49 protein-coding genes and 2 tRNA genes are annotated in these 54,049 nt (G+C 39.1%); 23 read left to right on the forward strand and 28 right to left on the reverse strand.

Annotated elements, in window-relative coordinates; all coding sequences use genetic code 11:
- Positions 1-23: 23 nt before the first annotated feature.
- The 4 genes from C1642_RS02230 to C1642_RS02245 form a co-directional block, all read right to left on the reverse strand.
- A tRNA-Asp gene (locus C1642_RS02230) sits at positions 24-100 on the reverse strand.
- A gap of 24 nt (positions 101-124) precedes the next feature.
- Positions 125-200, reverse strand: a tRNA-Val gene (locus C1642_RS02235).
- Between the two features lie 206 nt (positions 201-406).
- Positions 407-910 (reverse strand): cell wall-recycling L,D-carboxypeptidase ElsL, encoded by a 504-nt coding sequence (elsL, locus tag C1642_RS02240; protein WP_021511304.1) that lies wholly within the window; start codon positions 908-910, stop codon positions 407-409.
- Between the two features lie 89 nt (positions 911-999).
- A complete protein-coding gene (locus C1642_RS02245; RefSeq protein ID WP_001259501.1) occupies positions 1,000-1,368 on the reverse strand; it encodes a YbaN family protein in 369 nt (122 codons plus the stop codon).
- Positions 1,369-1,472: 104 nt separating this feature from the next.
- On the opposite strand from C1642_RS02245, the gene C1642_RS02250 reads away from it, so the two are divergent.
- The 3 genes from C1642_RS02250 to dapE all read left to right on the forward strand — a co-directional run bounded on the left by C1642_RS02250 (position 1,473) and on the right by dapE (position 3,885).
- Complete coding sequence (locus C1642_RS02250) at positions 1,473-2,381, forward strand: DUF1853 family protein (RefSeq protein ID WP_032018856.1); 909 nt, start codon at positions 1,473-1,475, stop codon at positions 2,379-2,381.
- 98 nt (positions 2,382-2,479) lie between these two features.
- Positions 2,480-2,623 carry an entericidin A/B family lipoprotein gene (locus C1642_RS02255; RefSeq protein ID WP_001984826.1) on the forward strand — a complete coding sequence of 48 codons (144 nt, stop codon included), beginning with the start codon at positions 2,480-2,482 and terminating at the stop codon, positions 2,621-2,623.
- Positions 2,624-2,748: 125 nt separating this feature from the next.
- The gene (dapE, locus tag C1642_RS02260) at positions 2,749-3,885 is read left to right on the forward strand and encodes a succinyl-diaminopimelate desuccinylase (protein WP_001016581.1); all 1,137 of its coding nucleotides are present in this window, start codon (positions 2,749-2,751) and stop codon (positions 3,883-3,885) included.
- Positions 3,886-3,920: 35 nt separating this feature from the next.
- Here dapE and C1642_RS02265 read toward each other — a convergent pair whose 3' ends face one another.
- From C1642_RS02265 to pilG, 6 genes are all read right to left on the reverse strand, one after another.
- The gene (locus tag C1642_RS02265; protein WP_000678920.1) at positions 3,921-4,385 is read right to left on the reverse strand and encodes a hypothetical protein; all 465 of its coding nucleotides are present in this window, start codon (positions 4,383-4,385) and stop codon (positions 3,921-3,923) included.
- Positions 4,382-8,896: an Hpt domain-containing protein gene (locus C1642_RS02270; RefSeq protein ID WP_103235854.1), complete on the reverse strand. Its 4,515-nt coding sequence runs from the start codon at positions 8,894-8,896 to the stop codon at positions 4,382-4,384. The genes C1642_RS02265 and C1642_RS02270 overlap by 4 nt, the downstream gene beginning before the upstream one ends.
- A 146-nt stretch (positions 8,897-9,042) precedes the next feature.
- Positions 9,043-11,121 carry a methyl-accepting chemotaxis protein gene (locus C1642_RS02275; protein ID WP_000505931.1) on the reverse strand — a complete coding sequence of 693 codons (2,079 nt, stop codon included), beginning with the start codon at positions 11,119-11,121 and terminating at the stop codon, positions 9,043-9,045.
- Positions 11,122-11,167: 46 nt separating this feature from the next.
- Positions 11,168-11,704: a chemotaxis protein CheW gene (locus C1642_RS02280; RefSeq protein ID WP_000729762.1), complete on the reverse strand. Its 537-nt coding sequence runs from the start codon at positions 11,702-11,704 to the stop codon at positions 11,168-11,170.
- 60 nt (positions 11,705-11,764) lie between these two features.
- Positions 11,765-12,127, reverse strand: coding sequence for a response regulator (locus C1642_RS02285; RefSeq protein WP_000101096.1), 363 nt, complete (start codon positions 12,125-12,127; stop codon positions 11,765-11,767).
- Between the two features lie 23 nt (positions 12,128-12,150).
- Positions 12,151-12,534 (reverse strand): twitching motility response regulator PilG, encoded by a 384-nt coding sequence (gene pilG, locus C1642_RS02290; protein WP_000389061.1) that lies wholly within the window; start codon positions 12,532-12,534, stop codon positions 12,151-12,153.
- Between the two features lie 282 nt (positions 12,535-12,816).
- Between pilG and C1642_RS02295 the strand changes: the two genes are divergently transcribed.
- The 4 genes from C1642_RS02295 to C1642_RS02310 are packed head-to-tail and all read left to right on the forward strand — an operon-like array spanning position 12,817 to position 19,521.
- A complete protein-coding gene (locus C1642_RS02295; RefSeq protein ID WP_002027721.1) occupies positions 12,817-13,455 on the forward strand; it encodes a hypothetical protein in 639 nt (212 codons plus the stop codon).
- A gap of 59 nt (positions 13,456-13,514) precedes the next feature.
- Complete coding sequence (locus tag C1642_RS02300) at positions 13,515-14,633, forward strand: efflux RND transporter periplasmic adaptor subunit (protein ID WP_103235855.1); 1,119 nt, start codon at positions 13,515-13,517, stop codon at positions 14,631-14,633.
- A gap of 15 nt (positions 14,634-14,648) precedes the next feature.
- A complete protein-coding gene (locus C1642_RS02305; protein WP_103235856.1) occupies positions 14,649-17,747 on the forward strand; it encodes an efflux RND transporter permease subunit in 3,099 nt (1,032 codons plus the stop codon).
- Positions 17,748-17,805: 58 nt separating this feature from the next.
- Positions 17,806-19,521 carry a proline--tRNA ligase gene (locus tag C1642_RS02310; RefSeq protein ID WP_001202763.1) on the forward strand — a complete coding sequence of 572 codons (1,716 nt, stop codon included), beginning with the start codon at positions 17,806-17,808 and terminating at the stop codon, positions 19,519-19,521.
- 53 nt (positions 19,522-19,574) lie between these two features.
- On the opposite strand, the gene C1642_RS02315 is transcribed toward C1642_RS02310, so the two are convergent.
- From C1642_RS02315 to C1642_RS02330, 4 genes are all read right to left on the reverse strand, one after another.
- Positions 19,575-19,916 carry a YegP family protein gene (locus C1642_RS02315; RefSeq protein WP_000929502.1) on the reverse strand — a complete coding sequence of 114 codons (342 nt, stop codon included), beginning with the start codon at positions 19,914-19,916 and terminating at the stop codon, positions 19,575-19,577.
- Between the two features lie 211 nt (positions 19,917-20,127).
- Complete coding sequence (locus C1642_RS02320; RefSeq protein WP_103235857.1) at positions 20,128-20,472, reverse strand: zinc ribbon domain-containing protein YjdM; 345 nt, start codon at positions 20,470-20,472, stop codon at positions 20,128-20,130.
- A gap of 90 nt (positions 20,473-20,562) precedes the next feature.
- Complete coding sequence (locus tag C1642_RS02325; RefSeq protein WP_000354389.1) at positions 20,563-20,919, reverse strand: DUF488 domain-containing protein; 357 nt, start codon at positions 20,917-20,919, stop codon at positions 20,563-20,565.
- Between the two features lie 143 nt (positions 20,920-21,062).
- Positions 21,063-21,512: an SRPBCC family protein gene (locus tag C1642_RS02330; protein WP_000190594.1), complete on the reverse strand. Its 450-nt coding sequence runs from the start codon at positions 21,510-21,512 to the stop codon at positions 21,063-21,065.
- A gap of 216 nt (positions 21,513-21,728) precedes the next feature.
- Between C1642_RS02330 and C1642_RS02335 the strand changes: the two genes are divergently transcribed.
- The 3 genes from C1642_RS02335 (at position 21,729) to C1642_RS02345 (ending at position 24,314) form a co-directional block, all read left to right on the forward strand.
- Positions 21,729-22,451 (forward strand): YgfZ/GcvT domain-containing protein, encoded by a 723-nt coding sequence (locus tag C1642_RS02335; RefSeq protein WP_103235858.1) that lies wholly within the window; start codon positions 21,729-21,731, stop codon positions 22,449-22,451.
- A gap of 145 nt (positions 22,452-22,596) precedes the next feature.
- Entirely contained in the window at positions 22,597-23,307 is a 711-nt protein-coding gene (locus tag C1642_RS02340; protein ID WP_000850476.1) for a DsbC family protein, read from the forward strand.
- Between the two features lie 182 nt (positions 23,308-23,489).
- Positions 23,490-24,314 (forward strand): tetratricopeptide repeat protein, encoded by an 825-nt coding sequence (locus tag C1642_RS02345; RefSeq protein WP_000734697.1) that lies wholly within the window; start codon positions 23,490-23,492, stop codon positions 24,312-24,314.
- Between the two features lie 34 nt (positions 24,315-24,348).
- On the opposite strand, the gene C1642_RS02350 is transcribed toward C1642_RS02345, so the two are convergent.
- The 4 genes from C1642_RS02350 to C1642_RS02365 form a co-directional block, all read right to left on the reverse strand.
- Positions 24,349-25,272, reverse strand: coding sequence for an AEC family transporter (locus C1642_RS02350; protein WP_000231860.1), 924 nt, complete (start codon positions 25,270-25,272; stop codon positions 24,349-24,351).
- 65 nt (positions 25,273-25,337) lie between these two features.
- Positions 25,338-26,447, reverse strand: a complete 1,110-nt coding sequence (locus tag C1642_RS02355; RefSeq protein WP_039207790.1) for an NADH:flavin oxidoreductase/NADH oxidase — start codon at positions 26,445-26,447, stop codon at positions 25,338-25,340.
- Positions 26,448-26,456: 9 nt separating this feature from the next.
- Positions 26,457-28,649 carry a TonB-dependent receptor family protein gene (locus tag C1642_RS02360; RefSeq protein ID WP_103235859.1) on the reverse strand — a complete coding sequence of 731 codons (2,193 nt, stop codon included), beginning with the start codon at positions 28,647-28,649 and terminating at the stop codon, positions 26,457-26,459.
- A 132-nt stretch (positions 28,650-28,781) separates the two neighbouring features.
- Complete coding sequence (locus C1642_RS02365) at positions 28,782-29,348, reverse strand: DNA-3-methyladenine glycosylase (RefSeq protein ID WP_001280163.1); 567 nt, start codon at positions 29,346-29,348, stop codon at positions 28,782-28,784.
- Between the two features lie 75 nt (positions 29,349-29,423).
- Between C1642_RS02365 and mutM the strand changes: the two genes are divergently transcribed.
- Positions 29,424-30,248 (forward strand): bifunctional DNA-formamidopyrimidine glycosylase/DNA-(apurinic or apyrimidinic site) lyase, encoded by an 825-nt coding sequence (gene mutM, locus C1642_RS02370; protein ID WP_001114564.1) that lies wholly within the window; start codon positions 29,424-29,426, stop codon positions 30,246-30,248.
- A gap of 19 nt (positions 30,249-30,267) precedes the next feature.
- Entirely contained in the window at positions 30,268-30,558 is a 291-nt protein-coding gene (locus C1642_RS02375) for a peptidylprolyl isomerase (protein ID WP_001192454.1), read from the forward strand.
- Positions 30,559-30,568: 10 nt separating this feature from the next.
- Here C1642_RS02375 and C1642_RS02380 read toward each other — a convergent pair whose 3' ends face one another.
- The 3 genes from C1642_RS02380 to typA all read right to left on the reverse strand — a co-directional run bounded on the left by C1642_RS02380 (position 30,569) and on the right by typA (position 33,587).
- Positions 30,569-30,922, reverse strand: a complete 354-nt coding sequence (locus C1642_RS02380) for a gamma-glutamylcyclotransferase family protein (RefSeq protein ID WP_001072494.1) — start codon at positions 30,920-30,922, stop codon at positions 30,569-30,571.
- Between the two features lie 142 nt (positions 30,923-31,064).
- Positions 31,065-31,496: a large conductance mechanosensitive channel protein MscL gene (gene mscL, locus C1642_RS02385; RefSeq protein ID WP_000022555.1), complete on the reverse strand. Its 432-nt coding sequence runs from the start codon at positions 31,494-31,496 to the stop codon at positions 31,065-31,067.
- 255 nt (positions 31,497-31,751) lie between these two features.
- Positions 31,752-33,587: a translational GTPase TypA gene (typA, locus tag C1642_RS02390; RefSeq protein ID WP_001280092.1), complete on the reverse strand. Its 1,836-nt coding sequence runs from the start codon at positions 33,585-33,587 to the stop codon at positions 31,752-31,754.
- 178 nt (positions 33,588-33,765) lie between these two features.
- On the opposite strand from typA, the gene C1642_RS02395 reads away from it, so the two are divergent.
- From C1642_RS02395 to C1642_RS18930, 5 genes are all read left to right on the forward strand, one after another.
- Positions 33,766-35,124, forward strand: a complete 1,359-nt coding sequence (locus C1642_RS02395) for a uracil-xanthine permease family protein (protein ID WP_000070856.1) — start codon at positions 33,766-33,768, stop codon at positions 35,122-35,124.
- A 62-nt stretch (positions 35,125-35,186) separates the two neighbouring features.
- Positions 35,187-36,200: a methyltransferase gene (locus tag C1642_RS02400; RefSeq protein WP_103235860.1), complete on the forward strand. Its 1,014-nt coding sequence runs from the start codon at positions 35,187-35,189 to the stop codon at positions 36,198-36,200.
- Positions 36,201-36,221: 21 nt separating this feature from the next.
- On the forward strand, positions 36,222-37,682 hold the full coding sequence (locus tag C1642_RS02405; RefSeq protein WP_000004971.1) for an amino acid permease: 1,461 nt from the start codon (positions 36,222-36,224) through the stop codon (positions 37,680-37,682).
- Positions 37,683-37,958: 276 nt separating this feature from the next.
- Positions 37,959-39,164: an RtcB family protein gene (locus tag C1642_RS02410; RefSeq protein ID WP_103235861.1), complete on the forward strand. Its 1,206-nt coding sequence runs from the start codon at positions 37,959-37,961 to the stop codon at positions 39,162-39,164.
- Positions 39,165-39,167: 3 nt separating this feature from the next.
- The gene (locus C1642_RS18930) at positions 39,168-39,326 is read left to right on the forward strand and encodes a hypothetical protein (RefSeq protein ID WP_000692859.1); all 159 of its coding nucleotides are present in this window, start codon (positions 39,168-39,170) and stop codon (positions 39,324-39,326) included.
- A gap of 124 nt (positions 39,327-39,450) precedes the next feature.
- Here C1642_RS18930 and omp38 read toward each other — a convergent pair whose 3' ends face one another.
- Entirely contained in the window at positions 39,451-40,479 is a 1,029-nt protein-coding gene (gene omp38, locus C1642_RS02415; protein WP_000777889.1) for an outer membrane protein Omp38, read from the reverse strand.
- Positions 40,480-40,859: 380 nt separating this feature from the next.
- Between omp38 and C1642_RS02420 the strand changes: the two genes are divergently transcribed.
- The 3 genes from C1642_RS02420 (at position 40,860) to C1642_RS02430 (ending at position 43,229) form a co-directional block, all read left to right on the forward strand.
- Positions 40,860-41,375, forward strand: a complete 516-nt coding sequence (locus tag C1642_RS02420) for a GspH/FimT family pseudopilin (protein ID WP_000477151.1) — start codon at positions 40,860-40,862, stop codon at positions 41,373-41,375.
- A 108-nt stretch (positions 41,376-41,483) separates the two neighbouring features.
- The gene (locus C1642_RS02425) at positions 41,484-42,659 is read left to right on the forward strand and encodes a thiolase family protein (RefSeq protein WP_000129971.1); all 1,176 of its coding nucleotides are present in this window, start codon (positions 41,484-41,486) and stop codon (positions 42,657-42,659) included.
- A gap of 126 nt (positions 42,660-42,785) precedes the next feature.
- Positions 42,786-43,229: a VOC family protein gene (locus C1642_RS02430; protein WP_001176583.1), complete on the forward strand. Its 444-nt coding sequence runs from the start codon at positions 42,786-42,788 to the stop codon at positions 43,227-43,229.
- Positions 43,230-43,271: 42 nt separating this feature from the next.
- Here C1642_RS02430 and C1642_RS02435 read toward each other — a convergent pair whose 3' ends face one another.
- The 6 genes from C1642_RS02435 to C1642_RS02460 all read right to left on the reverse strand — a co-directional run bounded on the left by C1642_RS02435 (position 43,272) and on the right by C1642_RS02460 (position 51,080).
- Positions 43,272-43,625, reverse strand: coding sequence for a DMT family transporter (locus tag C1642_RS02435; protein ID WP_000457779.1), 354 nt, complete (start codon positions 43,623-43,625; stop codon positions 43,272-43,274).
- 81 nt (positions 43,626-43,706) lie between these two features.
- On the reverse strand, positions 43,707-44,192 hold the full coding sequence (locus C1642_RS02440) for a DUF934 domain-containing protein (protein ID WP_000935248.1): 486 nt from the start codon (positions 44,190-44,192) through the stop codon (positions 43,707-43,709).
- Entirely contained in the window at positions 44,185-45,828 is a 1,644-nt protein-coding gene (locus C1642_RS02445; RefSeq protein ID WP_000281766.1) for a nitrite/sulfite reductase, read from the reverse strand. Before C1642_RS02445 ends, C1642_RS02440 begins: the two co-directional genes overlap by 8 nt.
- Before the next feature lie 166 nt (positions 45,829-45,994).
- Entirely contained in the window at positions 45,995-48,400 is a 2,406-nt protein-coding gene (locus C1642_RS02450; protein WP_001075596.1) for a glucose/quinate/shikimate family membrane-bound PQQ-dependent dehydrogenase, read from the reverse strand.
- Positions 48,401-48,573: 173 nt separating this feature from the next.
- Positions 48,574-49,806 (reverse strand): carbohydrate porin, encoded by a 1,233-nt coding sequence (locus C1642_RS02455; protein ID WP_002001352.1) that lies wholly within the window; start codon positions 49,804-49,806, stop codon positions 48,574-48,576.
- A gap of 155 nt (positions 49,807-49,961) precedes the next feature.
- The gene (locus C1642_RS02460; protein ID WP_000205325.1) at positions 49,962-51,080 is read right to left on the reverse strand and encodes a CaiB/BaiF CoA transferase family protein; all 1,119 of its coding nucleotides are present in this window, start codon (positions 51,078-51,080) and stop codon (positions 49,962-49,964) included.
- A 210-nt stretch (positions 51,081-51,290) separates the two neighbouring features.
- Between C1642_RS02460 and C1642_RS02465 the strand changes: the two genes are divergently transcribed.
- The 3 genes from C1642_RS02465 to C1642_RS02475 form a co-directional block, all read left to right on the forward strand.
- On the forward strand, positions 51,291-52,301 hold the full coding sequence (locus C1642_RS02465) for an AraC family transcriptional regulator (RefSeq protein WP_000085721.1): 1,011 nt from the start codon (positions 51,291-51,293) through the stop codon (positions 52,299-52,301).
- Between the two features lie 171 nt (positions 52,302-52,472).
- Entirely contained in the window at positions 52,473-53,678 is a 1,206-nt protein-coding gene (locus C1642_RS02470) for an acetyl-CoA C-acetyltransferase (RefSeq protein ID WP_001287646.1), read from the forward strand.
- A 20-nt stretch (positions 53,679-53,698) separates the two neighbouring features.
- Positions 53,699-54,049 (forward strand): enoyl-CoA hydratase/isomerase family protein (locus C1642_RS02475; RefSeq protein WP_146035309.1); only part of this gene is annotated, 351 nt, incomplete at its 3' end.

Genomic DNA, 54,049 nt, shown 5'->3' on the forward strand with positions numbered 1-54,049 from the left:
GGTAAACGATGTTAAGTCTTAAGTGGCGCAGCGGACGGGGCTCGAACCCGCGACCCCCGGCGTGACAGGCCGGTATTCTAACCAACTGAACTACCGCTGCACTTGAGATCTTAACGTAAAGGCTTGGTGGGCGCTGACGGGATCGAACCGCCGACATTCTGCTTGTAAGGCAGACGCTCTACCAACTGAGCTAAGCGCCCTTAACGTCTTCATCGTTTGTGAGGTGCATTATAGAGAATCTTTAACAGGTGTCAAACGCTTTTCGACAACTTTTCAAAAAAATGCGAATGAATGATTAAAAATAAGTCATTATTAAGTAAAAAACAATTTTTTGTATTTTATTTAAGCACTTATTTTAATATTTTGATCATTCGGCTAATTAAACAATAATCTTTAAAATCCTATTTTAGGTTAAAGATTGTTCAGACAAATAAACTAATGCGTCTTCAGAGACTAAATCAAACAATTCAATGATTTCTTCATTACGCATTCGAATACACCCATGTGACATTGGAACCCCCATGGGTTCTTTATCAGGTGTACCATGAATATAGATATAACGTTGCATCGTGTCATGGCCTTCGCCTTTGTTAAAGCCCTCTTCTAGACCATCTAACCAAAGAATGCGTGACAATATCCAATCTCGTTCAGGAAATTGTGCGGCTAATTCACTGCTATAAACTTCACCTGTGGGCTGCCGTGCAATAAAAACTGCATTTTTGGGAGATTGCATACCAAATTTCTTAGCAACCCGATGCCATCCACGTGGGGTTTTACCCGTATTTTCTTGTTCCCCAATTCCATTTTTGCCAGTAGAGATCACGTAAAACTTATTATGTTTAGGTAAGCTTAAAGTTTGATTTGCTAAATCGATAAGAATATCTGCATCTTCAAGTTTAAATTGGGACATCGAATTTCTTCTCTTATATCAACTCAACTATTTTGAGCTTTAATGAAAAATTATGGGAAAGCTTGTCTTGCGCCAAAGTTAAAATATTATCAATCTTTTAACTTTGGCTCAGGACGTAGCCATAACCAAATTGCAACAACAAGCATGGTAGTATCGGTAAAGACCTTGACCCAAAACGGCGCCGAAGTAAACAGCATCAGAATACCACTTGCGGTCATCATAATGGTTGCAATCCACTTTGCCTTACGCGGTACTGTCCCATTTGCTCGCCAGTCCCGCAGGGTTGGTCCATACTTGGGGTGGTTTAACAACCACGCATCCATCTGAGGCCATCCCTTTGAGGCCGCCCAAGCAGCCAGAATAAGAAACACTGTTGTCGGCATGCCTGGTAAAATTGCTCCAATAATACCAAGCGTGATAAAAATCACGACCAGAGTTCGCCAAAACAATGTTCGCATATATAAACCTTAAGCTATTGTTACTCGTAGTATAAAGTGTTTTTCTGGTATTGTTTTGTTGATTGACCATGAAATTTGGATGAATTATTTCGAGTACTCAACGTATGAATATTGCCTCAATTAAAACATCCTATTTTGAGCCATGGTTACAGTTCAGTCACCCAATGGTAAGACAATTGGCCTTTACAATTGCCAGCCCGAACCTACTTAGCCAACTTCCCTGCAGCCTTACTATTCGACATAGTTTTCAATTACATACAGATAAAAATTGGGAACAACATTTTCAAAATTACTTACCCCGCCTAAAGCAGCTTGATGCAGCACCAGAACCCTTACTTCAATTTATGTCTCGGCTTAAGAGCACACGCTTAGGTTTACGTTTTGAAAATTTACTTTGGTTTTGGCTACAAGAAGATCAATATCATCCTTATCAGTTATTAGGCCATAGTATTCAAAAAATTGATGGAGCAAAAACTTTAGGTGAACTCGATTTTTTAGTTTTAAATCAAAATACTCAAGAAATTGAACATTGGGAAGTTGCTCTAAAATATTACCTAGGTGAAGGTCAATTAAATTTAGAACAATGGATTGGTTTAAATAGACAAGATACTTTAAGTAAAAAGCTTTACCACTTTACTGACAAACAATTTCAATTTTCAGAAGCTTTGGGTTTTAAAGTTCAACAACGTTTCGCTGTCTTAAAAGGACAACTTTATCTTCCTCTAAATTTACCTCAAGAACAGCCTATTCCTGAATGGGTAAATTTAAAACGTCGCTTAGGTACTTGGGGTACAGAAATCCCTAAATCTGACTTTTACCGCTTAGAAAGACATGAATGGCTTTGTCCTCATCAAAAAGCGAGTTCAAACACTGCTTATTGGTGGACTGATGGCCTATATTGTCAAAATATTAATGAAACCCGATTTTATATGTTCAGGCACCCTGCTTTACTAAGCTTAAAACCTTCTCTCATCAAAAATAACGGTGTTTTACAAGAGACCACGCCCTTATAGAAACAATTTATAACGTTTTTACTATTAAACAATCATGTTTCTTTTTCCGTTTGTTTTTTAATCTAAATTTACTTCATTATTAAATTTATACGGAGAAAATGATGAAAAAAGTTTTAGTCGCATCTGTAATGGTGGCATTTGTTTTAACAGGTTGTAATACGTTCAAGGGTTTTGGTCAAGATGTCTCTAAAGCTGGTGATGCTGTAACTAACACCGCACAAAAAACTGAAAATAAAATGTAAGTTATGCTTAACATTTAAAAACCTTATCGTTTCGATAAGGTTTTTTTATTTTTAAATACCCATCCCTTAGAGATTCGCCTATTATATCGGACTATATTTCACCTCATCAGTACGCAATTTCCGGTATGAACCACTCAGACACTCTCTCGCTTAGCTTAGAACTTCTACAACAGCCTTCTGTTACTCCTATTGATCATACTTGCCAAACTATTATGGCTGAGCGCTTAGCTAAGGTTGGCTTCCATATTGAACCTATGCGCTTTGGAGATGTCGATAATTTATGGGCTCGACGTGGAACCGAAGGCCCTGTATTTTGTTTTGCTGGTCATACCGACGTAGTACCAACAGGACGTTTAGACGCTTGGAATTCAGATCCATTTGCACCAGAAATTCGCGACGGCAAATTATATGGTCGCGGTTCAGCAGATATGAAAACTGCATTAGCTGCAATGGTAGTTGCATCTGAACGTTTTGTAGCAAAACACCCAAACCATAAAGGTTCAATTGCTTTTTTAATTACTTCAGATGAAGAAGGTCCTGCTGTTAACGGTACAGTTAAAGTCATCGAAACACTGGAAAAGCGTAATGAAAAAATTACTTGGTGTTTGGTTGGTGAACCATCAAGTACTCATAAATTAGGTGATATTGTTAAGAATGGCCGTCGTGGTTCTCTTAATGCTGTATTGAAGGTTCAAGGCAAACAAGGTCATGTAGCTTACCCACACTTGGCACGTAATCCAATTCATGAAGCATCGCCAGCGTTAGCTGAGTTGTGCCAAACTGTTTGGGACAATGGCAATGAGTATTTCCCTGCAACTTCATTCCAGATTTCAAATATCCATGCAGGTACTGGCGCAACCAATGTAATCCCTGGTGCTTTAGAAGTTACTTTTAATTTCCGCTATTCAACCGAGGTTACAGCAGAACAGCTTAAACAACGTGTTCATGAAATTTTAGACAAGCATGGCTTGCAATATGAAATTGTCTGGAATTTGTCTGGCTTACCATTCTTAACTCCAGTAGGTGAATTAGTTAACGCAGCTCAAACTGCTATTTTAAATGTGACTGGTACTGAGACTGAGCTTTCAACAAGTGGTGGTACATCTGATGGGCGCTTCATTGCTCCAACAGGTGCACAAGTTTTAGAACTCGGTGTTCTAAACGCAACTATCCATCAAATTAATGAACATGTTGATGTACATGATCTTGATCCATTAACTGATATTTATGAGCAAATTTTAGAAAATTTATTAGCTCAATAAAATAAAAAAGGAACTCAAAAGAGTTCCTTTTTCTTTTATAAACCAAGTAATTTTTCAATATATTCTAAGTTAGGTATATAGTAGCGTTGATCTTGCATACGCACATATTTAAATACTGCTGGGTGTTGTTCAGCCTCATGCTCATCCATTTCATCGACAATTTCAGAAATACGCAGACGAGTAGAAACTGGCATTGTTTTACAGATTAATGCAAAACGTTGGCTAATATCTTCCCCTTCAATCACTAATGCTACTGCATGTTGATCAATTGTGTTATGTACTGAGTAGACGGGTAGCTTCACATCATGCCATTCAATATGTTTTATGCCATTTTTTACATCCATGGCAGACAACACGATGTTTTGTGGCAATAGCATAGGTACCTGATCGTTACATTCAATGATATAAGCGTCAATAAAACCAGTTGAAACCGTAATAAGATGCTGTAGCTCTTGTTGGTCCATATTAGCGATCAATGATGTATTTACACTACCTTTCATGATTTGACCTCACTTTCAGACGCTACAAGTAAAGCATCGATATTCTCTAGTAACTCTTCTTCTTGGAAAGGTTTACCCATATATTGACTTACACCTAACGAGAATGCTCGTTCACGATGTTTTTCGCCTGTTCTAGATGTAATCATAATAATTGGCATGTATTGATGCATATCATGATGTCGTACAAGATTGAGAACCTCAAAACCATCCATACGTGGCATTTCAATATCAAGTAGCATCAAATCTGGCTTAATATTTTCTAGCTGTTCTATGGCGTCAACACCATCTTTAGCCGTAACCACATCATAGCCTTGGCGTTCAAGTAATCGGGAAGTGACCTTACGCACAGTTACTGAGTCATCTACAATCATGATGAGACGGCGTTCATCAGACTCTCGTTGTCTATATATTGCTTCACTAAGTTGTTTATGACGCTGAGTTGACTGAATTTGTCGCGCAATATTTTGTCCGTCTAAAATTAAGCAGACCTGTCCATCACCTAAAATTGTGGCGCCTGCAATTGCTCCAATGCTAGAGAACTGTTGACCAATTGGTTTCACTACAATTTGTGCTCGAGAGCCAATTAACTGGTCAACAAGTAGTGCCACAGTTTGGCCATTATTGGCTTTAATCATTAACACAGGTAATGAATACATCACGCCATTTAGACGTGGTATGGGTTGGTTGCCAACAAATTCTGAAAGATAACGTAATGGATAACGTTTATTTTCATACTCAAATAGTTCTTGAGGACTTTCAAAATACTGCTCTAAAGAGGCTGGTGATACTCGAATAATTCGATCGATTTGAGCGAGTGGAATCGCAAATTGTTGATCTGCCACTTTAACCATTAAGGCATCACTTACCGCTACTGTAGTCGGTACGCGAATCGTAAATGTTGTTCCCTGCCCATAGATGGATTCAACGCTGACATGTCCACCCAAAGACTTAATATCACTCTGCACGACATCAAGACCTACACCACGTCCGGAAATCTGAGTGACTTGCTCTGCTGTACTTAAACCCGGATGGAAAATGAGTTGCAGTATTTCTTGCTGTTCTAAGTCTTGTTCTGGCTTGATCAATCCGGCAAGGTTTTGACGTACTTTTTCAACATCAATGCCTTGACCATCATCACTAAAGACAACCACAACATCCGTACCTTGACGCTGAATATTAAGTTCAATACGCCCTGTTTCCGGTTTATTTGCTTGTTGCCGCTGCATTCGGTCTTCTAAACCATGGTCAATTGCGTTTCTGAGCATATGCTCAAGCGGAGTCACTAACCGTTCTAAAATATTGCGGTCCAACTCACCTTCCGTATTATTTACGAAAAGCTCAGCAGGTCTATTCAATGCTGTAGACGTCTGACGAACAATTCGTTGTAAACGCGGCAATAAACGCGAAAATGGGACCAAACGTGTCCGCATTAAACCTTCTTGAATTTCCGCTTGAATTCTTGATTGTTGTAAAAGCAAACTTTCGGTATCTCTGATCTTGTCAGATAACGTATTTTTAAAGTCGACCAAGTCCGATGCAGATTCAGCAAGCGATTTCGACAATTGATTTAAAGATGAATACTGGTCCATCTCTAACGGATCAAAGTCGGTATAACGAGAATGTTCAATTCCATGTTTAGCAATAATCTGTGTTTCTAACTCACCTTCCATTCGTCGTAACTGATCGGCAAGTCGTTGAATCGCCAACTCCATTTCAACTAGTGTATGGCTAAACTGGCTTAGGTCCATTTCAATTCGTGAACGGTTAATGGAGTTTTCACCAGACAAATCAATCATTTTCTCGATTAAGTCGGCTGAAACACGGATCATTTCATTATTCTGATCCAGACGCTCTGTTTGCTCCCATGCTCCCATCATTGGTGGAGGCTCTGTACCATCACCTTGTATAAAGGTCATCACCGGTTCTGAGCTAAACAAGTCCGCTCTAGTTAACTTAGTCGGAATCTGGATTGTAGTTTCAAAGAATTGAATATTTTCTAAACTTTGCTGTAATCCATCGAAATGCTGATAGTTATGGTTGAAAATTGCATCTTTTAACCATGCAATTGCACTTTCTAATAAATGATCATAAATATTTGAATTGAAGTGATGCAACGCAAATTGTTCAAAAGCATTTTCTAGTTGGTAGGCAATTGCTTGTACGGCTTCTAAACCCACCATTCGTGCACCACCTTTCAAACTGTGCACGGCTCTTTGTAGCTGAAGCAAAATACTACGGTTTGTACGTTGTTCAAACCATTGTTTTAATAGCGACTCAGCCATTTCTAACAATTCAGTAGCTTCTTCTAGGAACGTCTGTTCAACAACAGCCTCAATGTCCTGTTCATCAGCTGCAATTTCACTCTCTTGCGATGTAACCGTGGTAATCATCTCAACTGGAGTAGCTAACTCGGTAACCGCTGTATCGAATACCTGATCGTGATGAGTTTCTAGCTTTGCAAGAGCAGGTTCAAGTTCTACTGGTATCTCATCTATTATTATTTCAGATATCACCTCTTGCTCAGAGAATATCTCACTTTCAGTATCAAATGCCTCAACGACTGGTAAAGGTTGGAAGTTAGAGTTTTGACCCGCTCGTTTTAATGCGTTAATTGTGTAAGGGGCTGCATAATCTAGTTGTTGTTCACGCATGACTTGTAAACGATCAGCCAAGTCATCTTGAACCAAACGAATAAAATCAATTAAATCTGAAGTTGCCACTAATTGCTTTTGAATTAAACGCTCATAGATGCTTTCTAATTCATGGGCAATCAAACCAAGATACGTTGCCTGAACCATATTTGCGCCCCCTTTCAAGGTATGCAAATAACGCATTAGGTTGTTCAGAGCTGCAAAGTTTTCTTGCTCACCTACCCAAATATTAAGATCGGTATCAATTCCCTCAAGTAATTCTTCAGCTTCCTCAAGAAAGATATCTAAAAGATCAGCATCAAAATTTCGATTCACTTGTGTAGATGAAATATATTGTCGATCTTGCTGCACACTTTGACCTAATACCGCCCAGTCTACAGAGTCTGAGAAATTCTCTACAGTAGCTACTACTTCTGGCTCTTGTTCAATATTGGATATTGGTTCAAAAGATGTCGAATCCTGCTGAGGCAGGTCATTTGATAGGTCTGGAGTGTACTGCGTATAAAGTTTTAATTCTTCTAAAATACTTTGATGTTGCTTAACAACACCGACTCGCTGACCAGCAGCTAAAGCATCAAATAATTGAATGAGCTGTTGATGCGCTTTTTGATAAATTTCAAATATATAGTCTGATTGTAATAACGCAGGTTTATCAAGCAGTACTTCATAACTTTCTTTAAGTTGGCTGGTATATTCATGTAAACCCAGCATTGCTTGAGAATGTGTATGTTGCAGTAATAAATCAGCCTGTTCACTTAGGCGTTCAAGGTAATCAGGAAACTCATTACGAATTCCCTTCTCAAAATCTAATTCTGCATCCAGTAATTCAGAAACATCTAATTGTAATAATTGCGATACTAAGCCATGAGAAGGCATTAACGGATCTGTTCGGTCGCCATGTTGCTCAACATATGCATCCCAAGATTGATTAAATTGCTGCAATCTCGCTTCGAGCTGTTCACTTGAACTATATCTAGATAGTAGTTCCAAGCTATCTCGAACAAACTCACGATATTCCTGTAATAATAAAATTTCTTCAGAGTGAGAAGATAACTCTTCTTGCAGCAGTATTTTAAATAAATGCTCAACTTTGGTACTGGCCTCGAAAATTGTTTCGACCTGCGCCATTGCAGAGCTACCACGCAAAGTATGTAAAGCGCGGATTAAAGCATTATAACTGTCGTACTGATGTAACTCTTGATCTAAGAATTGATGGATCGTGGCTAAATGTTCTTCTGCCTCTTCCATAAATAAGGTCAAGGTTTCATCTAGATTTATTTCAATTTCAGTATGTGTAGTTTGAATGATTGGCTCGGCTAACGAATCTTGTTCGATATAACCTAGCTCAAGACCAGTCACTGTTTCGGCCGTAAGCGTATTTGAAAGTTGTAAAAGCTCTTCTAAAGCTGGTTCTAAACTTTGCTGTTGTTGTAGTTGTTGGCCTAATAAAATAAGAGGTCTGAAATCTAAGGTATGTGCTCTTTTTTGCTTAAAATTATCTACTAATTTAAGGAAATAGAACTTAAATACTAACTGCACATAGCTCTGGATAGTTGGCGTTAATTGTAAGCTTTGGTTGATTACCCGGTTGAGTGTATCTTCAACTGTCCACGCAAGCTCAGCTGAAGATTTAGCACCAATCATTCTTCCGGAACCTTTTAAGGTATGGAAATGACGACGAATTTCAGTGAGCGTAGCAATATTCTCAGACTGCATCCATTTATTTATCAAAGGTTGCAAATCAACAAAAATCTCTTCAATTTCTTCAATGAAGATCTCAAGAAACTCAGCATCTTGTTCAGAATAGCTATCTTCAGGTAGCGTCATTGCTTCAGTTAAAGTTTTTAATATTTCTTTCATAGCAAAGGCTTCTTTTGCTTACCCCCTGAGTGGGGAAAACTACAGAGACAACACCAGAAAAATAACTATCTCCCCAATATTTGTCTGGCGCTGCTCATACTTTTAAAAGAATAGCGATATGAGAATAGCTATTCTTATCCCCCAATTTAGTCTGGTAATTTAAAGTCCGTTACTGACTCACGTAATGACTCTGCCATATTCGCCAACTCTGATACGGAGCGAGCAGTGTCAAACGTTGCCGTTGTTGTTTGCGAAGTAATTTCTTGTACAACCGTCATGGTGGTTGCAATGTGACTCGCAGATGCTGACTGAAGTTTTGCTGCGTCGGAAATGCTCGCAATCAATTTTGCCAAGTCACCCGATACTTTTTGGATTTCATCCAGTGCAATACCCGCATCTTTTGCCAAATTCGCACCACGTACAACTTCCGTCGTTGTTTGTTCCATTGAAATAACGGCTTCGTTGGTATCGGTCTGAATTGTTTTAACCAGTGTTTCGATCTGTTTGGTTGCAGATGCTGAGCGCTCAGCAAGACGTTGTACTTCATCGGCAACCACGGCGAAACCACGACCAGCCTCACCTGCCATAGATGCTTGAATTGCTGCATTTAATGCAAGGATGTTCGTTTGGTCTGCAATATCGTTAATGAGCGATACGATGTTACCAATTTCTTGAGAAGACTCACCTAAGCGCTTAATACGTTTAGAAGTTTCCTGAATCTGCTCACGAATAGTATCCATACCTTCAATTGAACGATTTACCACTTGTGCACCATTTGATGCAATTTGTACTGAACGCTGTGCTACTTCCGCAGATTCAGAAGCGTTGGCAGATACTTGGTCAATTGACTGTGCCATTTCATTCATAGCAGTAGAAGCACCTGCAATTTCTTGCGCCTGATGTTCTGATGCCTCTGCTAACTGGTTAGTAATACTTTGCGTATCTTGTGTGTAGCGTGCAACTTCCTGAGAGGTTTCATGAATTCGTGAAACCAAATCTCGAAGTTGGTCAATTGCGAAGTTAATCGAGTCGGCAATGGCACCCGTAAAGTCTTCAGATACAGTTGCATATGAACGTAAGTCACCATCCGCCAAGTCGGCAATTTCATCAAGTAAACGTAAAATCGCATTCTGGTTACGGTCATATTCTTCCTGTAATCGAGCAACACGTTGCTTATCCATTACACTACGTAGTGTAATTAACTTGAATACAGAGAAAATTAGTCCGCCTAATGAAAGAATAAGAACAGCACCTAAAAATAAGGTGAGCCAGTTCTTTCTTGCAACATCAGATAAATGTCCTAGACTTTCCAACATTACATCCGATTTAGAGAAAATCTGAGAAGAAGCCTGACGAACATTGACAATCTGGCTACCATTTTTTAATACCGTTGCAGCAGCAGATTTTAAGACTTTGTCATATTCAGACTTAATACTTTCTAAAGATTCACGTAAAGCCGGATCAGCAATACGATCAACACCTAACTCGGCATTACCATTCAGTTCAGCATTTAAATAGGTACCAAAAGTCTCAATATCGACACTAAAGTCACTAGTTGATACATTTCCGTCCGTACCACTTAACACCGAGTTAATCGAACGTAAAATACGCTCTGCAATAAATACCTGGTTTTTAGCAATAATTACCTGACTACTTGGCAAACCTTGGCGAGCCATTTGGTCGACCATCAAGTTATATTCTGCCTGAATCTCTGGAACCGTTTCACTAATCGAGATGTTGGTATCATATAACTGGTTAAGTACTCGTTGATGTGATGAAATCAAATCAATATTTTTTGAAACCTCACCCCATATTTTCTCAACTTTTTGATATTCATCGGTCGACTTACCGTGAATATTTTCAATTTCAAGTAAGTTCTCATCAAAGTCTTTTTTAGATTGCTGTAGCTTTGTGATCGCCTCTTGAGAACCCGACTCTGTTGCTTCAGTTGCTTGTTTAGAAATGGTTTGAGATAACAGACGTAACTCACCAAGACTTCGAATTAACTGGTTATGACGAGGCACATTATAAAATAGATAAGCTAATGAAATTAACGCACATACTAAACATAACAGCGCTGCATAAAGGATAGGCTTGGACTTTTCACTTTCCCCAAATAAACTGGCAAACTGCTCAATTTTTGACTGGATTTTTGCAATAAAATTGACACTCGATTTTCCGGTAGCACCGCGATTGCCACTTTTCTTTTTAAGTTTAAAGCCCATACAGCTTCTCCCCAGAAAAATACGCTGTTCATTCACAGCATAAAAATTAGTTTATAAATTTTGTCGATGCGTTCATGTAGTGTGGGTTTTGCAATAACCGACTAAATAAAAAGACATGCCAATGTTGATTGTGTTGGTGAAAATACCCTTGGCAATATTCTTTTAGGTTTTCCTCTAAGTCTGAACTCTGAGAAAAAAAACTTTTTTTATTAAAGTGCTGAATCCCCAAAACCTGATCCACAACCAACCCCACATACTGGTCATGATGGCTAATACACAGCACTTTTTGGGTAGACGAAAATGAACTCCGCTGCCCTGAAATAAAATGAGCCAAATCAGATACCGAAAGTAATCTTCCACGAATATTTGCCAATCCCTTGACCCAACTTTGAGTATTTGGAACTGGTGTATATTTCGGTGGATAGATAACTTCTGACACTTCCCCAAGTGGTGCGACGAAGTATTGCCCTCTCATTTCAAAAGCAATTCCTGACCATCGCTGTGCTTCATTTTGAACTGAAGCGTAATTCTTATTACCCCGTTTAGACAAACGAAGTAACTCGATAAATCCATTCGCAGCCATACTCGATCCTATAAAACAGGCGTATTTATCCCGTTATTTATGTTTTTATGGATGGATGAGTTAATTTAGAAATTGTTTAATTACATCAATTAATTGCTTTTCTTCGATTGGCTTGATTAAGTAATCGATTGCGCCTTGACGTTTACCCCATACTCGGTCAGTTGCCTGATCTTTAGTACTCACAATCACCACCGGAATATGCTTCGTGTCTTCATCACGGGTAATCTGGCGCGTTGCCTGAAAACCATTTACACCTGGCATGACCACATCCATTAATACCAAGTCAGGCTGCTCAGCTTTTGCCAAAGTCACACCATCTGCACCGTTAGATGCTTCAAGTACGTCATAGCCATGCTTAGTTAGGATTTCTTTAAAACGAAAAGTTTCTGTTGGTGAGTCATCAACAATGAGAATACGTGCCATTTCTTTTGCCCTCAAATTACTTATTATGAACTTACATGATTACGAATCGCATTTAGCAATTCATCTTTGCTAAAAGGTTTCGTCAAGTATTCATCTGAACCTACCACACGCCCTTTTGCCTGATCAAATAAACCATCTTTACTAGAGAGCATGATAACGGGAATGTTCTGATAATTTTGAGAGTTCTTAATCAGAGCACAAGTTTGATAACCGTCTAAACGAGGCATCATGATATCTACAAAAACAATATCCGGATTCGCTTCAGCAATTTTAGATAAAGCTTCAAATCCATCGACAGCAGTAATCACTTCGCAACCTTCGCGTTGCAATAGAGTTTCTGCGGTACGGCGTATAGTTTTTGAGTCATCAATAACCATTACTTTCAGATTTTGGAATGCATCTTCCATTTAATCTTCCATCCCCATAACATAAAATATAAATGCAATTTAACTTAAATTTGTTTTTACAGATTTATACGCATTTTTAACATATCTATACTTCTATTTTCAATGAAAGCTTTTTGTCTACTTTCTCATTTATAAACAATAACTTTTAACCTCATCACACTTTCAAAAAAATTATCATTTTTTTTATAATGTCGATATTTTTATTCAGTTAAATAATAACTAATATATTTAAGATTAATTATTTAAAAATAAGTGACTTACCTTTCTTTTTTGGGGAATTTTATGAATAAGCGGATGAAATATGCCTTTTATAGGAACTGCTTGTCTGTATCTATAGGCATTGCCTCTTGCGGAGCACTGTTTTTCTCTTCCCCAACGTTGGCTGCAAATGCTGCTCCTAAAGCTGTCTGGTATCGTTATTATGATCAGCATGGTATTGCGAATATTAGTACATCCGTAACGCCGGCTCATATTCGCTATGGATATGAAGCACTCGACCAGAATATGCAGGTCATTAAAAGAAATCATCCTTATAATTCTGAAGCCGATTTAAATCAGTCCTCACAGCGTGCATTATCAGCTCGATATAGAGAAGAAGATAACAAATTAAAAAGAGCATATAGCAATAGTAAAACTGCGACGATTAAAAGAGACCAAGCATTATTGGCAATTAAAAAACAAATAAATTATCAGCAGGACCAACTGAGCCAATTACAACAAGACAAAATTTTATTTAAGCGGCAAGAAATGGAATATTTTCGTAAGGGTGAACAAGTTCCCGAAAGACATAAAACCTTGATTGAAAACAATCTTATGAATATTAATAAGGTTAAACAAACACTTGAAATACTTTCGAAAACCTATAATCGCACCAATAAAGATTATGAAAATATTATCGAACGTTTAAAAAAGCTTGAATAAGGTTACAGCTTTATCAAGAATAGGGGCAAAATAAAATTTGAATTACAGGATGATGCTGTATGCGCACAACGCATCTTACCCCTTCTACTTTTTTTAAATTAAGCTTGATCAGTCTGAGTTTAATCTTAGCTGCATGTAACCAGCAAGAAGTACCAAAAACAACAGCATCTGAACCTAAAAAAATTGAACTCATTCCTCAAGATTTAATTCCTGTAAAAGAAGGCTCACTCGCCGCTCAAACCGCTTTTACAGGAACTATTCGTGCAGTACAACAAAGTTCTATTCAAGCCCAAGTTAGTGCAACAGCGACTGCCGTTACAGCCAATGTAGGTCAAAAGGTACAAAAAGGCCAAGTTTTAGTTAGATTAAATAATCAAGACAATGCTGCACGCTTAGCTCAGGCACAGGCTAATCTTGCTTCTGCTCAGGCACAAGCAGAACTTGCACGTAATTTGATGAATCGAAAACAAAGATTGCTCAATCAAGGCTTTATTGCCCGTGTAGAGTTTGAACAAAGTCAGGTGGATTATAAAGGTCAACTTGAAAGTGTTAGAGCTCAACAAGCCAATGTGGATATTGCTAAAAAAGCTGATCGAGACGGTATTATTACCAGCCCCATTTCAGGTGTGATTACGAAACGACAAGTTGAACCGGGACAAACCGTTTCGGTTGGACAAACATTATTTGAAATCGTTAATCCGGATCAATTAGAAATACAAGCGAAACTACCTATTGAGCAACAAGCTGCCTTAAAAGTAGGTAGCTCTATCCAGTATCAGATTCAGGGTAACTCGAAACAATTACATGCCATACTGACTCGTATCTCACCTGTAGCAGATCAAGATAGCCGACAAATTGAATTCTTTGCGAGCCCTAAAGAAGCGATTGATTCATTAAGTATTGGTGCGTTCATTAACGGTATTATTTTGCATAATGATAGCAATCAGGGCCAAACCATTCCTTTAGATAGCATTCAAAATCTGCAACATGATCCTTTTGTATGGGTGATACGCAATCAAACGATTCAGAAAGTCAAAATTCGAGTGGTTGAGCAACGATACAACGAAAATATTGCTTTAGTTCAGGGTTTACAAAGTACAGATCAGGTAAGTCGTGTCCAGTTTGAAGATTCTGATATCAATAAAAAAGTGACGCTTACAACCGAAAAAAATAAATAAGGTAGCAAATAGCTTATGTGGTTTACCCGAATTAGTGTGAAGTACCCCGTTTTTACCATCATGATGATGCTCAGTCTAATGGTACTCGGGTTGGCATCTTGGAAACGTATGACCGTTGAAGAGTTTCCAAATATTGATTTCCCATTCGTAGTCGTCACTACGCAATATGCGGGTGCTTCACCTGAAGCAGTTGAATCGGACATTACCAAAAAACTCGAAGATCAAATCAATACCATTTCAGGTATTAAACAAATTACTTCACGCTCAAGTGAAGGGCTTTCGATGGTGATTGCAGAGTTTAATCTTGATACGTCTTCGGCAATTGCAGCACAAGATGTTCGCGACAAAATTGCTCCAGTTATTGCCCAATTCCGCGATGAAATAGATACGCCGATTGTACAACGCTACGATCCATCATCTAGCCCAATTATGTCAGTCGTGTTTGAATCTAACAGCATGAGCTTGGCTCAATTAAGCTCCTATGTAGACAAAAAAATTGTACCTCAGCTTAAAACTGTTTCTGGTGTGGGTAATGTCAATTTACTAGGTGATGCTAAACGTCAAATTCGGATTAAGGTTCATCCTGAACAATTACAAAGTTATGGTATTGGTATTGATCAGGTAATTAACACCCTAAAAAATGAAAATATAGAAGTACCTGCAGGAACCTTACAACAAAAGAATTCTGAACTAGTTGTTCAGATTCAATCAAAAGTCATCCATCCTCTTGGATTTGGTGATTTAGTTATTGCTAATAAAAATGGTTCCCCTATTTTTCTAAAACAAGTAGCAACCGTTGAAGATACTCAAGCAGAACTGCAATCAAGTGCTTTTTATAATGGAAGAACAGCGGTTTCTGTCGATATTTTAAAAAGTTCCGATGCCAATGTAATCCAAGTTGTTGATAAGACTTATCAAACCTTAGAGAAGCTAAAAGCTCAAATGCCTGCGGGTTTGAATTATAAAGTCGTCGCTGACAGCTCTAAAGGTATTCGTGCTTCAATTAAAGACGTTGTTCGCACCATTATTGAAGGAGCGGTCTTAGCGGTTTTAATTGTTTTACTCTTTTTGGGTTCCTTCCGATCTACTGTTATTACAGGTTTAACCTTACCGATTACCCTACTTGGCACATTAACATTCATCTGGGCATTTGGGTTTAGCATTAACATGATGACACTGTTGGCCCTGTCACTGAGTATTGGTCTATTAATTGATGATGCAATTGTGGTTCGGGAAAACATTGTCAGACATACAGAGCTCGGCAAAGACCATGTCACCGCGGCTTTAGACGGTACTAAAGAAATTGGGTTAGCAGTACTTGCAACCACACTCACCATTGTGGCGGTATTTTTACCAGTTGCATTTATGGGAGGCTTAATTGGGCGTTTCTTCTACCAATTTGGGGTAACGGTCAGTACGGCTGTTCTTATTTCCATGTTCATCAGCTTTACACTCGACCCAATGCTTTCCGCACACTGGAAAGATCCTGTAAAGAAAAAAGAAAGTCGACTGCAACGTTTCTTTAACTATATTTCTAATCTATTAGATGGCCTAACGCATATCTATGAAAAGCTTTTAAAGCTTGCCTTACGCTTTCGTTTCATCACAGTCATTATTGCAATTGTTTCATTGGTTGTGGCATTAGGCTTATCAAAAATGATCGGAAGCGAATTTGTACCTACACCAGATAAAGGTGAAATTCGTATTCAGTTCGAAACCCCTGTTGATTCTTCTTTAGAATATACCCAAGCAAAATTACATCAAGTTGATCAGATTATTAGGCAATTCCCTGATGTCGTTTCTACTTATGGAGTGGTTAACAGTGAAGTCGACTCCGGTAAAAACCATGCAGGTTTAGGAGTCACCCTAAAACCAAAACAAGAACGTAGCGCAGACCTGACAACACTCAACAATGAATTCCGTGATCGTTTACAAAGTGTAGCTGGCATCCGAGTGACTTCAGTCGCTGCTGCTCAAGACTCAGTGTCTGGTGGTCAAAAGCCAATCATGATTTCTATTAAAGGATCTGATCTAAATGAACTACAAAAAATCTCGGATCGTTTCATGGCTGAAATGGAAAAAATTGATGGTGTGGTCGATTTAGAAAGCTCTTTAAAAGAACCTAAACCGACTTTAGGTGTACATATTAACCGTGTACTGGCCAGTGATTTAGGTTTATCTGTTTCTCAAATTGCGAATGCGATTCGACCACTCATTGCAGGTGACAATGTCACAACATGGGAAGATCGTGACGGCGAAACTTATGATGTGAATATCCGTTTAAATGAAAATAAACGTGTGCTTCCCCAAGATGTACAGAACCTATATCTCAACTCGAATAAAACCAATGCAAATGGGCAAAATATTTTAGTTCCATTAAGCGCCGTAGCCACAACCCAAGAAAAACTTGGAGCTTCGCAAATTAACCGACGTGACCTTGAACGTGAAGTTTTAATTGAAGCAAACACTTCAGGACGTCCAAGTGGGGATATCGGTCAAGATATCGATAAAATGCAAAAAGCATTCAAATTGCCAGCTGGTTATACCTTTGATACTCAAGGGGCAAATGCCGATATGGCTGAATCTGCCGGTTATGCGTTAACGGCAATTACCCTTTCGATTGTATTTATTTATATTGTGTTGGGTTCTCAGTTTAATAGTTTTATTCACCCTGCTGCGATTATGGCATCTTTACCATTGTCCCTGATTGGTGTCTTCCTGGCCTTATTCTTATTTAGGAGTACCCTAAATCTATTTTCAATTATTGGCATTATTATGCTGATGGGGCTGGTAACCAAAAACGCGATTTTGCTTATCGACTTTATTAAAAAAGCGATGGAAGATGGGATAAGTCGTTATGATGCTATTTTACAAGCAGGCAAAACCCGTTTACGCCCAATCTTGATGACAACAAGTGCGATGGTGATGGGTATGGTTCCATTAGCTCTAGGTCTAGGTGAAGGTGGTGAACAAAGTGCACCAATGGCTCATGCTGTAATTGGGGGTGTCATTACCTCTACCTTATTGACTCTTGTGGTTGTCCCCGTCATTTTCACTTATCTGGATGACTTGAAAAACTTTATGCTGCGTCAAACCCGACGATTCATGTCATAATGCAGCGACTATCGTATAATCCGCGTTTTTATAACGCTTAACTTTTAGGACTTTTTCCATGCGCGCAAGCCGCTTTTTATTTGCAACGTTGAGAGAAACCCCAAACGATGCTGAAGTGATTTCACATCAGCTCATGTTACGTGCGGGGATGATTCGTAAATTGGCATCTGGTTTATATACATGGCTGCCGATGGGAACACGTGTGCTTAAAAAAGTTGATGCCATTGTTCGTGAAGAAATGAACCGTTCAGGTGCTATGGAAGTGTTCATGCCCGTAACTCAACCCGCAAGCTTGTGGGAAGAATCGGGTCGTTATGAACAATATGGTCCTGAATTATTACGTTTCAAAGATCGTCACGACAATCCGTTTGTGCTTGGTCCTACACATGAAGAAGTGATTACCGATTTAGCACGTAACGAGCTAAAAAGTTATAAACAGCTTCCTGTAAATTTCTATCAAATTCAAACCAAATTCCGTGATGAGATCCGCCCTCGTTTTGGTGTAATGCGTTCACGCGAGTTCATCATGAAAGATGCTTATTCTTTCCATGCAACTCAAGAATCATTACAAGAAACTTATGATGTGATGTATGACACCTATAGCCGTATTTTCACTCGTTTAGGTTTAGATTTCCGCCCAGTACAAGCAGATACAGGTTCAATTGGTGGTTCAGCTTCACATGAATTCCACGTATTAGCTGCAAGCGGTGAAGATGACATTGCATTTTCAACTGAGTCTGATTATGCAGCAAACGTTGAAATGGCTGAAGCTGTTTTAGTGGGTGAGCGTGCAGCGCCTACACAAGAATTTAAATTGGTTGAAACACCAAATCAAAAAACAATTGCTGATGTTTGCCAGTTCTTAAATGCTGATCCTAAACAATCTGTAAAAGCATTATTGGTTCAAGGCGTTGCTGATGAGAAAGGCAATGTACCTGTCGTTGCTCTATTCTTACGTGGTGACCACGAACTGAATGAAATTAAAGCCGAGAAACATCCTCTAGTGGCCGCTCCTCTTGCGTTTGCCACAGAAGAACAACTTCAAGCATTTGGCTTAACTGCAGGCTTCACTGGTCCACAAGGTTTAGTTGAAAAAGGCATCACTGTAATTGTTGACCGTGCTGCATCTGTTCTTTCTGACTTCGTTGCTGGTGCAAATGAGGCAGACAAACATGCTGTAGGCGTAAACTGGGAACGTGATGCACAGATTACTGAAGTTTTCGATTTACGTAATGTGGTTGAAGGTGACCCATCTCCAGATGGTAAAGGTACACTACAAATTAAACGCGGTATTGAAGTAGGCCATATTTTCCAACTTGGTACTAAATACTCTGAAGCTTTAGGATGTAAAGTTCTCGGTGAAGATGGCAAACCATTTACAGTAACAATGGGCTGTTATGGTATTGGTGTGACACGCGTAGTTGCAGCTGCAATTGAACAAAATTACGATGACAAAGGGATTATTTGGCCACAAGCGATTGCTCCTTTTGAAATCGCAATTGTTCCAATGAATGCACACAAATCACCACGTACTCTTGAAGCAGCAGAAGCGCTTTATGCAGAACTTCAAGCCCAAGGCTTTGACGTATTACTTGATGACCGTAACGAACGTCCGGGTGTTAAATTCTCTGACCTTGAACTAATGGGTATTCCACACCGTATTGTGATTGGTGAAAAAGGTCTTGATGCAGGCACTTTTGAATATAAAGGTCGCCGTGATGCTGAAGCGAGCAATTTAACTAAAGAAGAACTCTTAGCTAAATTAGCGCGTTAATAAATACATAAATAAAAAAGCAGCTTTTAGAAGCTGCTTTTTTTAATTTAATTTTATGCCTGAACTGTTAAGTCTTTAATGGTTGTGGAAGATCCATTGTTTTTAACCGATTCAATGCCTTTATCTCGTGAAGCTTCACTGGCATAAAACTGGCTCGAACCAATAATTTGATGATTTGCAGCTTTTAAATTGAAGTAAGGTTTCCCATTTTTTGCAGTTAAACGATCATATCGCGCATCGTCACTACTATTTTTTTGAACTGACTCAATACCATTGACTGCTGATGCTTTTGCTTTATATAGCTCACTATTTAAAATAATTTCGCCATTACCAGCCTTAAGTACAAAGCGATATTGTCCATCATTCGCTTGTGTAATTTCGTACCATCCTGCCATATGAACCTCGTTTTTTTGTTGGTGTGGGTATGACTTTCGTTATTATTCTGGACGAAAGTTAATTCTTCTTAATGACAATATAAATGAGCTATTAAGCTTTAGATAGTCTACTTTTTATACATTATCGTAATAAAATTATAAGGATGTTGAAATGTAAAAAGGTAGAGATCACGCCTGCAATCTCTACCAAAATGTAATTAAAATTAACAAATTAAGCTTTTTTTACAAATTCAGATTTTAACTTCATCTGACCAATACCATCAATTTTACAGTCAATATTGTGACCATCACTTGCGTCTGGAACTAAACGAATAGTTTTTACTTTTGTTCCGACTTTAACAACTGAAGAAGAACCTTTAATTTTTAAATCTTTAATTACAGTAACGCTATCGCCATCCGCCAAAACGTTTCCATTAGCGTCTTTAATAACTTCTTGCTCTTCAGTTACTAAAGCTTCCCCTTCTTTCCACTCGTGTGAGCATTCTGGACAAATTAATAAATCGCCGTCTTGATATGTATATTCTGATTGGCATTTTGGACAGTTTGGCAAAGACATAAAAAAATCTCAAAAAGTATATTATGCGAGATATGACTCATTTTTTAAAGTTTTAAATAAAAGACTTTTACCAAAAAAAAATTTATATATTTAACTTTTGCTCTTTTCTAATAAATATTCTTTTAAAATAATCGCATGGTTATGTTCCACATCTTTAGCCGAATATAAAAGTGTGACTTTATGATGTGAAACGATTTCTAATAACTCTTTTACTGCGGGGTTGGTTTCTAGTTCTTTTAAATAACGTTGTTTGAACTCATTCCAATGTTCTGCGGACTCTGCATGAAACCACTTACGAAGTTCAGTTGAAGGAGCTATTTCTTTTAACCATAAATCTAAATGAGCATTTTCTTTGCTAATCCCTCGACTCCATAGTCGATCAACTAAAATTCGCTTACCATCACCACCGCTTACATCGTCATAAATTCTTTTAATTTGTATATCCATATCTTTATCTCACAAGAAGGCTTAACTGATTGAGCTTCATATGATCATTCAATATTTTGTTCATTTTTGATAGTGTTTAAAAAATAAAAAATGAGTAGTTTTTCTACTCACTTTTTATTTAAATCTCAATTAAAAAAAGACAATTATTGATCTGGAATGTCGGCTTCTACTAACAACTTCAATAAAGATAAAGACTCTTGCCAGCCTAAATAGCATGCTTCCACAGGAATAACTTCAGGTATTCCTTCTTGGGTAATGTGTATTTCTGTGCCGACCAATACTGTTTTTAATGTAATGGTGACCTGCATCGTGCCTGGTAAATTTGCGTCGTCAAATTGGTCGTTATAACGAATTAATTCATTGGGAACCAGTTCAACATAAGTTCCCCCAAATGAATGCGTTGACCCGGTTGAGAAATTGGTAAAGCTCATTTTGTATGAGCCCCCTACTTTTGCATCAAAACTATGAACCTTCGCGGTAAAACCGTGAGGTGCCATCCATTTAACTAAAGCATCTGGGTCAAGAAAAGCACGATAAACTCGTTCAGCTGGTGCCTTAAACACTCGATGTAATTTTACTGTACCTGTTGCCATTGTCTTCTCCTTATTTTAAGTCCATTTAAGTTATAAAAATTATGTTGAATAGCTTAAACCGTAGAATTTCTTTTAACGTATATTTTTGGTGTTTTTTTGACCTAAACCAATTGTTTTATACAAAATTAAATTACGAAAACTATGGCTGATTTTTTAGTAAAAATGGAGCAAAATAGTCAGCAATCATAAAGAAACATATTGAATTTGAGATTAATCATGAGTCTGCTCGCTTTCTCCTCATATGCATTAAACGGTGTAGATGCACAAAAGTTTTTACAAGGCCAAGTGACTGTAGATACTGAACGTTTAGCTGAAAATGAAACACGCTATACAGCCATTTGTGATCTTAAAGGCCGCATCCATTTTGGCTTGTGGCTAAAAAAGAATAATGCAGAAAGTTTCGAAATTATTGTCACTCAAGATCAAGCAGAAGAATTCGCGAAGCACATTAAAAAATATGGTGCTTTTTCAAAAATGACCTTAAGTGAACAAGGTACTGTGTTCCCAAAAGTTGTGAATGGCCATACTGAGTTCAGCTCTACAGAAACTGATATTTCCGAATGGCAAAAACAAGCCATCATGACAGGTCAAGCATGGATTGCTCAAGCGACTGAACATGAGTTTCAGCCACAAGAATTACGTTTACATCAACGCGAAGGCGTCAATTACGATAAAGGCTGTTACTTAGGTCAAGAAATTGTGGCGCGCCTTTGGTTTAAAGCAAAACCAAAACACTGGTTACATTTAGTTCAAGGTACGGGTGATGCACCTGCTCCAGCAACTCAACTGCACAATGATGTAGAAGTGGTTAATAGTACCCAAACTACTGACGGTTATATTGCCTTAGTTGTCGCGAAACCTGCCGCCCTTGAAGAGTTAGGGCTTCAAGTTTTAGATTTACCAGAAGCTTTAAGTGGTGATGTTGCTAGACCACAATAATTATATTTAATAAATTAAAAGCCCGTGGATAAATCTACGGGCTTTTCTATAGATACAAAATTCTAATGAATTCATTAAATTAGGGCATCAATTTTTTAAGTTTTCTATGCCATCATAATCCATGTTGTAATCTAAGAGAAAAAATATGAAAACTAAACTTGCTACACTCATGTTGAGTTTGGCTTTTTTCGGTTCTGCTCATGCTGATGTTAAAACACTTGAACAAAATCTGAAGACAAATTATCCAGACCTCCCTGTAAAAGGTGTCTATCAGTCACCTGTCGCTGGAATTTATGAAGTCTATACAAGTGGCCGTATTGTTTATACCAATCAAGATGCAAAATACTTTTTTGTAGGCAATTTAGTTGATATCAAACAACAAAAAAATATGACAGAAGAGCGAATTGCCGAATTGGGTAAAATTGATGTTAAAAGTCTCCCATTAAATCAGGCAATTAAATACGTCAAAGGTAAAGGAGAGCGTACTCTTTATATTTTCAGTGACCCTGATTGCCCTTACTGTCAGCGTCTAGAACAAAATATGGTTGGAGTGGATAACGTAACGGTATATGTATTCTTATATCCACTGACCAGCTTACATCCAAATGCTGAAAAGGTTTCTAATCAAATCTGGTGCTCTAAAAACCCTTCAGAAGCTTGGACAAATTATATGCTTAACCGTAAATTGCCAGCGGCTGGCAAAAGCTGTACAAGTCCAATTCAGAAAAATATTGCTTTAGGCCAGAAATTAAATATAGATGGTACACCAACTCTGTTCTTACAAGATGGTCAAAGAATCTCTGGCGTACCAAGTGATGCAAAACAGATTGAAGCATTATTACAGTCAGTAAAATAATCCAATACGCCATTCTCTTAAGTAGAGTGGCGTATTATTTTTCTCCACAGTTTGCTTTATAGACATCGTTTTATATACAAATCGGCTGTTTACTTTCGGCCATCAATATTTATGATGAGAAATTGAATTGAGCTAATACATCGATGGAATGATGTAGCTACAAAGTAAAAGGTTAAAAAGAAATGAAGAAATTACTTATCGCCAGTCTAATTGCCATTTCAAGTTCATCAATATTTGCAGCAGACACTACGACATCTGCAGCTAAAAACGATGTATTTAAACAGGCTGAGCAGCTATACGCAGCAAAAAATTATCCTGCTGCCTTTCAAGAAGTCCAACGTCTTGCACAAACAGGAAATGCTCAAGCCATCTATAACTTAGGCTATATGACACAAATGGGCCAAGGTACTGCCAAAGATAATGCCAAAGCTCTGAAATATTATGAAGATGCCTCAAATAAAGGTTATGCTCAAGCAAGTTACACGCTTGCACAAATTTATGAGACTGGTGAATTAGGTGTTGCCAAAGATAGCAACAAATTCAGTCAATATATTCAAAAAGCAGCAGCTCAAGGTTCTGATGATGCAACTGTCAAAATAGCAACCATTTTATTTGCACAGAAAAAACCTCAATCTCACCAAATTGCTTTACAAAAGCTAGCGCCTTTGATTAGAAAAGGAAACTACCCTGCTATTCAGGTCAAAGCGCTTTATGATATTAGCCAAGGGGTTGAAAATAAAAATCCTTTAATGAAACGCCAAGGCATTGAAGCTTTACAAACAATTGCCCAAAAGGGGTATGCGCCTGCATCTATGGCTTTAGCAACCATGATGGCGAATGGCAATATCATTCCTCAAAACCTGCCTCAAGCAAAACAGATCTTTACTGAGCTTGCTAAGCAAAATGTTCCTAATGCTAGAGAATCTTTAGCTTCGGTCGAAAAAATTATTGCTGAGAAGAATAAACAAGCTGCCGCCGCTCCTACGCAGCCAGCTCCTAAAAAATAGTAAAGAGACAATAGCCCCGCATGGGGCTTTTCTTTTACCACCACAAAGCAATAAGCCCACTCACCCCCATAAAGCCAATAATGGTACTAATCATTAAGGGGGTTAATGCTCTTTCATTTAAACCGTAGGCTTGCCCAAAAATACCAAAAGCGATCGGCATTGGCAGCGCAGCAAGTAAAGTGCCAGCATATAACATCTCTTGGCTCACGTTTGGCAGTAAAAGGAACAGCCCAAAAATCACAACAGGCATAAGGATGACATTAAATCCAGCCAACAATATACTTTGGAAATTCACGGCGGTAATACCAATACCAACCAAGCTGCCACCAATAGCAAATAATGCTAGAGGCGAAGCTGTTCTTCCTAAAAGTTCTAAGGCTTGTCCAAGTTTTGAAGGCAGATGAATATCTAGCAAAATGCAGCTCATCCCAACTAAAATTGCAATAATTACAGGGTTTTTAAGTAAATTAATGAATGTTTTTTTCAGTAAAGGCAAAAGCCGTTGCTGTTGATGCAAACCCGCTTCTGCCAAAATAAGCATTAAAGCAACTATTAATAAATTTTCGATAATTAAGGTTAAAGATATATAGATTGCAGCATGACTCCCCATTAGCATGGTTAGAATCGCTGTACCCATAAAACCTGTATTTGACATAGAAGCGCCCATCGATATGACTGCACTATGTGTTAGGCTATTTTTAAAATACTTGCGGTAAAGGATAAAAGCCAAAAAAAACAAGATTAAAGAGCCGCCACCATAAGCAATAAAATAAGCTGGGTGCCAAATATCTTGTAAGTTTTTATTGGCTAAAGATTGGATTAAAAAAGCAGGTAAAGAAATTTTAATAACAAATGCACTCAGAGCCTTAATTTGTTCAGGTGTTACCAGTTTAATGAGGACACTACAGTACCCCATCAATAATAAAATCAAAATTGGTAAAATTACCTGAAAAACCACAGACTACTTCCTCACTCATTTCAAAAGAAAAACGGGCAAATCTTAATTTGCCCGAATATTAAAAACTAAAAAGAATCAAAAAGCTGTTTTAAGCCATGTGGTTGGCAACGCAAATATTGAGGAGCAATTTTGACTTTTGCACCCAATGTAGCAGCAGCATGCCATGGCCAACGTGGGTCATATAACATTGCACGCGCAAGACCAATGGCATCAGCTTGCTGGTTTTCTAAAATTTGTTCAGCATGCTGTGGGTCAGTAATAAGCCCTACCGCAATCACAGGAATAGATACATGTTTTTTAACCTGTTCCGCGAAAGGAACTTGGTAACCTGCTCCAATAGTAATATTTTGATGCTCATGTAAACCACCACTAGAGACATGAATATAGGCCGCACCTAACTGTTCTAAGGCTTTTGATAAACCAACCGTAGACTCAATATCCCACTGCTCATTGCCATCCATCCAGTCAGTTGCAGATAAACGTACCCCTACCGGATAACCTTCGGGAACAGCAAGTTTAATCGCCTGAAGTACCTCTAACGTCATACGCATACGGTTTTCTAAAGAGCCGCCATATTCATCAGTACGTTGATTGGCAATTGGCGATAAGAATTGGTGTAGCAAGTAACCATGAGCAGCATGTACCTCAATTAACTCAAAGCCCGCTTCAACTGCACGTTTGGCCGCAGCTGCAAAGTCTTGTTGAATTTGTTTAATCTCGGCAATGGTTAAAGCATGTGGCGCTGCATCGTGAACCGAAAAAGTACTTGTACTTGGAGCAACTGTTTGCCAACCATGTGGCTGATCTTTTGCAATTTGGCCTTTACCCAACCAAGGCTTTTCAGTAGATGCCTTACGTCCAGCATGAGCTAACTGAATTCCAAATGGCATAGGAGAAAGTGTTTTAACTTTTCCCAATAAAGTTTTGATCTGGTCACGTTGCTGATCGTTCCAAAGGCCAAGATCTGCATAACTAATTCGACCTTCCGCCTGTACAGCTGTAGCTTCCACAATACATAGCCCAGCTCCAGACAACGCGTAATTTGCCCATTGCTGTTCATGCCAATAGGTTATTTCACCATCATCTGTTGCCGAATATTGGCACATTGGGGCAATTACAATTCTATTGACCAGTTGTAGTGAATCGAAATTAACCGTTTCAAATAATTTTGCCATTTTTAATTCCTAGAATTGTTTAATTACACGTAAACCTGCACTCCAGTTACGTCCATCAGCAGGTTCGAAATAGCGGCTATTACCGTCATTTACAATCACTGAACCTGCATATTTTTTATCAAAGAGGTTATCTACACGAGCAAAGCTATTGACTTTCCAATCGCCCATTACCCATGCATAACCAACATTTGCTGAGGTTACACTGTAGCTCGGTGCTGCGTCACTGTTGGTATCATTCACGTATACTTTGTCCATATACTGTACATCTACACCACCATATAGACCGTGCGATGGCTGCCATGCCAAAGAGGCATAAGCTTGGTTTTTGGCAATACCCGGTATGGCATTTCCTGTTGGAATTGCTGAAGCGAGAACTTTGTCGTCTTGATCAAGTTTTTCAGGAACGTTCGCATCAAAAGTCGCATCTAAATATGTATAACTTGCAGTCGCAGTTAAATCTCGCCACAACTTTTTATTCCATGCAAACTCTACACCTTCACGTAAGGTTTTATCTGCATTACGAAAGGTTGAACGCCCCCCTAAGTTTCCCGCTGAAACAATATCATTCTTAGTCTTTGTTTGGAAAACTGCCAAAGTAAAATCACCTAGTAGGTTTTGTGACTTTAAGCCTGTTTCATAGGTATCGCTTGTAGATGGTTTTAAACCAAAGTTAAAACCTGACTTTGAAATATCAGTCTGATAAGCCATTTCAGTAAAAGTTGGTGTTTCAAAACCTTTGGCATAACTTACATAGGCCATAAGTTCTGGTAAAATTTGCCAACTTAAAGCAGCAGAAGGTAAAACTTTATCGTAATCCGTCTTACCACTATCATCACCATTACTTAAATAGTTATCTTTAGATTTGTAGTGGACATTGCTATAGCGAACACCCGTGTCTAAACGCCACGTAGGTAAGAATTGCCATGAAGCTTGTAAATATGGATCGATATTCCATAAAGTATTGTCTTCATCACGGCGTAAATTACCTTTGACACCATAAGAAGGTTGACCATTTACTAAATTAAAGTTTTCAAAACCTTTACGATCTTCATCCATTGCATCAAGTGCAACACCGACACTTAGTGTGGTATTTGGAAGCAACTCTTTACCTGTCCAACGGAAATCAGCACCATAATAATTACGTTCAAAATCAATCACGCCACCAGCATGATTAGGATTTAACTGTGCACTTTTAGGGATACATATTTGTGTATCTTTCTTAAATGCGCATCTAGGAATAGATTGATATTGAATGACTTGACGATTGCCTAAATATGCCATGGCATAGAGTTCATTTTTGTCATTAATCGGCTTAGACCAAGTCACGCCCGTTTGGGTTTGTTCAATATCTTTACGCACATTGAAGTTTTTATCACGAATATCTGGATCAATTTGTTTTGGATTTTGCTGCCACAAATCTCTAGTTAAACCTTGTGGATCATCTGCATGGATTTTGACATAGTTGGTTACCCAGTTGATTTTACTACCATCATCAAGATTCCAGCTGAGCTTTGCATTATTTAGTACTTTTTCTGCACCGCTATGTTCGCGGTAACCGTCGGTATCAAAGTATGATGAGCTAATAATATAACTTGGTTCATTCGCCCCTTTCGCCCCACCTTGCAGCACAAGTCCTGCTCGGCTTTTATCATGGCTACCCCCCGAATAGCTCAGCTCAATTGAGTCCTTCCCTTGCCCTTCTTTAGTAGAAGTTAAAATAGTCCCGCCTGATGAATTTCCATAAAGTGAAGAAAAAGGTCCTGTTAGAACTTCAACATGATCCAGACTGCTTAAGTCGATATTAGATGTTTGGCCCTGCCCATCTGGCATTGTTGCAGGGATACCATCCACATAAAGACGAATACCACGGACACCAAACGTAGAACGTGCACCAAAACCACGCATAGATAGCTGTAGATCTTGCGCATAATTTTCACGGTTACGAATCTGTAAACTCGGTATGCCCTTCACAACTTCAGTTAAATTTACTTGTGAAGAACTATCCACTTGAGGTGCCTCGATTCGGAAAACCGAAGCTGGTGTTTGTAAATAACCGGTGTCAGTACGTGTCGCTTCCACATGTAAAGTTGGCAATTTGGCAACGTCTGAATTTAAGTCTTCTGCCCAAACAAGTGGGCTAGAAATACAGCCCATACTCATCAAAATACAGTAATGAAGTCGGTTTAAGCGTAATAAGGACATGCTTATTTCCTTTATTTATATTGTAGTTATGATAACAAAAAGCAGTGTCTTGTCTGGATATAGAATTCGGTCTACATTGTTGTAAATCTGGAACGCTCTTTTTGCCATATAAATTTGTTTGCCAGATGAGAATTATCGACTTAATGATGGATGATCTTTCCAGCAATACCGTTCAGGCCAGTCTTTTGCTTCCTCGGCATAATCAATTCCAATACGTGGCGTTAAAACCACTTCTGGCTGTGTAGTGGCTGCTTCAATCCATAGTCCAGATTCTTCACCTAAAGTCTGGCCCTTTAAGGTCCGATCAATGCCTAAATAACGCGTCAGTTTGCCGGGTCCAGCCAAAAGCTTATATTCTTTTTTAGTTGAAGCACTATTTAAAAATGCTGATCGAATCATCACTCCTTCAGGTACACCTTCTGTTTGAGTAATAATGTTGAGCATTTCATACATGCCATAAATTAAATAGACATAAATGGTACCACCATGGCGATACATCACCTCTGTTCGTGCGGTACGTTTATCATTGTAGCTATGGCAGGCTTTATCGCGAACGCCCAAATAAGCTTCTGTTTCACTAATTGTACAGCGGATAACTTGTCCATCAGGCTGTCGCTTACATAATACGCAGCCGATTAAATCATATGCTACTTCCGAAGTTTCTCGTTGAAACCAGCTTAATGGTAAAATATCTGACATAGTATTCTCTGAAATATTACATACCACACGTTATACTTGATTAATCCAGTATATCTGTTAATTCTGCGAGTTGGCATGCCTGAGTTACCCGAAGTCGAAACCACCAAAACCAGTTTATTTCCCTTATTGAATCAAAAAGTTCTAAGTGTTGAAGTACGCAATCCTAGCTTACGCTGGCCTATACCAGATAATGTTCAGAAACTTGTTGGGCAACGTCTCATTGGGTTAAATCGACGTTCAAAATATATTTTGGCAGAGTTTGAACAAGATCAAATGCTCTGGCATTTAGGAATGTCAGGTAGTTTTCGCCTGTGTCAACCAAATGATGAACTGAGAAAACACGATCATCTCATTATTCAATTTGAAGATCAGCAGTTACGTTACCATGACCCACGTCGTTTTGGCTGTATTCTTTGGCTTAACCCTGAAACTCAAGGCAAACTCATCGATACTTTAGGGCCAGAGCCTTTAAGTACTGACTTTCATGCAGAATATTTAGCTTCTAAACTTAAAAATAAAGCTGTCGGCATAAAAATTGCACTCATGGATAATCATGTAGTGGTTGGTGTTGGCAATATCTATGCAACTGAAAGTTTGTTTAATGTTGGCATTCATCCAGCACAGCCCGCTGGTGATTTAACCATGCAACAGATTGAGAAACTGGTTGTTGAGATTAAGCGAATTTTAAAGTCAGCAATTGATTTAGGCGGCTCGACTTTACGAGACTACAGCAATGCCATGGGTGAAAATGGTTATTTTCAACAGACTTTACTCGCTTATGGTCGTGCCGGAGAAATGTGTGTTAACTGTGAAACCACATTAGAAAACTTAAAACTTGGACAGCGTGCCAGCGTATTTTGCCCACAGTGCCAACCGCTTAAAAAGCTGAGAAAGCCTTAATTTTTTGGAGGAAGACAACATGCAAACAGCAATTGTCCGACATATTTTAGTCAAAGATAAAGACTTAGCCGAACAGCTGAAAAAGAAGCTACAAAGTGGTGCTGACTTTGCCAAACTTGCCAAACAATACTCTACCTGTAATTCGGCAAAACGTGGTGGTGAACTTGGTGAAGTCAAAAAAGGACAATTGGTGCCTGTCATTGACAAAGTAGTTTTTACGGCTGCTGAACGTGTATTACAAGGTCCAATCAAAAGCCAGTTTGGCTATCATCTCTTAGAAGTTAAATTCAGAATGACTGGCTTACGTTGATTTCAGCATTTTACTTGTAATTGTGAGAAGCTTTAGCCTGCATATTGATTTGATATGTCCAGGCTTTAACATACTCACCCGATTCTAATTTTATATCTGCTGTCACGCGTTGGTATTGAAAGCCTTCAAAATCATCTAACATTTGCCAGTTTTCTGCTAACTTTTCTGTGCTAAACAAATAGCCTTCTACCCAATCTGCTTCGGGATCTAACTCTAAAGCTTTTAAACCTTTGTCTGGTCCCCAATCTAAAATATGAATCACTCCTCGTACACTCGCTTTTGTCCAGTTACCACCAATCTGCTCTAAAATATGAGCATTTGCTTTATTAGGGCATAAAGTTCCATATACAAAAAGCTGATTCATTAATTTATGTTCCTTGTTCTATCTGCTTAGCTAAACTTAACTGTGATTTAGCAAGTTTATCAATATCTCTAGTCCAGTATAAAATGCTATGTAATAAAAAACGGTACTCTAGGTACCGTTTTTTATACTCAAATTCTTTTTATTAAGCTTGTTTTTTCAACTCATCACGAATTTCACGTAATAATTGGATATCTTCTGGAGTTGCAGCTGGAGCTTCTGGCTCATTCTTATCACGGCGAAGTTTGTTTAATAATTTCACCATTAAGAACACAACCCAAGCCAAAATCAGGAAGTTAATTAAAATGGTCAGGAAGTTACCATAAGTTAATACATTGATCCCTGCTTTTTGTAAGGCATCTAGAGATTGTAAGTTATTAGGGTTTGCACCTAACACGATAAATTTCTGAGAGAAATCAACACCACCACCAGTAATTACAGTGATAAGCGGCATGATGATATCTTTTACTAACGAGTCTACGATTTTGCCAAAAGCACCACCAATAATTACACCAATGGCTAAATCCATCATATTGCCTTTAATGGCAAATTCTTTAAATTCTTGAATAATACTCATCTAAACATCTCCAGATGTAGGGGGGAGGAACACATCATATTTTTCTTTTTTCACTGGCCTCTTATCCGTCTAGATAGTACTCGCCATGATATTGATAATTTAATATTTTTTTCAAAAAAAGAAAGCTATTTCACACTTTAACAACATATTTGCTTACAAGAAAAATATGACTTTAAGTTTACTTTCAGCTTTACCAGTAAGCAATAAAAAACCGCTAAACGAATTTAGCGGTTTTTCTTTTTCATTTAAGAAAAATTATTTATCACGGTTACGTTTACGTTCGTTTTCAGTCAAGTAACGCTTACGGATACGAATTGATTTTGGAGTAACTTCTACTAACTCGTCATCTTCAATAAATTCAAGAGCTTGTTCAAGCGTGAATTCAATTGCAGGTGTTAAAGTTAAGGCATCATCAGTACCAGACGCACGAACGTTAGTTAACTGTTTCGCTTTAGTTGGGTTTACAACCATATCGTCTGAACGAGAGTTAATACCTACGATCATACCTTCGTAAACTTCTAACTGTGGCTTAGCGAATAAACGACCGCGGTCTTGTAAGCTGAATAATGCATAGCCCAAGCATGTACCTTGAACCATAGAAATCAACACACCGTTTTGACGCTTCGCAACAGTACCTTGTTTAAGAGGACCATAGTGAGAGAAGCTTGAAGTCATAATACCAGTACCAGAGGTCATGGTTAAGAATTCAGAACGGAAACCAATTAAACCACGTGAAGGAACAGTTGCTTCAATACGGATACGGCCTTTACCGTCAACTTCCATATTGGTCATTTCGCCTTTACGGTGACCCATTTGTTCCATTACAGCGCCTTGGTGCTGCTCTTCAACGTCAAACGTTACGTTTTCGTAAGGTTCTTGTTTTTCACCATCAATTTCTTTAATGATTACTTGCGGACGTGATACACCTAATTCGAAGCCTTCACGACGCATGTTTTCAATTAAAACTGAAAGGTGAAGTTCACCACGGCCAGATACTTTGAAACGGTCTGGACTGTCAGTATCTTCAACACGTAAAGCTACGTTGTGAATTAATTCGCGGTCAAGACGCTCACGAATATTACGTGAAGTTACGAATTTACCTTCTTTACCAGCAAACGGAGAGTTGTTTACTTGGAAAGTCATAGACACTGTAGGTTCATCTACAGATAAAGGTGGTAATGCTTCAACGTTTTTCGGATCACAAATCGTGTCAGAAATGTTAAGTGCATCAATACCAGTAATACATACGATATCGCCCGCAGATGCAGAATCAACATCAATACGCTCTAAACCATGGTAACCCATGATTTTTAAGATACGACCATTACGTGTATTGCCTTCTTTGTCAATTACAGTAACAGGAGTATTTAGTTTTACAGAACCACGTTGAATACGACCAACACCGATAACACCTACGAAGCTGTTATAGTCAAGTGATGAAATCTGCATTTGGAATGGACCATCAACATCAACAGCTGGTGGCTCAACGATGTCTACAATCGTTTCGAACAACGGAGTCATGTCTTCTGCAAGCTCTTCAGGAGCAGGACCCGCTACACCACGTAAACCTGATGCATAAACGATTGGGAAATCAAGTTGCTCATCAGTTGCGCCAAGGTTATCAAACAAATCAAATACTTGATCGATTACCCAGTCTGGACGCGCACTTGGCTTGTCAACTTTGTTGATAATCACGATTGGTTTTAAACCACGGGCAAAGGCTTTTTGAGTCACAAAGCGAGTTTGTGGCATTGGACCTTCTTGTGAGTCAACAAGAAGTAGTACGCAGTCAACCATCGACATTACACGTTCTACTTCACCACCGAAGTCGGCGTGTCCCGGGGTATCCACGATGTTGATACGATAAGTTGTATCTGTACGTTTGTCTAACCAAGTAATAGCGGTGTTTTTCGCTAAGATGGTAATACCACGTTCACTTTCAAGCGCATTCGAGTCCATGACACGCTCAATCTCGCCTGCTCGGTCACCGAGAGCACCTGATTGCTGAAGTAGTTTATCGACAAGTGTGGTTTTCCCGTGGTCGACGTGCGCAATAATTGCGATATTACGGAGATTTTTGATATCTGACATGAAAATTCGAAACGCCTAAAATTTGAGGGCAAATTATACAGAAAAACACTACTCTTGAGTAGTGACAGTTTATTGACATTGACAAAAAAATTTTCCAATAGTCTGTATTTCGTTTTGTAAAGATAGGTATCTCGATTAGAATAGCGCCAATTTGCGAAATTGCGGCGTATTTACTCCCATGTCCAATCAACCATCACAAGACCGTCTTGACCTCGTTTATGGGCTAGATGACCGACCAAAACCGTTCGTGGCTTTTTTGGCAGCCTTTCAACATTTGCTTGCAATTATTGTCCCGATTGTTACTCCCGGGCTTCTAATTTGCTTAGCACTAGGCGTTCCACGAAATGAAACCAATATGATTTTATCAATGTCTTTGGTCATTTCAGGAATCGCGACTTTCTTACAATGTAAAAAAGTTGGTCCGTTTGGTGCAGGCTTACTTATTGTTCAAGGTACAAGTTTTAACTTTATTGGCCCGATTATCGGTATTGGCAGTGCAATGGTTGCTGCAGGTACACCAGTCAATCAAGTTATGGCTGCTATTTTTGGTGTTGTGATTGCAGGTTCATTTATTGAAATGGGCGTATCACAAATTCTCCCATGGGTAAAAAAGCTAATTACTCCCCTTGTGACAGGTATTGTGGTACTCCTGATTGGTCTAACGCTCATTAAAGAAGGTTTGATTAGTATGGGCGGTGGTTATCAAGCCATGCAGGACCATACTTTTGCCAGTGCTGATAACCTTATAATGTCGTGTACGGTTCTTGCTATTATTATTGTCCTAAACCGTATTCGTATTGTCTGGATTAAAAGTTCAGCTATTTTAATTGCTTTAGTGATTGGCTACATTCTTGCCGGCTTTATGGGATATCTAGACTTCTCTGGTCTAAAAGATGCGCCCGTGATTCAAATTCCGACACCGATGCATTTTGGCTTAAGCTTCTCATGGGGCTTATTTATTCCAATGGCATTTATTTATTTGGTTACGTCTTTAGAAGCAATTGGTGACGTAACGGCAACCAGTAAACTATCAAACCAACCTGTAGATGGTCCTCAGTGGATGCAACGTATTAAGGGTGGTGTGTTAGTAAATGGTGCAAATTCACTACTTGCTGGCCTATTCAATACCTTCCCAAGCTCCGTGTTTGCCCAAAATAATGGTGTTATCCAATTAACTGGCGTAGCAAGTCGTTATGTAGGAATCTGGATTGCTGCTTTACTCATTTTATTAGGTCTATTCCCTGCTGTAGCTGGTGTAATACAAGCTGTTCCACAAGCCGTATTAGGTGGAGCAGTCATGGTAATGTTCGGTGCTGTTGCTGCCTCAGGTATTAATATTCTTTCATCAATTCATTTAGACCGCCGTGCTCTTTTAATTATTGCGATTTCACTTGCATTAGGCTTGGGTGTTGCTCAGGTGCCACAAATTTTGGAGCATCTGCCAGAATTATTTAAAAATATTTTTAGTTCCGGCGTAGCAACAGGCGGTATTGCAGCATTAATTTTAAATGTTGTACTCCCAGAAACACATAAATAACCAATTTTAATTTTGATTACTGCCCAGTTTTCACTGGGCATTCTTCTTCATGAGAGATGTACATGGACCCTAAAAGTGAAGTGATATTAAGACAACAAGACTATTTAAAAGGTAGGGTCTTGTTAATTAATGCACCGAATGACGCCCTAGTCAGTCAATTACCCACTGAGATTGATGCATCAGTCTGGACATGGAATTATGCTGACTATCAGGGTTTTGTGAATACAGGCACACCAGCTCATTTCTCGGTTGAGTTTCCATCACAAGAGTTTGATCAGGCTATAATTTTTGTTCCAAAATCAAAAGAGCTTTTAAACTATATATTGCATGTAGTGATGAGCCATCTGAAAACTGACCAATCAGTTTTTTTAGTAGGTGAAAAAAAAGGTGGTGTTGAGAGAGCTGCCAAACAACTACAAAACTTTGGCACAATACTTAAACTTGATAGTGCCCGACATTGTCAGTTATGGCATTTAAAAATTGAGAAAACTGAAAAGATCAAACCTCTTGAAAGCTGGTTAAAAACCTATACTGTTCAAGTAAATGAGCAAGAACTTACCATTTGTGCCCTACCCGGCGTTTTCAGCCAAACTCATTTAGATGTCGGAACTGCTGTTTTACTCCCTTATCTAAATCAGGTGAAATCAGGTAGAATTGCCGACTTCGGGTGTGGAGCTGGAATTATCAGTTGCTATTTGGCAAAAGCAAATTCAAGTAATATTATCCATGCCCTAGATATTGATGCCTTCGCTTTACAGTCAACGGAAATGACTTTTAGTCGAAATGGAATAGGTTCAGACCAGTTGAGATTGCAGCCTGTTACAGGAATTGCAGACGCCCCAACAGAACTTGATGCCATTGTCAGTAATCCTCCCTTCCATCAGGGTATTCATACCAACTATGATGCAAGTGAAGGACTCTGCCAGAACGCTAAAAAACATTTAAAGGCATCAGGTGAGCTATGGATTGTAGCGAACCGTTTTTTAAACTATCCGATCTTAATTGAGAAGCACTTTGGTCAGTGTGAGATTAAAACTGATCTTCAAGGCTTTAAGGTGTTATATGCCTGTGCATAACAAACTATGTAAGGAATCTCCATGAGCGAAACACATGCTCCTGAAAAACTCCAGCGTAAGCTTGGGGCTCGTCATCTGAATATGATCGCCATTGGTGGTTCCATTGGTACAGGTCTTTTCCTTGCTTCTGGGTCAACCATTGCAAATGCAGGTCCAGGTGGGGCGTTACTCGCCTACTCCCTCATTGGTATTATGATTTACTTCTTAATGACCAGTTTAGGTGAACTTGCGACACACACACCAACATCAGGTGCTTTCTTTACCTATGGAAGTCGCTATGTCGAAGAGGGTTTTGGTTTCGCTCTAGGCTGGAACTACTGGTACAACTGGGCAATTACGGTTGCGTTTGAACTCGTTGCCGTACAGTTTATTATGAAATTCTGGTTCCCAGATGTTCCCGGATTCTATTGGAGCGCCCTTTTTCTTGTCATTATCTTTATGATTAATGCGATGACCGTAAAAGGATTTGGCGAAAGTGAATTCTGGTTCTCCATGGTTAAAGTAATTGCCATTGTTGCCTTTATTATTATTGGTATCGCCATGATTATTAAGATTATGTTGACACCAGGAGTAGCAACTTTCGGCAACTGGACTTATAAAGAGGCACCATTCGTAGGTGGTTTACAAGCCATGATTGGGGTAGCCATGATTGCCGGGTTCTCATTTCAGGGAACCGAGATGGTGGGTGTTGCAGCGGGTGAATCAAAAGATCCGAAGAAGACGATTCCGCTTGCAATTAAACAGATTTTCTGGCGAATTTTATTATTCTATATCTTGTGTATTTTCATTATCGGCACCCTAATTGCCTATGATGATCCAAACTTATTACAAGCAGCAGCAACAGAAAATATTGCTCTTTCTCCTTTCACCTTACTTTATGAAAAAGTAGGTTTTGCTTTTGCTGCAAGCTTAATGAATGCAGTTATTTTGACTGCTATTTTGTCGGCAGGTAACTCGGGCATGTACTCTTCTACCCGTATGTTATTTGATATGGCGCAACAAGGCCGTGCACCAAAATGGTTTGCAAAACTCGATAATCGTGGTGTTCCAATGAATGCGTTATATGCAACTACATTCATTGCTGCATTCTGCTTCTTAACGACTTTTATCGGAGAAAAGCAAGTCTTTAACTGGCTCCTCAATATGTCAGGAATGTGTGGTTTCATTGTCTGGTTAGGTATTGCAATTTCGCATTATCGTTTCCGTAAAGGTTATATTGCTCAAGGTTATAAATTAGAAGATCTTGCATACCGCGCTAAGTTTTTCCCATTCGCACCTTGGTTTGCCTTTATCCTCTGTTCTGTCATTATTTTAGGACAAAACTACCAAGCGGTTTTAGGCGGTAAAATTGACTGGATTGGCTTACTTTCTACTTATATCAGCTTGCCTTTATTCTTAGTAATCTGGCTTGGATATAAATGGAAAAATAAAACTAAATTAATTCCTTACGATCAAATGGATGTAAAACCAGAGCAAGATTAATACTGAGTTCAAGTAATTAATCAGCGCTTATCAAAGGTCAAAAACTTGATCTTTAGTTAAAAACAGGTAAAATGCCGTTCAGATTTTCAACGGCACTTTTTAAAAAAGGAGGACATCATGCCAACACTACAAGGTAAAACACAGTAACGATTTGGCACGATGTCAGCTCACGGACAAGTGTACAAATTTAATTCACTTGTCCGAATGCTTGAATTTAAGACCTAGCATTCGCTAGGTTTTTTTATGCCTATTCGGACAATAAATAAGAGAATAATTATGGGCATACAAAAGATATTAAACGAAGAGGCACAGTATGGTGTCCCCGTTAAAATTTTCACTCAAGACATAGATAGTGAAAGTATTGAACAACTCAAGAAGATGGCACAACTGCAATTTATATATTCTCATATTGCTGTTATGCCTGATGTGCATGTTGGAAAAGGTGCAACTGTAGGCAGCGTCATTCCTACTAAACATGCCATTATTCCTGCTGCAGTGGGTGTAGATATTGGCTGCGGAATGAATGCTATTCGTTTGAGCCTGAAAGCTTCACAACTTCCAGATAACTTAAGTCGCTTGCGGGACGCCATTGAACGGAAAGTGCCGGTTGGATTTGCTTTGCATAAACAAGTCAAAGCGAAAGCTTCTAGCATTATTCCACTTGAAAAACGCTTAGAACCTATTATTAAAAAGCATCCGGGTCTTGTCCGAATGCTTCGTCAGTTTGAGGCAACATGGCAAAAACAGTTGGGCACTTTAGGCGGCGGTAATCACTTTATAGAGTTATGTATTGATGAAAATCAAGATGTATGGGTGATGCTCCATTCGGGCAGCCGAGGTCTTGGTAACGTCATAGGTACTTATTTTATTGAGTTAGCCAAGAAAGAGGCACAACATCGCTTTGGGCACGTGCCTGATAAAGATTTAAGTTATTTTGCTGAAGGCTCGCAAAGCTTTAATGATTATGTAGAAGCAGTAGAGTGGGCTCAAGAATATGCTTTTGAAAATCGTAAAGAAATGATGCGATTAATATTAAAAGCAATTCGCCCTCTTCTACCTTCTTTTCAAATGACGAAAGAAGCAATCAATTGTCACCATAACTATGTGAGTCAAGAAACACACTTTGGTGAGAACCTTTTTGTTACAAGAAAAGGGGCAATTAGAGCAGGTTTAGATGAGTTAGGAATTATTCCAGGCTCTATGGGAGCACGCTCGTATATTGTTAAAGGTAAAGCAAACCCTGAATCTTTTTGTTCTTGTTCTCATGGAGCTGGCCGCAAAATGAGCCGAAGCAAAGCAAAAGTTCTTTTTAATCAGCAGGACTTGATTGAACAAACACAAGGGATTGAATGCCGTAAAGACAGTGGTGTAGTCGATGAAATTCCAAGTGCCTATAAAGATATTGATGAGGTTATAGCCAATCAGGCAGATCTCATTGAAGTCGTTCATACTCTTAAACAAGTTTTATGTATTAAAGGTTAAGACATGAAAATTAAAGAAATGCCGAAAATTAAGGTCCGTAATCAAGTGGCCCTATCCCCTCTACTTCACAAAGGTGGTATGCACGAAACAGAAAAACCTCGTGCTCAACATCGTAGAAATAGGCAAGATACTAAACAGCAATTGAAGAAAGGTGTTTGGTAACTATTTTAAGTAATGATTGGAAGAGATTATGAATCAGGAGATTTACAAATGACCAAATATTTTAAAAATCGCCATAAAAAAAGCGACTCTAACGAGTCGCTTTTTTACTGTTCAAGAACTCAAATTATTGAGCTTGTTGACCAGGTTGAACTACTACAGTACGGCTACCAGTGATTGTCGCGAATACACGACGGTTCATAGCACGACCTTCTTTAGTTTTGTTGTCAGCAATCGGTTGATCCCAAGCGAAACCTTGAGTAGACAAACGAGAAGCGTCAACGTTGTATTCGTTTACAAGAGCTGATTTAACAGAGTTAGCACGAGCTAAAGATAAACGTTCGTTTAACTTACGTGGACCAGTGTTATCTGTGTGACCTTCGATACGTGCAGTAGCGTTAGGGTATTCAGATAATTTTTCAGCAACTTTAGCGATTTCTGGCTTGTACTGGTCTTTGATGTTTGATTTGTTAGTATCAAAGAACACACGAAGTTCCATGTTAAGGTCTTCAGTTAACTCTTGTGGTTGTGGAGCAACTGGAGTTGGTTCAACTGGAGCAACTTCTACTACAGGAGCAGCAGGCTTCAAGTGACCACCTAGAACTACGTTTAAGCCAGCAAGAGCAGTGTAGCGCCAGTATTTTTCATCAAAATCATACGTACCGCGAGCTTCTGTACGAAGAGACAAAGCATCGTTCAAGCGATAGAAAGCACCTACACCGGCATTACCGATAGTATCTTTCTTGTCTTCATAGATACCATCAAACTCAGTTTTAGTTTGACCCGCACCTAACAATACGTATGGCTTAAATTTGCTGTCATAGTTTTTAGTGATTAAATCAGAAGTTGCATAGAAGTTACCAGCAATAGTCTTCTGTTTGTACTCAGCGCCTTGAACGCCAGTACCATCAAGATCACCTTTTACTTGATTATATTCAGCTTCAAAACCTAACCAAGGTGTTAACTCAACACCCAGACCAGCACCAACAAATAAATCATCTTGCAATTCAGCATGATCAGTTAATTTATTGTTGTTGTGCTCGCTGTCTTGCCAAGTATAACCAAGCAATAATGGAGTAACTGTTACGCCAGCATTAGCAGCAGCTAATGGAGCAGCAACAAGCATAGTAGCAAGTGCAATACGACTCAATTTCATGGATATCCTCCAGAGATAACAATTGTTGTTCAAGCTCAGCCTAAATTTATTGGCCCCTGAGATATTTTTTACCCCAGTATTATTTTTAAGCTATTCACATTTGAATCATACAAACACTTGATAGACTTTCCAAGTGCTTGATAATTTTAATCAAGTAAATTATTGACAAAATTACTTACAATTTCCGTTGTAATTCGGTAATTTTTTACCCAACTAGCAAATATGAACAACTTCTTTGTTTCGCTTACCGTGATTTTACCAGTATTCTAGCCGACTGATAACCCTTATTTAATTTTGTGTTTCCTCATTATAAAAAATAATATAAATCATTGTCAGAAAACATAAAATTGCTCTATTTATACATATATTAAGGTTTTTTAATGTTTAAATCTCCTGGTTTTACTATAGTTGAGCTCACTATAACACTCGTAATTCTTGTGATTATGTCAGTTATAGCCATTCCTTTATACCATCAATTTATGGCATCTGTAGAACTAAAAAATACGCCGCGCATACTCACAATTCATATACAAAAAGCCAAATATGACGCAATTATTAGGCATAAGAATGTTGTTCTTTGTCCAAGTTCTGATCAATTGGTCTGCAATACGAATTGGGATAACCGCGTAATCAGCTTTGTAGATAATAACCGTAATCTACAGCATGATTTAAATGAAGAATTATTGACCTCTATAGATCTTAACCATCACTACGGTTCTATGAAATTACAACGTTTTGGAAAAAAACAAAATAGTATTATTTTTCAAGGTAGTTCTGGATTACCCATCGAGTCGAATGGCAGTTTTATCTATTGTTCTTATGACCAGCTTAAAAACTTTAAATTAATTCTTAGCAAAATGGGCCATGTGCGCTTAGAAGAGCTTAAAAATTGTTAGAACTCTACAGTCTAATGCAGAAGCTAACCCGTTCTTCATTTTGCAATATACTGCTTAGGTTTTAAACATTTCTTATTTTGAGATTAAGAACAATCGGAGATTACAACAATGACTGACATCGTAATTGTTAATGGTGCTCGTACTGCTATGGGTGGTTTTCAAGGATCACTATCAGGACTAACTGCTCCTGAACTAGGAGCAGTAACAATTAAAGAAGCAATCGCACGAGCAGGTTTACAGCCTACAGATGTCGAAGAAGTCATTATGGGTTGCGTATTACCAGCGGGTTTAAAGCAAGGCCCTGCTCGTCAAGCCATGCGTAAAGCAGGTTTACCTGATTCAACAGGAGCTGTGACAATTAATAAACTTTGTGGTTCAGGCATGAAGGCGGTAATGCAAGCGGCTGATATGATTAAAGCAGGAAGTGCTGAAATTGTAGTTGCCGGTGGTATGGAGTCGATGACCAATGCGCCTTATGTCTTACCCAAAGCACGTGCGGGATACCGTATGGGCCACGGTGAAATTAAAGACCATATGTTCTTTGATGGCTTAGAAGATGCTGAAACTGGTCGTTTAATGGGTTCATTTGCTCAAGATATGGCAAATACACGTGGTTATACTCGTGAGCAAATGGATGACTTTGCAATTCGTTCTTTAAAACGTGCTCAAACTGCGATTACTGAAGGCTACTTCAAAGATGAAATTGTACCTGTTACTGTTTCTACCCGTAAAGGGGATGTCATTGTCGATCAGGATGAACAACCCTTAAATGCCAAGATTGATAAAATCCCATCTCTTAAACCAGCTTTTGCAAAAGACGGTACAATTACTGCTGCAAACGCGAGTTCAATTTCTGATGGTGCTTCTGCACTAGTTTTAACATCGAGTGAAGTTGCAGCACAGCGCGGCTTACAGTCACTTGCAAAAATCATAGCCACAGCGTCAAATTCTCAACATCCTTCAGAATTTACAATTGCTCCTGTTGGCGCTATTGAAAAAGTACTTAAAAAAGCAGGTTGGAATGCTCAGGACGTTGACCTTTGGGAAATTAATGAAGCATTTGCGATGGTTACAATGTGCCCAATTGATGATTTCAAACTTGATCCAGAAAAAGTCAATATTCATGGTGGGGCATGTGCACTTGGTCACCCTGTAGGATCGACAGGTTCTCGTATTATTCTTACGCTTATTCATGCGCTTAAACGTACTGGTGGTAAAAAGGGTGTCGCTGCTCTTTGCATCGGCGGTGGTGAAGCAACAGCTGTTGCCATCGAAATTCTTTAATTAAAGCTTTTTTTAAAATCCCACTTCGGTGGGATTTTTTATGAAAAAACTACAAAAAATGACCCACAAAATCTCTTTTCCGTTTTAACTTATTCTTCTAAATGAAAACAACAATGGACAATAACAATGCAACTCAATCACTATCTCAATTTTCAAGGCCAGGCAGAGCAAGCTTTTAATTTTTATAAATCAGTATTCGGCGGTGAATTTGCCATGCTGAGCCGCTATAGCGATATGCCGCCTAATGACGGTGTGACATTATCCGAAGCTCAAAAAAATTTAGTGCTCCATGTTTCCCTGCCGATTAACGAATACACTGTACTCATGGCATCAGATGTCATTGATCAATTCTGTACACCAAATAGTGTATTTACTCAGGGTAATAATCATTACATTGCAATTAACCTTGAAAAAGATGAGCAAGAAAAGGCAAAGCAACTTTTTGATGCCTTATCTGTAAATGGCAAAATTGAAATGCCACTAGAAAAAACGTTCTGGGGCGCTTTATACGGTGCTTTTACTGATCAATTTGGTGTCAAATGGATGGTTAACTGCCAGTTAGATACTTAATTCTTTAGCCCTTATAGAGATCTCAGTGTTTCTATAAGGGCTTTAAACATCGATATTAGAGTATTGCGCAATAATCATTAAACCGACTGTAATAAAACCAATCCCAATCCATCCTGCGACATCAATGTTTTGCCCAAGAAAAATCTTTGCGAGAAAAGCGGTCGCCAATACCCCCACCCCAGACCACAACACATATAAAATTCCAGCTTGCATATATTTCAAAGCAATAGCAGCGCATGCAAAAGAGATAATATACAAAACTAGAGCAATTCCCTGAGCAGTTTTATTAACTAATCCATTGCCTTTAGCTGAATAAAAGGTTGAAAGTACATCCGTCACAATAGCGAATATTAACCACAAAGCACCAGGATTTATTTTTGAAATTAAAGCGAACATTCTTATTCTTCAATTCAGTTATTAAAAAATTATTTATAAAAAAAGCTGAACCTGAGTTCAGCCTTTTCACTTAGAAGCTATTTAAGCACCAGTTTGATAACTTGCTTTTGGCACAGCTGTTGAAGCTTGATAAGGATGGGTAAAGTCTTGCAAACCAGCAGCAGCTTCTTGCACATCTTTACCTTCTTTAATGACAAAACTATCAAAACCTGAACGTTTTAAATAATTTAAGACATCCTTAAATACATCACCTGTTGCACGTAGTTCACCTTGGAAACCTTGGCGACGTAATAATGCAGCGAATGAATAACCACGCCCATCTCCGAAACCTGCGAACTCAATGAAGATTGCATCAAGTTCACTTAATGGAAATGTGTGCTCTTCAGGTGAATCATTTACGGTCACATACAAAGCTTTTTTACCTTGAATGTTAGCTAATTGATCGAGTTGAGCTGTTGTTAAAACAACGTCACCTTGAGGAATCACACCATCTTCAGCAATGATTTGATAAGTATTATCTGCAATCGTGCCATCTTTATAAAGCACAGGTAGAGCTGTATTAAGCATATGCACGCTCCTTAAATGGTTGAATTCCTACACGGCGATATGTATCAACGAAACGCTCACCTTCGGTACGTAAATCAAGATACGTATTTAATACTTCTTCAATGACATCAGGCACGGCTTCTGCTGCAAATGATGGTCCTAAGATGTCACCAATGGAAGCATCATGGTCTGAATTACCACCTAAGGTAATTTGATAGAACTCAGCACCTTTTTTATCTACACCTAAAATACCGATGTTACCCACGTGGTGGTGACCACAAGCATTCATACAGCCAGAAATATTTAAGTCTAAATGACCAAGATCATAAACTTTATCTAAATCTTCAAAACGGCGTGTAATCGCTTCAGCAATAGGAATTGATTTCGCATTTGCAAGTGAACAGAAATCACCACCTGGGCAGCTAATAATATCGGTAATAAAGCCGATATGCGCACGAGCCATGTTGTGTTGTTCAAGCGCTTGCCATACATCGAACAAATCTTTTTGAGGCACATCTGCTAAAGCAATGTTTTGTTCGTGAGTCGTACGAAGTTCACCAAACGTATATTTATCAGCGAGATCTGCAATGAAGTTCATTTCTTCAGTGGTCATATCGCCCGGTGCGATGCCTGCACGTTTTAAAGAAATCGTAACAATACGATAGCCCTTTACTTTATGTGCATGCGTATTGATATTGAACCATTGTTTGAATTTTGGATGCTCAGCAAATAAAGCTGTAAAGTCTTCATCTTCTAAATCTTGATAATCAAACGGCGTGAACTCTTCGTCTAATTTTTTCAAGATTTCTGGCTGAATTTTTAATGTTTCACGTGTGTGTTCAAATTCAGCTTCAACTTTCTGTGCAAATACTTCAGGCGTTAATGCTTTAACCAAGATTTTGATACGCGCTTTATATTTATTATCACGACGGCCATGTAAGTTATAAACACGTAAAACTGCCTCTAAATAAGCAATTAAATCTTCACGTGGTAAAAACTCACGAATGACACTACCAATAATCGGAGTACGGCCTAAACCACCACCCACCATGATTTTGTAGCCCATCTCGCCTGCTTCATTACGCACGATATACACACCAATATCGTGGAATGCTGTTGCTGCACGGTCTTTTTCTTCAAGTGCAGAAACGGCAATTTTAAATTTACGTGGTAAGAATGCAAATTCTGGGTGGAATGTACTCCACTGACGAATCAATTCACATGTTGGGCGTGGATCAGCAATTTCACCAGCAACTACACCTGCATACTGGTCAGTAGTCGTGTTACGAATACAGTTACCACTGGTTTGAATGGCATGCATTTGTACAGTTGCGAGTTCAGCTAAAATTTCTGGCACATCTTCAAGTGCAGGCCAGTTTAGCTGAATATTTTGACGCGTAGATACGTGTGCATAGCCACGGTCATATTGAGTTGATACTTCAGCAATTTTACGTAATTGTTTTGAGTTCATTAAGCCATACGGCACAGCAATACGTAGCATTGGTGCATAACGTTGCACATATAAACCATTTTGCAAACGTAATGGGCGGTATTCATCTTCAGAAAGTTTGCCCGCTAAATAGCGCTCTGTCTGATCGCGGAACTGAGCAACTCGTTGATTAATCAGCTGCTGATCGAAATCGGTATATAAATACATGGCGTATGGCTAGTAGATTCATTATTAAGGCGGATAGCATAGCGAGCTTTTATTCATCAATAAAATGCTTTTTTTGCATATTTAATAACGGTTTTATTGATAAGCTTTAATCTAAATTGACATAAAAAAAGCCCAGATAAATCCGGGCTTTTTTGATAGCAAACTTTTATTTGTTATCTGGTAATGCATAAGCCACTAAATAGTCGCCCATTTTTGTACCAAATGAACCATGACCACCGGCCATAATTACAACATATTGTTTACCATTAATTTCATAAGTCATTGGTGTTGCTTGTCCACCTGCTGGTAAACGCGCTTCCCAAAGTTTCTCACCATTCGTTACGTTAAACGCACGGATGTAGTTATCTTGAGTTGCACCAACAAACATGACATTACCTGCGGTAGAAATAGAACCACCTAAACCAGGAACACCAATTTTTACAGCTGGTAACTGGAACAAGTTCGGTAAACTGTCACGAATTGTACCAATACGTTTTTTCCAAACGACTTCATGAGTTTTCAAATCTACGCCAGCAACATATCCCCAAGCAGGTTGTTTACAAGGTAAACCAAGTGGAGATAAGAATGCGCTGATTTCAACACCATAAGGTACGCCATACATTGGCTGTACACCCTGCTCAGTTCCCGCACCTTTTGCAGTTTGCGCACGGTTTGGATCAGCAGGAATTAAACGACTCACGAATGGCAGACCAATCGGGTTCATTACAGCAACTTGACGGTCAGGGTTAACTGACATACCGCCCCATTCAAACACACCTAAATTACCAGGGAAAACTAAAGTACCGTTTTCAGATGGTGGCGTATAAATACCATCGTAATTGAGGCGTTTGAATGACACACGACACATGAGCTGATCAAGCATAGTGGCACCCCACATATCTTTATCAGTCAATTTATCTTGTGGTGCCAAGTTCAAATCAGAGAATGGCTGAGTTTTTGAATAATGCTCACCTTTAGTCTGTGGTCCGCGTTTAACTGTTTGTGGAACTGGTTTCTCAGTTACAGGAACAATTGGCTGACCATTACGACGATCAAGAACAAAGGCATTACCTGTTTTGGTCAAGACATAAATTGCTGGAACAGTTTTACCAGATTTGTCTTTAATATCTGCCAAAGATGGTTGTGACGGTACGTCCATATCCCATAAATCGTGATGGGTTGTCTGGAAGTTCCAAATCAATTTACCTGTTGAAGCGTTAATCGCTAACATAGAGTTCGCATAACGTTCTTTCAACTCGGTACGGTCACCACCCCAGATATCTGGAGTACCTACACCTGTTGGAACATAAACGATATCAAGTTTGGCATCGTATGCTAAAGGTGCCCAAGCATTTGGTGAGTTATGAACAAAGGTTGTACCTTCACCTGGCATTGCATTTGGATCTGCTGCACCAGTATCAAATACCCAAAGAAGCTTACCAGTGTTTACGTCATATCCACGGATAACACCTGATGGCTCTTTATTTGAATAGTTGTCGGTAACTGAACCGGCAATAACCACTGTTGAACCAGTAACAACACCTGGAGATGTTGGGTTATAACCACCTGGATAAGCATATGGCATGAATTCTTGTAAATTCACTTCACCATTTTGACCAAAGTCAGTACATGCTTTACCTGTGTCAGCATTTACAGCAACTAAACGTCCATCATTGACTGGAACAAAGACTTTACGTGGACATTGAGTTGAAGTCGACTTTTTAGTTTGTAAGCTTGTCGCAAATTCAGTTGTGTTGTTTGCATCGTAATACATTACACCACGACAAGTTAAATGCTGGAACGATTTATCCGTTTTAAGCTTCGGATCAAAACGCCATTTTTCCTTACCTGTAGCTGGGTCAATCGCAATTAATTGCTGGTGAGCCGTACAGATAAACATGTTATTACCAATTTTAATTGGTGTAACCTGATTGGTTGTTTCGCCAGAGTCATTATCTGTTTTGAAATCACCAGTACGGAATGTCCAGGCAACTTTCAGATCTTTTACGTTCTGGTCATTAATCTGTTTCAATGGAGAATAACGTTCACCAGCTTGAGTACGACCATAAGCAGGCCAGTCGCTCTCTGCAACGCCCGGAACGGCTTGAGCAGTTTCTGGTTGAGGTGTCTTGATTTCACCATTAATTTCTTGCGGATCATTGAAGATAGAATAAACCATCAACACGATTGCAATTGCTAAAGTTGAAGATAAGGCAACTTTACTTGATCCAAGGTTGTTGATTCCACGAGTTACAGCCGGAACCAATAACCATAAACCAAGAATACCTAAAATATCTAAACGTGGTGCAAGCGCCCAAAAGTCTGTTCCAACTTCCCAGACACTCCAGATAATAGTACCTAGCATTAATGCGGCATAAACCCACAAAGCAGCAGAAGCGCGCTTGTAGAGTTGCCATGCAACAATGAGAAGTAAGACTCCAGCTACAATATAGTAAATTGAACCGCCTAGTGTAGCGAGCCAAATACCTCCAATTAGCAGGAATAACGCCAATAACCCAATAATAATTACGGTAAAAGTCGTTAAACCTGATCTTGAAGAAGGTTGATTCATAAACCACCTCTTATCAATCATCATTTTTATCGGAAAGATGTGCCAAAAAACTTATAGAAAAATGACATCACCAATACGTCTAAAACAAAATTCAGGCATAAAGAAAAAAACGGAAGGTCAGGATACTTCAATCAATGATTTAGCCCTCGACAATCCGTTTTCGGAATAATTACTTAGAATGCAGTTGAGAACTTAATACCGCCTACCCAAGTGTTATCACCATTTTTTAATGCACCAACATGACGAACATATTGCACATTTGGACGAATAGTTAGCCAGTTAGTGGCATGAATACCATAGTAAAGCTCGGTATTATATTCGGTGTCGTATTCTTTGGCTTGAACATCGTTCCAATCATCATTGATATGGATACGAGCAACACCAAGTGCCAACTCATCTTGAGGACGTTGATTCAGCAAACCTTTATAGACTAAGCCTATATTTTGCATGTTATCAACTTTGTTGGTATCTGAGTCGTGGAAAGTCAGGTTCACAAACCCTGTTAAACCACGGTCAGTTTGATCAGCTGGCTGGAATAATTTCTGTTTTGCAGTTACCCAAACACCTTGCTTATGAGATGTTTTAGTTGAATCTGCAATTTCTTTGGCATCGGCAGTACTATAGTAATAACCTAAACGGTATTCACCAGGCATGCTTTGCACACCTAATTTAGGTGACCAAACTACTTCTGCTGGAATAATTGCACCGTGAGAACCATCTGTACTTAGGTTAAAGCCTTTGCCACGTTCCAAGTTTTCAGGGTTATATTCATATACACCCACTTGTGTATATAAATCAGGTTGCAAGTTATATTTGACACGCATTGCCCATTGGCTAACTGGCCAGTTATACCACTGATCGCCTACCCAGTTACCCACTTGTGAACCACAAAGTGCCAAGTTCTGGAAATCACAGTCAAAACTATTAAAGTCTTCACCCTCACCAAAACGGCCCACTTTAACATCTAACTTCTGATCAAGGAATTTTTTCTTGATCCATAAATCTGTTAAACGCCAAGTTTGTTCACGGCCCCACACTTCTTGAACAGAACTTTGATGCCCAGCCAATGCTGGAGAATGTTCAGAAAGCGATTGCCCATCACGATAAGTTAATGTGATTTGAGCTTCTGTATCTTGCCACCCTAAAATTTTACCTAGGTCCAAATGAGAACCTAAAGCAAGTTGCCCTGTATAAGCACTACCGTGTGTAGATGTTTGTTTGGAATCTAAAATACCGGCATATTCACCGGTATATCCAAAAGAAAAATCATAACCTTGTGCTTGCAACGCTGTACGTTGCCCGTTCCAATCACCCAACATCCAAGAACCATTTGGGTCAAATGCAGCAGCAGCTTGTGCATGCTGAACAAAAAGAGTAATTGATAAAACGGATAAACAGGAAACCATCAAAGATTTATGCGTTTTCATGTTTACGAACCTTTTATGTCTTTGTTTATAAAGGTTACGCTAATTTTATGTAAAGAAATTATTCAAAATGTTAATCAATTGATTATTCAGATAATAATTTCAATACATACTGTATAAGAAATAGCCCCTTAACCTCACCACTGCCCTTCGCCAAGTTTTTGACCTACAAAGGAATATCGCATTTGCGAACGTGAAAACTTAATTGGGCATGCAATTTGTGGTTCTGTATCTGGCGTATTATTTTGCAAAGGAACATTCACAATCCATCCACGTTGTTGTGCTAACGGTGAATTTAAAGCCTCACTTAAACTCAATACCGGTTCTACACAAACATCGAGATTTGCAAAAATTTCATGCCATTCTTTGAATGTTTTGGCTTTAATTTTTTCTTGAATGGCTTGCTTAACTTCCTGTCGATCTTGCTCATCTAATGACGCACCTTTTTGTAATAACACAGGTAAGTCTAATGCCGCAGACAAACCTGCCATAAATTGTGGTTCAAGGCTACCGATAGAAAGATAACGGCCATCTTGCGTCATATAATAGTCATAGAAAATCCCCCCATTGAGCATCCCCTGCTCGGGAGCCTGTTCAACTTGTGCGGCAAGCGTGGCTGAAGCTGCCATACTATTTAGACTTGCAACACAGTCCGTCATGGAAATATCAATATATTGACCTATACCGCTACGGCTGCGTTCAACTACAGCAGCCAAGATCGCAATGACTGCATGTAATGAACCACCAGCAATATCGGCAACCTGAATACCAAGCGGTGGCGGACCGCTATCTTGTCGGCCGCTATACCCAGCAATACCAGCTAAAGCTAAATAATTAATGTCGTGCCCAGCCCGATCTTTATAACTTCCAGTTTGGCCATAACCTGTAATTGAACAATAAATTAAACGCGGGTTAATTTCTGCAAGGGTGGCATAGTCCAGCCCTAAACGGCGCATGACATCTGGCCGAAACTGCTCAATCACAATATCAAACTCAGAAATCTTGGCTTTAATCAGATCAATACTTGCAGCATCTTTTAAGTCGAGAACGATCGACTGCTTATTTCGGTTTAGATAACTATGTGCAGTCGCCTGCCCATTTGCATAGGGCGGCATAATCCGAATGAGATCTGGACGTGATGGAGATTCAATATGGATGACTTCTGCCCCCATATCGGCTAAATACATTGTGGCGAAAGGTCCAGGTAAGAGCGTCGAGAAATCGAGAACTTTAAGTCCATTTAATGCAGTCGTCATCGTTTTTTTAACCACTATTATTCGAATTTTCTTTTATATTAGTTAAGCAAATATTCTAAAACAATGTCATGTTCAGCCATTTACCTTGATCATTTCGGCAATTTAACATGTAAAAAGTGCTTTTACACTGTTGTAAATCGCCAATTTATTTTTTTAGACGGTCATTTAGGTCAATTTAAAGTGAACATCAAAGAGACTGAAGGATTCAATATGAGTCGCGATACGATTAGCATCCACTTCGTGAATGCGGCTTTGACAGGCGTAAAGCGCCTTGGCATGGATGTCGAGACGTTACTTTCACATGTGGGTATCGAAGCGGAACTATTACGTCAACCTAAAGCTCGAATCTCACCAGAACAATATACCCGTTTTATAAAAATGTTATGGATGGTCACACAAGACGAACACGTCGGTTTCGATGTACAACCGCGTCGTTTGGGCACTTTTGCCATTATGTGTCAGTTGATTATTCATGCAAAAACCTTGGGCCAAGCCCTTGAACTTTCATCTCAATTTTACAAATTATTTGGTGATGAATGGTCAGTAACACTGGAGCGTGACAAACACGAAGCACGTTTAGTACCTCTCATTCCAAAAACATTAGATCCGGATCATTTCATTACTGAAAGTATGCTCATGATCTGGCATGGATTGGCATCATGGCTGATTGAACGTCGCTTACCATTAGAACGTGTTCATTTTAGCTATCCACGTCCTGCACATGCAGATGAATATGACGCGTTATTCTTTGCGCCGGTTATGCAATTCGACGCACCGCGTACCGAAATAACCTTTGCGGCTGATTATCTTGACTTACCAATTCGCCAAGATGAAAAAACATTAGAAGAATTCTTAAAAGCAGCCCCTGCTCAGCTTTTAGTAAAATTCAAAAACACCAACTCGTTGACTTCACGTATTCGTGAAGTACTCAAAAGTCAAATTGGTGAAGAAATGCCAACGCTCAATGACGTTGCATCAATGTTGTATTTATCTCCGCAAACTTTACGCCGCCGCCTAGCTGCCGAAGGTAAAAGCTATCAGGGCGTGAAAGACGCTTTACGCCGAGATGCTGCGATTCATTTATTACTCAATCCTGAGTTAACACTTGAAGATGTTGCTCAGCAAGTTGGTTTTAGTGAAACCAGTACATTCCACCGTGCATTTAAAAAGTGGACTGGTGTTACTCCCGGTCTATATCGCCAGCTCCATGGTTACCATTAATTCTTAAATCTCTTTAGTTTCACATTTAGCCCAAGTTCAACTTGGGCTTTTTTGTATCGCCATTGGCAAAAATCATCACCTGACTGGTGCGCTTATCGTCATTGCACTCCCTCTTAAAAACAGTACACTCAAAAACACGACAAAGTTTAAGTAATAAAAAAAGGAACTGTTATGAGCGAGGCTTATATTATTGACGCCATTCGCACACCACGCGGAAAAGGAAAAAAAGACGGCTCTCTTTACGAAGTAAAACCAATCACATTACTCACCACTCTATTAAACGAATTACAGCAACGCCATCAACTCGATACATCTAAAGTAGATGATATTGTTCTGGGCTGCGTGACACCAATTGGTGATCAGGGCGGTGATATTGCCAAAACAGCAGCGATTGCAGCGGGCTGGAATGATGATGTTGCAGGTGTGCAAATTAACCGCTTTTGCGCTTCAGGTTTAGAAGCGGTCAACATGGCAGCCATGAAAGTTCGTTCTGGTTGGGAAGATTTAGTGGTTGCTGGTGGCGTTGAATCAATGTCACGTATCCCAATGGGTTCTGATGGCGGACCGTGGGCCTTAGATCCGGAAACCAACCTTAAATCATCTTTTGTTCCACAAGGTGTCGGCGCTGACCTCATTGCAACCTTAGATGGCTATAGCCGAGAAGATGTTGATAATTTTGCCGTAAAGTCACAACAAAAAGCAGCGGCAGCTCAAGCAAATGGTTATTTCGATCAATCAGTTGTGCCAGTCAAAGATCACGCAGGTGTTGTGATTTTAGAAAAAGATGAATTTATTAAAGGCAATACCACACTTGAAGGGTTAGCAAAGCTCAACCCAAGTTTTGAAATGATGGGGCAAATGGGCTTTGATGCTGTTGCCCTGCAAAAATATCCAGAAGCACAAAAAGTAAATCATGTTCATCATGCTGGTAACTCATCAGGTATTGTCGATGGAGCAGCTCTTGTTTTACTGGCTTCAGAAAAAGCAGTGAAAGAACAAAACTTAAAACCACGCGCTAAAGTTTTGGCGACTGCATTAGTCGGTACTGATCCAACCATTATGCTGACTGGCCCTGCCCCTGCCGCACGCAAAGCTTTGGAAAAAGCTGGTTTAACAATTGATGATATTGACCTATTTGAAGTCAACGAAGCATTTGCAGCTGTCGTGATGCGTTTTATTAATGAGCTCAATGTGCCTGCTGAAAAAGTCAACGTAAATGGCGGTGCGATTGCTTTAGGCCATCCCTTAGGAGCAACCGGTGCCATGATTTTGGGTACATTACTTGATGAGCTTGAACGTCAAAATAAAAAACGCGGTTTAGCAACGCTCTGTGTCGGCGGTGGTATGGGTATTGCCACCATTATTGAACGTGTATAAAAATTTAGGGATATATAAAGATGAGTGCAATTCAATACGAAAAAAATGCCGACAATATTGTCATTTTAACGCTTGATTCAACTGGTCAGTCTGCAAATACCATGAATGCAGAATTTCGTGACTCGCTTGATGAGGTCACCCAGAAACTTAAAGCAGAAACAGAGCTTTCAGGTGTTATTTTTCGCTCAGCAAAAAAAACTTTCTTTGCTGGTGGTGATTTAGATGAACTGATTCAAGTTCAACCTGAGCATGCAACTGACTTTTTCAATATGGTTGAGAAGTTAAAAGGTCATCTAAGAACGATTGAAACACTAGGGATTCCCGTGGTTGCAGCATTGAATGGCACGGCACTGGGCGGAGGATGGGAAATC

The sequence above is a fragment of the Acinetobacter sp. AKBS16 genome, from assembly GCF_002899995.1.
In the GTDB taxonomy this organism is placed as follows: domain Bacteria; phylum Pseudomonadota; class Gammaproteobacteria; order Pseudomonadales; family Moraxellaceae; genus Acinetobacter; species Acinetobacter baumannii.

Bases quoted from the DNA above. Each gene is read 5' to 3' on its own strand.
- elsL (WP_021511304.1), bottom strand. From the start codon at position 910: ATGTCCCAATTTAAACTTGAAGATGCAGATATTCTTATCGATTTAGCA.
- C1642_RS02245 (WP_001259501.1), bottom strand. From the start codon at position 1,368: ATGCGAACATTGTTTTGGCGAACTCTGGTCGTGATTTTTATCACGCTT.
- C1642_RS02250 (WP_032018856.1), top strand. From the start codon at position 1,473: ATGAATATTGCCTCAATTAAAACATCCTATTTTGAGCCATGGTTACAG.
- C1642_RS02255 (WP_001984826.1), top strand. From the start codon at position 2,480: ATGATGAAAAAAGTTTTAGTCGCATCTGTAATGGTGGCATTTGTTTTA.
- dapE (WP_001016581.1), top strand. From the start codon at position 2,749: ATGAACCACTCAGACACTCTCTCGCTTAGCTTAGAACTTCTACAACAG.
- C1642_RS02265 (WP_000678920.1), bottom strand. From the start codon at position 4,385: ATGAAAGGTAGTGTAAATACATCATTGATCGCTAATATGGACCAACAA.
- C1642_RS02270 (WP_103235854.1), bottom strand. From the start codon at position 8,896: ATGAAAGAAATATTAAAAACTTTAACTGAAGCAATGACGCTACCTGAA.
- C1642_RS02275 (WP_000505931.1), bottom strand. From the start codon at position 11,121: ATGGGCTTTAAACTTAAAAAGAAAAGTGGCAATCGCGGTGCTACCGGA.
- C1642_RS02280 (WP_000729762.1), bottom strand. From the start codon at position 11,704: ATGGCTGCGAATGGATTTATCGAGTTACTTCGTTTGTCTAAACGGGGT.
- C1642_RS02285 (WP_000101096.1), bottom strand. From the start codon at position 12,127: ATGGCACGTATTCTCATTGTTGATGACTCACCAACAGAAACTTTTCGT.
- pilG (WP_000389061.1), bottom strand. From the start codon at position 12,534: ATGGAAGATGCATTCCAAAATCTGAAAGTAATGGTTATTGATGACTCA.
- C1642_RS02295 (WP_002027721.1), top strand. From the start codon at position 12,817: ATGAATAAGCGGATGAAATATGCCTTTTATAGGAACTGCTTGTCTGTA.
- C1642_RS02300 (WP_103235855.1), top strand. From the start codon at position 13,515: ATGCGCACAACGCATCTTACCCCTTCTACTTTTTTTAAATTAAGCTTG.
- C1642_RS02305 (WP_103235856.1), top strand. From the start codon at position 14,649: ATGTGGTTTACCCGAATTAGTGTGAAGTACCCCGTTTTTACCATCATG.
- C1642_RS02310 (WP_001202763.1), top strand. From the start codon at position 17,806: ATGCGCGCAAGCCGCTTTTTATTTGCAACGTTGAGAGAAACCCCAAAC.
- C1642_RS02315 (WP_000929502.1), bottom strand. From the start codon at position 19,916: ATGGCAGGATGGTACGAAATTACACAAGCGAATGATGGACAATATCGC.
- C1642_RS02320 (WP_103235857.1), bottom strand. From the start codon at position 20,472: ATGTCTTTGCCAAACTGTCCAAAATGCCAATCAGAATATACATATCAA.
- C1642_RS02325 (WP_000354389.1), bottom strand. From the start codon at position 20,919: ATGGATATACAAATTAAAAGAATTTATGACGATGTAAGCGGTGGTGAT.
- C1642_RS02330 (WP_000190594.1), bottom strand. From the start codon at position 21,512: ATGGCAACAGGTACAGTAAAATTACATCGAGTGTTTAAGGCACCAGCT.
- C1642_RS02335 (WP_103235858.1), top strand. From the start codon at position 21,729: ATGAGTCTGCTCGCTTTCTCCTCATATGCATTAAACGGTGTAGATGCA.
- C1642_RS02340 (WP_000850476.1), top strand. From the start codon at position 22,597: ATGAAAACTAAACTTGCTACACTCATGTTGAGTTTGGCTTTTTTCGGT.
- C1642_RS02345 (WP_000734697.1), top strand. From the start codon at position 23,490: ATGAAGAAATTACTTATCGCCAGTCTAATTGCCATTTCAAGTTCATCA.
- C1642_RS02355 (WP_039207790.1), bottom strand. From the start codon at position 26,447: ATGGCAAAATTATTTGAAACGGTTAATTTCGATTCACTACAACTGGTC.
- C1642_RS02360 (WP_103235859.1), bottom strand. From the start codon at position 28,649: ATGTCCTTATTACGCTTAAACCGACTTCATTACTGTATTTTGATGAGT.
- C1642_RS02365 (WP_001280163.1), bottom strand. From the start codon at position 29,348: ATGTCAGATATTTTACCATTAAGCTGGTTTCAACGAGAAACTTCGGAA.
- mutM (WP_001114564.1), top strand. From the start codon at position 29,424: ATGCCTGAGTTACCCGAAGTCGAAACCACCAAAACCAGTTTATTTCCC.
- C1642_RS02375 (WP_001192454.1), top strand. From the start codon at position 30,268: ATGCAAACAGCAATTGTCCGACATATTTTAGTCAAAGATAAAGACTTA.
- C1642_RS02380 (WP_001072494.1), bottom strand. From the start codon at position 30,922: ATGAATCAGCTTTTTGTATATGGAACTTTATGCCCTAATAAAGCAAAT.
- mscL (WP_000022555.1), bottom strand. From the start codon at position 31,496: ATGAGTATTATTCAAGAATTTAAAGAATTTGCCATTAAAGGCAATATG.
- typA (WP_001280092.1), bottom strand. From the start codon at position 33,587: ATGTCAGATATCAAAAATCTCCGTAATATCGCAATTATTGCGCACGTC.
- C1642_RS02395 (WP_000070856.1), top strand. From the start codon at position 33,766: ATGTCCAATCAACCATCACAAGACCGTCTTGACCTCGTTTATGGGCTA.
- C1642_RS02400 (WP_103235860.1), top strand. From the start codon at position 35,187: ATGGACCCTAAAAGTGAAGTGATATTAAGACAACAAGACTATTTAAAA.
- C1642_RS02405 (WP_000004971.1), top strand. From the start codon at position 36,222: ATGAGCGAAACACATGCTCCTGAAAAACTCCAGCGTAAGCTTGGGGCT.
- C1642_RS02410 (WP_103235861.1), top strand. From the start codon at position 37,959: ATGGGCATACAAAAGATATTAAACGAAGAGGCACAGTATGGTGTCCCC.
- C1642_RS18930 (WP_000692859.1), top strand. From the start codon at position 39,168: ATGAAAATTAAAGAAATGCCGAAAATTAAGGTCCGTAATCAAGTGGCC.
- omp38 (WP_000777889.1), bottom strand. From the start codon at position 40,479: ATGAAATTGAGTCGTATTGCACTTGCTACTATGCTTGTTGCTGCTCCA.
- C1642_RS02420 (WP_000477151.1), top strand. From the start codon at position 40,860: ATGTTTAAATCTCCTGGTTTTACTATAGTTGAGCTCACTATAACACTC.
- C1642_RS02425 (WP_000129971.1), top strand. From the start codon at position 41,484: ATGACTGACATCGTAATTGTTAATGGTGCTCGTACTGCTATGGGTGGT.
- C1642_RS02430 (WP_001176583.1), top strand. From the start codon at position 42,786: ATGCAACTCAATCACTATCTCAATTTTCAAGGCCAGGCAGAGCAAGCT.
- C1642_RS02435 (WP_000457779.1), bottom strand. From the start codon at position 43,625: ATGTTCGCTTTAATTTCAAAAATAAATCCTGGTGCTTTGTGGTTAATA.
- C1642_RS02440 (WP_000935248.1), bottom strand. From the start codon at position 44,192: ATGCTTAATACAGCTCTACCTGTGCTTTATAAAGATGGCACGATTGCA.
- C1642_RS02445 (WP_000281766.1), bottom strand. From the start codon at position 45,828: ATGTATTTATATACCGATTTCGATCAGCAGCTGATTAATCAACGAGTT.
- C1642_RS02450 (WP_001075596.1), bottom strand. From the start codon at position 48,400: ATGAATCAACCTTCTTCAAGATCAGGTTTAACGACTTTTACCGTAATT.
- C1642_RS02455 (WP_002001352.1), bottom strand. From the start codon at position 49,806: ATGGTTTCCTGTTTATCCGTTTTATCAATTACTCTTTTTGTTCAGCAT.
- C1642_RS02460 (WP_000205325.1), bottom strand. From the start codon at position 51,080: ATGACGACTGCATTAAATGGACTTAAAGTTCTCGATTTCTCGACGCTC.
- C1642_RS02465 (WP_000085721.1), top strand. From the start codon at position 51,291: ATGAGTCGCGATACGATTAGCATCCACTTCGTGAATGCGGCTTTGACA.
- C1642_RS02470 (WP_001287646.1), top strand. From the start codon at position 52,473: ATGAGCGAGGCTTATATTATTGACGCCATTCGCACACCACGCGGAAAA.